Source organism: Paenibacillus sp. SSG-1 (assembly GCF_002224835.1).
Taxonomy (GTDB): Bacteria; Bacillota; Bacilli; order Paenibacillales; family Paenibacillaceae; genus Paenibacillus_AQ; species Paenibacillus_AQ favisporus.
Genome location: NZ_MBRK01000001.1, coordinates 6,330,482 through 6,388,152, shown reverse-complemented (window position 1 = coordinate 6,388,152; position 57,671 = coordinate 6,330,482). Strand labels below are relative to the sequence as shown.

Annotated in this window: 59 protein-coding genes and 1 riboswitch (2 of these 60 running past the window's edge); of the genes, 56 read left to right on the top strand and 3 right to left on the bottom strand. The window is 53.1% G+C overall.

The features are described 5' to 3' along the window. The 6 genes from BCV73_RS29165 to rsmI all read left to right on the top strand — a co-directional run. A protein-coding gene (locus BCV73_RS29165) for a YaaR family protein (protein ID WP_076176644.1) crosses the window boundary here: on the top strand, positions 1-394 show its 3' portion. Its footprint begins 50 nt before the window's first position; the window shows 394 of its 444 coding nt (coding positions 51-444); its start codon lies off the left edge, out of view; its stop codon occupies positions 392-394. Between the two features lie 139 nt (positions 395-533). Continuing rightward, positions 534-1,508, top strand: coding sequence for a DNA polymerase III subunit delta' (gene holB, locus BCV73_RS29160; protein WP_089549471.1), 975 nt, complete (start codon positions 534-536; stop codon positions 1,506-1,508). 45 nt (positions 1,509-1,553) lie between these two features. Continuing rightward, positions 1,554-2,354 (top strand): PSP1 domain-containing protein, encoded by an 801-nt coding sequence (locus BCV73_RS29155; RefSeq protein WP_076176646.1) that lies wholly within the window; start codon positions 1,554-1,556, stop codon positions 2,352-2,354. Between the two features lie 29 nt (positions 2,355-2,383). Further along, positions 2,384-2,749: a DNA replication initiation control protein YabA gene (gene yabA / locus BCV73_RS29150; RefSeq protein ID WP_076176647.1), complete on the top strand. Its 366-nt coding sequence runs from the start codon at positions 2,384-2,386 to the stop codon at positions 2,747-2,749. 111 nt (positions 2,750-2,860) lie between these two features. Continuing rightward, positions 2,861-3,628: a tRNA1(Val) (adenine(37)-N6)-methyltransferase gene (locus BCV73_RS29145; RefSeq protein ID WP_089549470.1), complete on the top strand. Its 768-nt coding sequence runs from the start codon at positions 2,861-2,863 to the stop codon at positions 3,626-3,628. After that, complete coding sequence (rsmI, locus tag BCV73_RS29140; protein ID WP_089549469.1) at positions 3,625-4,509, top strand: 16S rRNA (cytidine(1402)-2'-O)-methyltransferase; 885 nt, start codon at positions 3,625-3,627, stop codon at positions 4,507-4,509. Before BCV73_RS29145 ends, rsmI begins: the two co-directional genes overlap by 4 nt. 307 nt (positions 4,510-4,816) lie before the next feature. Here rsmI and BCV73_RS29135 read toward each other — a convergent pair whose 3' ends face one another. Then, positions 4,817-5,071: an AbrB/MazE/SpoVT family DNA-binding domain-containing protein gene (locus tag BCV73_RS29135; protein ID WP_036712714.1), complete on the bottom strand. Its 255-nt coding sequence runs from the start codon at positions 5,069-5,071 to the stop codon at positions 4,817-4,819. A gap of 323 nt (positions 5,072-5,394) precedes the next feature. Between BCV73_RS29135 and BCV73_RS29130 the strand changes: the two genes are divergently transcribed. From BCV73_RS29130 to BCV73_RS29070, 13 genes are all read left to right on the top strand, one after another. Continuing rightward, a complete protein-coding gene (locus tag BCV73_RS29130; RefSeq protein ID WP_089549468.1) occupies positions 5,395-6,675 on the top strand; it encodes an HD domain-containing protein in 1,281 nt (426 codons plus the stop codon). A 58-nt stretch (positions 6,676-6,733) separates the two neighbouring features. After that, complete coding sequence (locus tag BCV73_RS29125; protein WP_089549467.1) at positions 6,734-7,504, top strand: TatD family hydrolase; 771 nt, start codon at positions 6,734-6,736, stop codon at positions 7,502-7,504. Between the two features lie 204 nt (positions 7,505-7,708). Next, positions 7,709-7,935, top strand: a riboswitch (cyclic di-AMP (ydaO/yuaA leader). A 270-nt stretch (positions 7,936-8,205) separates the two neighbouring features. Then, positions 8,206-9,375, top strand: a complete 1,170-nt coding sequence (locus tag BCV73_RS29120) for a 3D domain-containing protein (protein ID WP_089549466.1) — start codon at positions 8,206-8,208, stop codon at positions 9,373-9,375. Between the two features lie 226 nt (positions 9,376-9,601). Then, complete coding sequence (rnmV, locus tag BCV73_RS29115; RefSeq protein WP_076176653.1) at positions 9,602-10,156, top strand: ribonuclease M5; 555 nt, start codon at positions 9,602-9,604, stop codon at positions 10,154-10,156. After that, positions 10,153-11,043, top strand: coding sequence for a 16S rRNA (adenine(1518)-N(6)/adenine(1519)-N(6))-dimethyltransferase RsmA (gene rsmA / locus BCV73_RS29110; RefSeq protein WP_076176654.1), 891 nt, complete (start codon positions 10,153-10,155; stop codon positions 11,041-11,043). The genes rnmV and rsmA overlap by 4 nt, the downstream gene beginning before the upstream one ends. 56 nt (positions 11,044-11,099) lie before the next feature. Then, positions 11,100-11,999 carry a sporulation peptidase YabG gene (gene yabG, locus BCV73_RS29105; protein ID WP_076176699.1) on the top strand — a complete coding sequence of 300 codons (900 nt, stop codon included), beginning with the start codon at positions 11,100-11,102 and terminating at the stop codon, positions 11,997-11,999. A gap of 237 nt (positions 12,000-12,236) precedes the next feature. Then, complete coding sequence (gene veg, locus BCV73_RS29100) at positions 12,237-12,512, top strand: biofilm formation stimulator Veg (RefSeq protein ID WP_076176655.1); 276 nt, start codon at positions 12,237-12,239, stop codon at positions 12,510-12,512. Between the two features lie 134 nt (positions 12,513-12,646). Continuing rightward, positions 12,647-12,826, top strand: a complete 180-nt coding sequence (locus BCV73_RS29095; protein ID WP_076176656.1) for a small, acid-soluble spore protein, alpha/beta type — start codon at positions 12,647-12,649, stop codon at positions 12,824-12,826. Positions 12,827-13,140: 314 nt separating this feature from the next. After that, complete coding sequence (ispE, locus tag BCV73_RS29090; protein WP_076176657.1) at positions 13,141-13,995, top strand: 4-(cytidine 5'-diphospho)-2-C-methyl-D-erythritol kinase; 855 nt, start codon at positions 13,141-13,143, stop codon at positions 13,993-13,995. A gap of 120 nt (positions 13,996-14,115) precedes the next feature. Continuing rightward, positions 14,116-14,946, top strand: a complete 831-nt coding sequence (gene purR, locus BCV73_RS29085) for a pur operon repressor (RefSeq protein ID WP_076176658.1) — start codon at positions 14,116-14,118, stop codon at positions 14,944-14,946. A gap of 194 nt (positions 14,947-15,140) precedes the next feature. Beyond that, positions 15,141-15,425, top strand: a complete 285-nt coding sequence (gene spoVG, locus BCV73_RS29080; protein WP_076176659.1) for a septation regulator SpoVG — start codon at positions 15,141-15,143, stop codon at positions 15,423-15,425. A 123-nt stretch (positions 15,426-15,548) separates the two neighbouring features. After that, on the top strand, positions 15,549-16,940 hold the full coding sequence (gene glmU, locus BCV73_RS29075) for a bifunctional UDP-N-acetylglucosamine diphosphorylase/glucosamine-1-phosphate N-acetyltransferase GlmU (RefSeq protein WP_163883102.1): 1,392 nt from the start codon (positions 15,549-15,551) through the stop codon (positions 16,938-16,940). 104 nt (positions 16,941-17,044) lie between these two features. Further along, positions 17,045-17,998 carry a ribose-phosphate diphosphokinase gene (locus tag BCV73_RS29070; protein ID WP_076176661.1) on the top strand — a complete coding sequence of 318 codons (954 nt, stop codon included), beginning with the start codon at positions 17,045-17,047 and terminating at the stop codon, positions 17,996-17,998. A 76-nt stretch (positions 17,999-18,074) separates the two neighbouring features. Here BCV73_RS29070 and BCV73_RS29065 read toward each other — a convergent pair whose 3' ends face one another. Continuing rightward, on the bottom strand, positions 18,075-18,275 hold the full coding sequence (locus BCV73_RS29065; RefSeq protein ID WP_076176662.1) for a hypothetical protein: 201 nt from the start codon (positions 18,273-18,275) through the stop codon (positions 18,075-18,077). A 149-nt stretch (positions 18,276-18,424) separates the two neighbouring features. Here BCV73_RS29065 and pth point away from each other — a divergent pair, with 149 nt between their 5' ends. The 37 genes from pth (at position 18,425) to lysS (ending at position 57,298) form a co-directional block, all read left to right on the top strand. Next, complete coding sequence (pth, locus tag BCV73_RS29060) at positions 18,425-18,985, top strand: aminoacyl-tRNA hydrolase (RefSeq protein WP_076176663.1); 561 nt, start codon at positions 18,425-18,427, stop codon at positions 18,983-18,985. A gap of 80 nt (positions 18,986-19,065) precedes the next feature. Then, a complete protein-coding gene (gene fin, locus BCV73_RS29055; protein WP_076176664.1) occupies positions 19,066-19,296 on the top strand; it encodes an anti-sigma-F factor Fin in 231 nt (76 codons plus the stop codon). A gap of 239 nt (positions 19,297-19,535) precedes the next feature. Then, positions 19,536-23,060: a transcription-repair coupling factor gene (gene mfd / locus BCV73_RS29050; RefSeq protein ID WP_089549465.1), complete on the top strand. Its 3,525-nt coding sequence runs from the start codon at positions 19,536-19,538 to the stop codon at positions 23,058-23,060. Continuing rightward, complete coding sequence (locus BCV73_RS29045; RefSeq protein WP_089549464.1) at positions 23,047-24,222, top strand: peptidylprolyl isomerase; 1,176 nt, start codon at positions 23,047-23,049, stop codon at positions 24,220-24,222. Before mfd ends, BCV73_RS29045 begins: the two co-directional genes overlap by 14 nt. A 245-nt stretch (positions 24,223-24,467) precedes the next feature. Next, positions 24,468-25,010 (top strand): stage V sporulation protein T, encoded by a 543-nt coding sequence (spoVT, locus tag BCV73_RS29040; protein WP_076176700.1) that lies wholly within the window; start codon positions 24,468-24,470, stop codon positions 25,008-25,010. A 189-nt stretch (positions 25,011-25,199) separates the two neighbouring features. Beyond that, positions 25,200-26,879, top strand: a complete 1,680-nt coding sequence (locus BCV73_RS29035) for a putative polysaccharide biosynthesis protein (RefSeq protein ID WP_089549463.1) — start codon at positions 25,200-25,202, stop codon at positions 26,877-26,879. 218 nt (positions 26,880-27,097) lie between these two features. After that, on the top strand, positions 27,098-28,588 hold the full coding sequence (gene yabN / locus BCV73_RS29030) for a bifunctional methyltransferase/pyrophosphohydrolase YabN (RefSeq protein ID WP_089549462.1): 1,491 nt from the start codon (positions 27,098-27,100) through the stop codon (positions 28,586-28,588). Positions 28,589-28,664: 76 nt separating this feature from the next. Beyond that, positions 28,665-28,850: a hypothetical protein gene (locus tag BCV73_RS35505; protein ID WP_218828204.1), complete on the top strand. Its 186-nt coding sequence runs from the start codon at positions 28,665-28,667 to the stop codon at positions 28,848-28,850. A 54-nt stretch (positions 28,851-28,904) separates the two neighbouring features. After that, positions 28,905-29,177 carry an HU family DNA-binding protein gene (locus BCV73_RS29025; protein ID WP_076176669.1) on the top strand — a complete coding sequence of 91 codons (273 nt, stop codon included), beginning with the start codon at positions 28,905-28,907 and terminating at the stop codon, positions 29,175-29,177. A 1-nt stretch (position 29,178) separates the two neighbouring features. Further along, positions 29,179-29,457 carry an RNA-binding S4 domain-containing protein gene (locus tag BCV73_RS29020; protein WP_076176670.1) on the top strand — a complete coding sequence of 93 codons (279 nt, stop codon included), beginning with the start codon at positions 29,179-29,181 and terminating at the stop codon, positions 29,455-29,457. A 187-nt stretch (positions 29,458-29,644) separates the two neighbouring features. After that, entirely contained in the window at positions 29,645-29,926 is a 282-nt protein-coding gene (gene yabP, locus BCV73_RS29015) for a sporulation protein YabP (protein ID WP_089549461.1), read from the top strand. Continuing rightward, on the top strand, positions 29,923-30,501 hold the full coding sequence (gene yabQ, locus BCV73_RS29010; protein WP_089549460.1) for a spore cortex biosynthesis protein YabQ: 579 nt from the start codon (positions 29,923-29,925) through the stop codon (positions 30,499-30,501). The genes yabP and yabQ overlap by 4 nt, the downstream gene beginning before the upstream one ends. Positions 30,502-30,561: 60 nt before the next feature. Then, positions 30,562-30,927, top strand: coding sequence for an FtsB family cell division protein (locus BCV73_RS29005; RefSeq protein WP_089549459.1), 366 nt, complete (start codon positions 30,562-30,564; stop codon positions 30,925-30,927). A 125-nt stretch (positions 30,928-31,052) separates the two neighbouring features. Continuing rightward, positions 31,053-31,544 carry a S1 domain-containing RNA-binding protein gene (locus tag BCV73_RS29000; RefSeq protein WP_076176674.1) on the top strand — a complete coding sequence of 164 codons (492 nt, stop codon included), beginning with the start codon at positions 31,053-31,055 and terminating at the stop codon, positions 31,542-31,544. A 536-nt stretch (positions 31,545-32,080) separates the two neighbouring features. Beyond that, positions 32,081-34,492, top strand: coding sequence for a stage II sporulation protein E (spoIIE, locus tag BCV73_RS28995; RefSeq protein WP_373319067.1), 2,412 nt, complete (start codon positions 32,081-32,083; stop codon positions 34,490-34,492). Between the two features lie 166 nt (positions 34,493-34,658). Beyond that, entirely contained in the window at positions 34,659-35,396 is a 738-nt protein-coding gene (locus BCV73_RS28990) for a vWA domain-containing protein (RefSeq protein WP_076176676.1), read from the top strand. Next, positions 35,380-36,327 carry a serine/threonine protein kinase gene (locus tag BCV73_RS28985; protein ID WP_089549457.1) on the top strand — a complete coding sequence of 316 codons (948 nt, stop codon included), beginning with the start codon at positions 35,380-35,382 and terminating at the stop codon, positions 36,325-36,327. Before BCV73_RS28990 ends, BCV73_RS28985 begins: the two co-directional genes overlap by 17 nt. Before the next feature lie 75 nt (positions 36,328-36,402). After that, on the top strand, positions 36,403-37,848 hold the full coding sequence (tilS, locus tag BCV73_RS28980) for a tRNA lysidine(34) synthetase TilS (protein WP_089549456.1): 1,446 nt from the start codon (positions 36,403-36,405) through the stop codon (positions 37,846-37,848). A gap of 52 nt (positions 37,849-37,900) precedes the next feature. Further along, complete coding sequence (gene hpt, locus BCV73_RS28975) at positions 37,901-38,440, top strand: hypoxanthine phosphoribosyltransferase (RefSeq protein WP_076176679.1); 540 nt, start codon at positions 37,901-37,903, stop codon at positions 38,438-38,440. Positions 38,441-38,553: 113 nt separating this feature from the next. Continuing rightward, positions 38,554-40,674: an ATP-dependent zinc metalloprotease FtsH gene (ftsH, locus tag BCV73_RS28970; protein WP_076176680.1), complete on the top strand. Its 2,121-nt coding sequence runs from the start codon at positions 38,554-38,556 to the stop codon at positions 40,672-40,674. A gap of 441 nt (positions 40,675-41,115) precedes the next feature. After that, positions 41,116-42,054, top strand: coding sequence for a quinolinate synthase NadA (gene nadA, locus BCV73_RS28965; RefSeq protein WP_076176681.1), 939 nt, complete (start codon positions 41,116-41,118; stop codon positions 42,052-42,054). A 39-nt stretch (positions 42,055-42,093) separates the two neighbouring features. Then, the gene (gene nadB, locus BCV73_RS28960) at positions 42,094-43,710 is read left to right on the top strand and encodes an L-aspartate oxidase (RefSeq protein WP_089549455.1); all 1,617 of its coding nucleotides are present in this window, start codon (positions 42,094-42,096) and stop codon (positions 43,708-43,710) included. Then, a complete protein-coding gene (gene nadC / locus BCV73_RS28955; protein ID WP_089549454.1) occupies positions 43,700-44,566 on the top strand; it encodes a carboxylating nicotinate-nucleotide diphosphorylase in 867 nt (288 codons plus the stop codon). Before nadB ends, nadC begins: the two co-directional genes overlap by 11 nt. Before the next feature lie 5 nt (positions 44,567-44,571). Continuing rightward, on the top strand, positions 44,572-45,339 hold the full coding sequence (locus BCV73_RS28950; RefSeq protein ID WP_089549453.1) for a type III pantothenate kinase: 768 nt from the start codon (positions 44,572-44,574) through the stop codon (positions 45,337-45,339). 108 nt (positions 45,340-45,447) lie between these two features. After that, positions 45,448-46,332 carry an Hsp33 family molecular chaperone HslO gene (gene hslO / locus BCV73_RS28945; RefSeq protein ID WP_076176685.1) on the top strand — a complete coding sequence of 295 codons (885 nt, stop codon included), beginning with the start codon at positions 45,448-45,450 and terminating at the stop codon, positions 46,330-46,332. 17 nt (positions 46,333-46,349) lie between these two features. Continuing rightward, complete coding sequence (locus tag BCV73_RS28940) at positions 46,350-47,306, top strand: peptidylprolyl isomerase (RefSeq protein WP_089549452.1); 957 nt, start codon at positions 46,350-46,352, stop codon at positions 47,304-47,306. Positions 47,307-47,555: 249 nt separating this feature from the next. Further along, positions 47,556-48,494 carry a cysteine synthase A gene (cysK, locus tag BCV73_RS28935; RefSeq protein WP_076176686.1) on the top strand — a complete coding sequence of 313 codons (939 nt, stop codon included), beginning with the start codon at positions 47,556-47,558 and terminating at the stop codon, positions 48,492-48,494. Between the two features lie 192 nt (positions 48,495-48,686). Beyond that, positions 48,687-50,285 (top strand): anthranilate synthase component I family protein, encoded by a 1,599-nt coding sequence (locus BCV73_RS28930; RefSeq protein WP_089549451.1) that lies wholly within the window; start codon positions 48,687-48,689, stop codon positions 50,283-50,285. A gap of 4 nt (positions 50,286-50,289) precedes the next feature. Then, positions 50,290-50,871: an aminodeoxychorismate/anthranilate synthase component II gene (gene pabA, locus BCV73_RS28925; protein WP_076176688.1), complete on the top strand. Its 582-nt coding sequence runs from the start codon at positions 50,290-50,292 to the stop codon at positions 50,869-50,871. Then, positions 50,868-51,755: an aminotransferase class IV gene (locus BCV73_RS28920; protein WP_089549450.1), complete on the top strand. Its 888-nt coding sequence runs from the start codon at positions 50,868-50,870 to the stop codon at positions 51,753-51,755. The genes pabA and BCV73_RS28920 overlap by 4 nt, the downstream gene beginning before the upstream one ends. A gap of 35 nt (positions 51,756-51,790) precedes the next feature. Then, complete coding sequence (gene folP, locus BCV73_RS28915) at positions 51,791-52,615, top strand: dihydropteroate synthase (RefSeq protein ID WP_089550450.1); 825 nt, start codon at positions 51,791-51,793, stop codon at positions 52,613-52,615. A gap of 58 nt (positions 52,616-52,673) precedes the next feature. After that, positions 52,674-53,036, top strand: a complete 363-nt coding sequence (gene folB / locus BCV73_RS28910; protein ID WP_076176691.1) for a dihydroneopterin aldolase — start codon at positions 52,674-52,676, stop codon at positions 53,034-53,036. A gap of 9 nt (positions 53,037-53,045) precedes the next feature. After that, the gene (gene folK / locus BCV73_RS28905; RefSeq protein ID WP_076176692.1) at positions 53,046-53,594 is read left to right on the top strand and encodes a 2-amino-4-hydroxy-6-hydroxymethyldihydropteridine diphosphokinase; all 549 of its coding nucleotides are present in this window, start codon (positions 53,046-53,048) and stop codon (positions 53,592-53,594) included. After that, positions 53,546-53,749 carry a helix-turn-helix domain-containing protein gene (locus BCV73_RS28900; protein ID WP_076176693.1) on the top strand — a complete coding sequence of 68 codons (204 nt, stop codon included), beginning with the start codon at positions 53,546-53,548 and terminating at the stop codon, positions 53,747-53,749. Before folK ends, BCV73_RS28900 begins: the two co-directional genes overlap by 49 nt. Before the next feature lie 64 nt (positions 53,750-53,813). Beyond that, complete coding sequence (gene dusB / locus BCV73_RS28895) at positions 53,814-54,836, top strand: tRNA dihydrouridine synthase DusB (RefSeq protein ID WP_089549449.1); 1,023 nt, start codon at positions 53,814-53,816, stop codon at positions 54,834-54,836. Between the two features lie 269 nt (positions 54,837-55,105). Then, positions 55,106-55,582 carry a transcription elongation factor GreA gene (greA, locus tag BCV73_RS28890; protein ID WP_076176695.1) on the top strand — a complete coding sequence of 159 codons (477 nt, stop codon included), beginning with the start codon at positions 55,106-55,108 and terminating at the stop codon, positions 55,580-55,582. 201 nt (positions 55,583-55,783) lie between these two features. Further along, the gene (lysS, locus tag BCV73_RS28885) at positions 55,784-57,298 is read left to right on the top strand and encodes a lysine--tRNA ligase (RefSeq protein WP_089549448.1); all 1,515 of its coding nucleotides are present in this window, start codon (positions 55,784-55,786) and stop codon (positions 57,296-57,298) included. Positions 57,299-57,344: 46 nt separating this feature from the next. Here lysS and BCV73_RS28880 read toward each other — a convergent pair whose 3' ends face one another. Then, positions 57,345-57,671 carry the 3' portion of a TetR/AcrR family transcriptional regulator gene (locus BCV73_RS28880; RefSeq protein ID WP_076176697.1) on the bottom strand. The gene runs 330 nt beyond the window's last position, so the window shows 327 of its 657 coding nt (coding positions 331-657); the start codon falls outside the window, past its right edge; it ends in the stop codon at positions 57,345-57,347.

Genomic DNA, 57,671 nt, shown 5'->3' with positions numbered 1-57,671 from the left:
CGAGGGCAATGCGAAGCAGATTCAGCCCAAATCGTTTTCCGATATCATGCAGCAGCACGGCGAGAAGGTTTCACAGGAGGAGCTTGACCGCCGGTTTAAAGAGATTCAGATGCAGGGAGACCGCCTCGCTAGATCGATGACAATCCGCGAGTTGAAGGCCTACCGTATGCTGGTCAAACGGTTTCTGGAGGATACGGTCCGCCGTGGAGTCCGGATGAAGGAAGCTCGTGGCTGGGACCGCAGAGGCCGGGGCAAGCGCTACAATCTGATTGATGAAATCGACTCGGCCCTTTTGGGACTGGCCGACGATATGCTGGAGAGCGAACAGGGGAAAATCGAGCTGCTGCAGCGTATTGGGGAAATCCGCGGTATGCTGATCAATTTGATGTTCTGACAGATTAGAAGAAATAGGAATAGGTAAAGCCCATTGTACATGATAAACTATAGGTATAGATAGAATGCCGTATTGTAACATCGATGCGCCGGCCAGGCGATCCGTCTTCCGGTCCATCGATATTGGGAAGAGAGGAAATATGTCTTTTGCAGATATTGCGGGTCAGGATGCGGCAAAGCAAATGCTGCAAAACGCCCTTCGCCGAAACTCCGTCAGCCATGCTTATATATTCAGCGGTCCAGCGGGGAGCGGGCAGATGAAGACGGCCCGGACGTTTGCCCAAGCACTCTTCTGTACTACGCTTGAGGACGACGCCTGCGGACAATGCCTCGAATGCCGCAAAGTGGAACACGGCAATCACCCCGATCTTCATCTCCTTGTTCCGGATGGATCGTCTATCAAAATCGACCAGATCCGCGACTTACAGCGGGTCTTTTCCTATCGCTCGGAATCAAAGAATCCGAAGGTATATATTATCGACCAGGCTGATACGATGACCGTGCAGGCGGCCAATAGCCTGCTGAAGTTTCTGGAGGAGCCGCCCATTCCGGCCGTGGCGATTTTGATTACGGAGAATGGACAGGCTCTGCTCCCAACGATTCAGTCGCGCGCGCAGCTGGTGCCTTTTACCCCGCTCAGCCCCGGGTTGATGCTGCAGACGCTGGTGGATGAAGGATACCCTTCACCGCTTGCCAGATGCGCCGTTCACCTATCGTCGGGACTGGACGGATGCCGCGAGCTGATGGAGCAGAATTGGTTTGCAGAAATTAGAAACGTAGTGTTACAATTAGGGAAGGAAGCTCTAGGCCGCGGCAGCTCCGCTCTGGTGACCGCAGGGCAGAAGGTGTTCAAAGCCGGGTTATCCGATCACTTGGATACACTGCTTAATTTGTTTCATTTGTGGTTCAAAGATATGCTTCACGTCCAGTACGGTAAGCACGAAAGTATCGTTTTCATAGATCAGTTGGACTTTTTGTCTACACATGCTTTAACCCGCAGCACGGCACAATGGGTCTCCTATATGGATTTAGCCGCAGAATGCAGGAAAAAATTGCGCTACAATGTGAATAGCCAACTCTGTCTTGAACAGTTTTTAATCGGTTTGGAAGGATAGCTTCAAGGCTAGCCAATGGTCTCTGGCATATAAGGGGGTTAGTTTTTGTACAGTGTAGTGGGTGTCCGTTTTAAAAAGGCGGGCAAAATTTATTATTTCGATCCGCTCGATTTCCCGATTGAGAAGGATAACAGCGTTATCGTCGAAACGGCGCGCGGTATCGAATACGGCAAGGTTGTCGTTGGAAAAAAAGAGGTGCAGGAATCCGATGTGGTCCTCCCGCTGAAGAAGGTCATCCGGATCGCCGGTGATTCTGACGCACGGGTTGTGGAAGAGAACAAGCAGGCCGCCAAGGATGCTTTTGCCACCTGTTTAAATAAAATCCGCGATCACGGCCTCAAGATGAAGCTGGTGGATGTGGAATTTACGTTTGACCGAAATAAAATTATATTTTATTTTACGGCTGAGGGAAGAGTGGATTTTCGCGAGCTCGTCAAGGATCTGGCCGGTATTTTCCGGACGCGGATCGAGCTTAGACAAATTGGTGTGCGTGACGAAGCCAAGATGCTGGGCGGTATCGGCCCATGCGGTCGCATCCTTTGCTGTTCGTCCTGGCTCGGCGATTTCGAGCCTGTATCCATCAAGATGGCTAAAGACCAGAGCTTGTCGCTGAATCCGACCAAAATTTCCGGTTTGTGCGGAAGACTCATGTGCTGTCTGAAATATGAGCATGATAATTATGAAAGTGTGAAGGAAGAGCTGCCATCAGTAGGCAAAATCGTCATCACATCGTTGGGAGAAGGCAAAGTGGTCGGTATCAATGCCGGCAGCCGAAGCGTCCATGTCCAGCTGTTTGAAATCAGCAAGGTCAAGGAACTGCCATTGGATGATGTTGTCATCAAGTAAACCGTAGAGGTTACTTTCGGGGTGGAAACTTGGAAAAGAAAAATATTTTTGCACACATTCAAGAGATGGAAACACAAATGGAGCAGGTTCACAGTGATCTGGGTGAAATGAAGCTTCTCATCAAAGAGCTGCTGGAGGAAAACAACCGCCTGAGCCTGGAGAATGAGCAGCTGCGCAAAATATTAAAAGGAGCCATACCGGAGGAAGGATCCCCGCTGCCACAACCGGCCCATGCCACAGCAGAGCAGGAGCATGAGATCGAGGACGTGGTGGGGGAAGGATACGACAACCTCGCGAGGCTGTATCACGAAGGTTTCCATATATGCAACGTCTATTATGGACATTTGCGCACAGAAGGCGATTGCCTTTTCTGCCTGTCTTTTCTGAATAAATGAAGCCGTAGGATAACTCCCTACGGTTTTTTTTCAATGTTTTTATGGTTTACAATAGTTTTATGTAAAGTACCAAGGAAGGTTACCCTATGCTGCAGAGAAGGAAAATGAAGAATGAAAATTGATAAATCACAGGTAAGCCTGCGGCCGACGGAACGTCTCGACGATCTGCTGACGCATGATTTGCATATTATCCAAAGCGACGAAGTGTTCAGCTTTTCCATGGATGCGGTACTTCTGGCACGCTTCGCGGGAATTCCGGCCAAGGGGAGAGTGCTCGACCTGTGTACGGGCAACGGTGTCATTCCGATGCTGCTCACCACCCGTACTGCGGCGGCCATCGAAGGTATTGAAATTCAGCCCCGTCTGGCGGACATGGCCCGGCGGAGCGTGGAGCTGAACGGCTTGAATGACCGGGTTCTCATCCGCGAAGGCGATTTGCGGGAGTTGCACAAGGAGACCGGGCACGGCGTATATGACGCCATTACAGTCAATCCGCCCTATATGGCGCTGAACGGCAGCGATATCAAGCTGAATCCTCACCAGGCGATCGCCCGCCATGAAATCAGCTGCACCCTGGAAGAGGTTATTCAGACCTGCTTCAGATTGGTCAAGCCCGGAGGGAAAGTCAGCATGGTTCATAAGCCGCAGCGGCTTGCAGACATTATATCACTGATGCGGCAGCATCGGCTGGAGCCGAAACGGATTCGCTTTGTTCATCCGAGGGCCCACTTGGAGGCGAATATGGTGCTGGTCGAGGCAATGAGGGAAGGCAAGCCGGAGGTGCGGTTGCTGCCGCCACTCATTGTATATAATGAGAATAACAGCTACTGCCCCGAAATTCTGGATATTTATTATGGAGCTAAAGAGGGAAAAGAATGAGTCTGAGCATACAAAGCAGTTTTCAGGAAAAAGAAGAGGGCGCGCCGGGTTCGTTATACCTGGTGGCCACGCCCATCGGCAATTTGGAGGACATGACGTTTCGGGCGGTAAACACGCTAAAGGCCTGTGACATCATCGCCGCAGAGGATACAAGGCAGACGCGCAAGCTGCTCACCCATTTCGACATTTCCCCGTCTATGTTGTTCAGCTATCATGAGCATAATAAGGCGGCAAGCGGACCCGAATTAATACGCTATATAATAGAAGGAAAAAATTTGGCTCTTGTCAGCGATGCCGGTCTGCCGGCGATTTCCGACCCCGGGGCCGACCTCGTCCAGCTGGCGTTGGAACAAGGAATTCCCGTTATTCCGGTCCCGGGTGCCAATGCTGCGTTATCCTCCCTGATCGTGTCGGGACTTCCGACCGAGCGCTTTACGTTTATCGGTTTTCTTCCCCGGGAACGCAAAGAGATTCAAGCGGTGCTGGAGCCGCTGCAGGCGGCATCCGGAACGCTGCTGTTTTACGAATCGCCTCATCGGGTAATGAAGACACTCAAGGCCATCCTTGAAATTCTCGGCAATCGGAGAATTGTGCTCGCCCGTGAACTGACCAAGCGATATGAGGAGTTTGTCAGGGGAACCATTGAAGAATGCCTCGAGTATCTGGAGGAGCATGCTCCGCTTGGCGAATACTGCCTCGTACTGGAAGGCGCGGATCCGAAGGAGGAGCAGAAGCAGCGGAATGCTTGGTGGCAGGAGCTGACGGTGGAAGAGCATGTGGAGCATTACGAAGGGGAAGGGTTGCCAAGGAAAGACGCCATGAAGAAGGCGGCCGCCGACCGTGGTGTTTCCAAAAGAGATGTGTATAACGCGCTATTGTAATAAATGCAGTGGTGAAGGAGCAATAGGTAGAAGAGAGTAATTTGGTGGGTAAACCACATTTTTGAAAAGACAGTCGCCTTTTATAGGGATGAAAGTTTTTCCGAGGTTAGGGAATTTGTGGCAAAATGGAAGCAGCCGGAGTTAGGATGCATCGTGCGGCTGCTTCTCTTCTCCTTGTAGCGGTCATCCCGCCGACAATCAAAAAAAATGCCTCCCACGGCCGGGTTCTAAGCCGAGGAGACACCAAGGAGATATGAAAAAGGTTAGAATTAACAATTTGAATTACTCTTATTATATACTAAAAATCTTAATTTGTCACAGGTGTTGGGATTTCTGATATGCAATCGTGACAAACAATTTTTCCTTTGAAGTAAGTAACATTCTCAGCATTGCCGCAGAAGATGCAGGCCGGTTCGTATTTCTTGAGCATAATACGTTCTCCGTCCACGTAAATCTCAAGTGCGTCTTTCTCTCCAATGCCCAAGGTACGGCGCAGTTCAATGGGGATAACTACCCGACCCAGTTCGTCTACCTTTCTTACAATACCAGTTGATTTCATCATAACTGATCATTGCTCCTCTCGCCATAGTTTTAAAATGTCATAATTCGACAACGTTCTCTCTTTAATGATATCAATAATACCAACGATTCCCAAAACAGTCAACCAGTAAATTTGGTTCAATAACCTTACAAATAGCATAACAGCTAGGAAATCACTCATATCAGGATTCTTTTCCAATTATATCGCCTTGGTAGTATAATGTCGATTTGGAAAACCTTAATTCTGCTTATTTCGACATGTATCGACATCAATTGTCAAAAATATTTCAAAATTAAAACACTTAACAACCCGAATTTCACAAAATGAATGGAGTTGACCTGAACATGAACCCACTAAGTGAGGAAAAAGTCTTTAAAGATCCGGTTCACAATTATATTCACGTCCAGGACTCCACGATTTGGAGGCTTATTAATACGACCGAATTTCAGCGCTTGCGGCGGATCCGGCAGCTTGGAACCTCGTATTTGACGTTTCATGGAGCGGAGCACAGCCGTTTCTCCCATTCTTTAGGGGTATATGAGATTACACGGCGGATTATTTCGCAATTTGAGCGCAGTGGATATCCGGATTGGCCAAAAGAAGAGAGGCTGCTGACGCTGTGTGCGGCGCTGCTGCACGACCTGGGACACGGCCCCTTTTCCCATTCGATTGAAGAAGCCTTTCATATGAATCATGAAGACTGGACTCGCCGGATTGTCACCGGAGATACGGAAGTGAATGATATTCTGAGCGAGATTGCCCCGGACTTCCCGGACAAGGTATCCGCCGTCATCGCGAAGACCTATGATAAACCGATTGTAGTGAACCTCGTTTCGAGCCCCTTGGATGCCGACCGGATGGATTACCTGCTTCGGGATGCTTATTACACCGGGGTGAACTACGGCACGATTGATATTGACCGTATTTTACGGATGCTCCGTCCTTACCAGGGCAGAGTGGTGGTCAAAGAGTCCGGGATGCATGCCGTGGAGGATTATTTAATGTCCAGGTACCAGATGTACTGGCAGGTCTACTTCCATCCGGTAACCCGCAGTTCAGAAATTATTTTGCGCCAAATTTTCCGGCGGGCCAAGGAGCTGTACCAGGATGGTTATCCTTTTGGCTTTATGGTCGAGCCGCTGCCGCAGCTCTTTGAAGACAAACTGGACGTGCAAGCTTATCTGAAGCTGGACGAGGCGCTGATTCAAACGGCCTTCCTTCAGTGGTCCTATGAGGACGACCGCATACTCAGCGAGCTGTGCACCCGATTTATGCACCGCAAACTGTATAAATATGTAGAAATGGACTCCGTCGATTTGGAAATGATCGATGAAATCCGCCGGGAGTTTGGACAAGCCGGAATGAACCCGGAATATGATCTGGAGATTGATTTTCCGACCGATCTTCCTTACGATGTATTTCGTCCGGGTGACGAGTCGAGCCAGAAACAGATCCTGCTGCTCGACCGCCAGGAGCAGCTGCGGGAAATATCCGAGGTGTCGGATATTGTCCGGTCCATCAGCGGCATTCACCGCGGGAAATATCACTTGTATTATCCGGAAGATAAACTGGAAAAGGCGATAACCGATCTTTCTCCTTCGATTTCCCGCATTTTCAAGCTTTAATGACAAAATACCGTACGAAAGTGAACCTGTGGTACCGACAAGAAAGGAGTTCAAATTCATGGAACTGTTCGACACGCATACCCATCTGGATGCGCAACAATTCGACGAGGACCGGGGGCGGGTCATTGACAATGCCGTACAAGCCGGTGTAACCCGGATGATCAACGTTGGTTTTAACCGGGAGACGATTCCATCGACGATGAAGCTGGTGGAAACGTATGATTTTATATATGCGGCCATAGGCTGGCATCCGCAGGACGCCGTTTTTATGCAGGAAGGCGATCTGGAGTGGATTGCATCCTTATGCAGTCACCCCAAGGTGGTGGCCATCGGTGAAATTGGTCTGGATTACTACTGGGACACCTCGCCGAAGGACGTGCAGCACCGGGTCCTCCGCCAGCAGATCGGACTGGCCCGAGAGCTCAACATGCCGATTGTTATACATAACCGGGACGCCCATGAGGATATTGTGAAAATATTACGGGAAGAGAAGGCCGGCGAGGTCGGCGGTGTCATGCATTCGTTCTCGGGGAGCTGGGAAACCGCGAAGCTGTGCCTGAATATGGGCTTCCATCTTTCGTTTGGCGGACCTATTACGTTCAAGAATGCCAGAGTCCCCAAAGAGGTCCTGGCTCAGGTTCCGATGGACAGGCTGCTCATCGAAACGGACTCTCCTTATCTCACGCCACACCCTTTCCGAGGGAAGAGAAACGAGTCGGCAAACGTCCGTCTGGTCGCTGAAGCGGCAGCCCAGATTAAGGGGGTTGACCTGGAGGAAATTGCCCAGATTACCACCCAAAATGGGCTGGAACGATTTGGAATTGTGTGAAATCGGGAGAAAAACAGCCGAAAAAATGAGCATGAGCGAATGATTAAAGAATTTTAACAAACAAAACGCCGAATATTACATTTTTTTAACCACTTTTTCAAATAAACGTGGTTGATTACCGCTTTACAACATGCATCAAAACAGGATATCATCTTTTCAGTGAATCATTGAGCTGTCGTTAAGGTCTTACCTTCGCAGCTTCATGAACCAGTCTCGCTGAGTCTCCCGCATGGGAGAACGGGGGAACCAATACTGGAGCGGGGCATGACAGACCGGAAGCGGTCCGGTGCTCGCAAACGTATTTGATTTCTTTTTTGGGTCTCTGGGGTGAATTGAACGGCTTTACGCCATGAGCGTAAGGACGCGAATAGGGCGGCTCTCTTTCGCCCGAACCCGACAGCTAACCCCGTAAGCGGATAAAGAGAGGTACCCTCGTGCATGACAATTCCGATATTCAGACATCCGGAAGCCACGAAAGAGTCCTCGTAAGCTCTTTTCTATCGGCTTCTTTTGTTTTGAATAAAGGAGAGGCAGTCATCATACTGTTGTATAACAGGAGGTGACAAATCATGATGGAGAGATTGGTTCATGGTGCAAGAACGCATGCTTTCTGTGGGTTCTTGTAAAAAATTGAGTATAGTCGCGTCAAATACAATCATGCATAACTCTAGACGGCGAGGCTATGAAGGAGGATCGAGAAAGTGGGCGTTTTCCAACCAGAGAAGACCCATGATTCAAAAATCTCCAGCATGTCTTACGCATTGCGATGGAAGCATGAGAATTTGCGCCAGATCTCCACTGCAGCTATCGTTTCAATCGCGGTTACCCTGATGATCTTGCTGCTCGTGTACAGTCAATCGCGAAAACAAGTTTATTTGGTAGTAGACGGTCAAATGAAATCTGTACAGACCAATACATCTTTACTTCAAGAAATGCTGGATGAGCAGGAAATCAGTCTGAAACCCGAGGACCAAATATCGATGCCGCTGAGCGGGGCTATATCCGACGGCGACAAGGTCGTGATCGACCGCGCGAGTCCTGTGAAGGTGACGGCTGATGGTGCAACGAAGCATTTGTATACAACGGCCAAAACGGTCGGCGACGTGCTGAAAGAAACCGGCGTCAAAGTCAAGGAAACAGACATTGTCACTCCGGCTGTCGAAACGGCGGTCTCCACCAACACGGACATCCGGATCGTCCGGATGAACAAACAAGTGATACAGCGTCATGAATCCCTCCCCTTCCGGGTGGTCAAAACCTCCGACCCCAGCATTTATAAAGGCGAGTCGCGGGTGATTCAGCAGGGATCTCCTGGCGTCATGGTGCAGTACATTGAGAAGAAGTACAAAGACGGCAAGCTGGTGTCCATGAAAATGGTGGGCAAAAAAGTGCAGACGGTGACCAAGGATAAGGTCATAGCCGTCGGCACGAAGAAAAAGCCTGTTCCCGTAGTGACCGAAGTCAAAACAGCCGTTGCCAAAGCTTCTTCTACCCCTGCCAAGGTGAAGAAGGTCAGCAGCAGCAGTAACAACCGGGTCAGCAAGGCCGGCGTTGACTTTTCCTACAAGAAGCTGATCAAAGTCTCCATGACCGCTTATTCGTCTGGCGAGTCCGGAGTCGGCACACGCACCGCCACAGGAACACGTGTCACGGAAGGCCGCACGATTGCGGTTGATCCAAGCGTCATTCCTTTGGGATGGTGGGTTTACATTGAAGGTGTTGGCTTCCGTCGTGCGGAAGACACAGGCGGAGCCATTAAGGGAAATAAAATCGATATATACTACGATTCCGTCCAGCAGGCACGCAACTTTGGCCGTAAATCCGGCCTTAAGGTATACGTGATCGGTCCGGTCAAACCGGAGCTGAACTAATTTCGTTTTACTTTGCCATTCTAATGTTATAGTATTATGATCATGAAAATGTCATGCTAAAGAAGAGGAGCTTTCCTCTTCTTTTTGTTGTTAATTTACAGCAGTTTGTCTATACCGGGACCCCGCAAAGTACCTGAACAGGCATCACGGTTTATGCCACTTGCAGGGACTTGGCTGTCCGGCGGCATTGACGGGTATAATGTACTCGAAAGGAAGACAGGAAATCATGATTAAAGAAGTCATTGTGGTGGAAGGCCGGGATGATACCGTGGCCGTGAAGCGGGCGGTGGATGCCGATACGATCGAGACGGGCGGCTCCGCCATCAATGCGCGTATACTCCAGCGGATCGCGCTGGCTCAGGAGCGGCGGGGGGTCATTGTGCTGACGGACCCGGATCACGCCGGCGAAAGAATCCGCAAAATCATTTCGGCCAAGGTGCCTGGCTGCAAGCATGCGTTTATCCCGGAGGCCGATGCAACCCGCAAGGGGGATATCGGTGTGGAGAACGCCTCGCCTGCGGCGATCCGCAGAGCCTTGGAGCGGGTTCACACCTCTTATGAGGGGGCGGAAAGCCAGATCGACATGGAGGACCTGATGGAGGCGGGGCTGCTGGTGCACCCGGATGCCGCCGCCCGGCGGATGGCGATGGGCAACCTCCTCGGTATCGGCTACTGCAACGGCAAGCAATTTTATAAGCGACTCGCCATATTTCAAATATCCCGCGAAGAATTTGCGGATGCGCTTGCCCGTATCGAAGATGAAGGAGGCCGGACAACGTGAACGGCATGGACGACATCGCCACACCAAGGCGAACCAAAGAAATCATCCAGCGCCACGGCTTTTCATTCAAGAAGAGCCTGGGGCAAAATTTTTTGATCGACCAAAATATTTTAAATAAAATCGTGGACGCGGCCGGACTTGATTCCACCAAGGGTGCCCTAGAGATCGGTCCTGGTATCGGCGCCCTGACCGAAAAGCTGGCCCAGCAGGCAGGGGCCGTCACGGCGGTTGAGATCGACCAGAGGCTGATTCCGATCCTCGAGGAGGTTCTCGCCCCATACCCCGGCGTAAAGGTACATCATGGGGATGTACTGAAGACGGACCTCGCTGCGTTGTTTAAGAGCAATTTTGCCGGCGTATCCAAAGTCAGCGTCGTGGCCAACCTTCCGTACTATGTGACGACGCCGATCTTGATGAAGCTGCTGGAGGAGCGGCTCCCGCTGGAGAACATCGTCGTGATGATTCAGAAGGAGGTGGCAGACCGGATGGCCGCCCGGCCGGGCACGAAGGATTACGGCAGCCTGAGCATTGCCGTGCAGTATTACAGCGTGCCGGAGCTGGTGTGTATCGTGCCGAAGACGGTATTCATTCCACAGCCGAACGTTGAATCGGCCGTGATCCGTCTGGCCGTGCGGGAACAGCCGCCGGTTGTGGTTGACGATGAGCGGCATTTCTTCGAGGTGGTACAAGCATCGTTCGCTCAGCGGCGGAAGACGATATCAAACAATCTGAAGAGCCGCTTCTTCCCCAATGAGGGACGGGAGCGTCTGGATCAGCTGCTGCAGGCAGCTGGAATCGACCCGTCCCGCCGCGGCGAGACGCTCAGCATTGAGGAATATGCCGTGCTAAGCAACCTGCTGCGGAAGGAAGGCATCGGCTTAAATTAAACAAAAGATGAACCAATAGGGGGATTCGCCCATACCATGGGGTAGGGGTGATGTTCATGAATATTGGAGACCTGGTCGTGCGCAGATCCTACGGCGGCGATATCGCGTTCCGCGTCGAGGATTTGCGCAGGGACGAAGCGGTGATTAAGGGAACAGAGTTCAGACTTCTGGCGGATTCTCCGCTCGATGATCTGGTAAGGGTTCCTTATGCGCCGGTAAGCGAAAAAACCGAGAAAGCAAATATTAGAGCAAACGAGTCGCTCAGTTTATTGAAACGTCACCGTCAGGAGCAGACCCAGCGGAATCAGGCCACCTTGAGCGGAAGCGGGGAATGGGGAACAGCTGAGCCGGCTTATTTCGAAGTCCCCGGGAAGGTGCTTCATCTGGATGGAGATCCGAATTATTTGAAAAAGAGCCTGAGCCTGTATGAGCAGCTTCGGGTTCCGGCCGAGGGCCATTATGTGAATGAGGCCGGGATGGCGGACGCCCTGTACCGGCTGCTGCCTCGGGTCCGGCCGGATATCGTGGTGATCACGGGACATGACGGCGTACTGAAGCATCGCCAGAATCATGATTTGTACAGCTTGAACAGCTATAAAAACTCGCAAAACTTCGTCAGGGCGATTCAGGTCGCGCGCCAGTTTGAGCGCCATTACGATCAGATGACGATTATCGCCGGCGCATGCCAGTCGCACTTTGAGGCACTGCTGCAGGCTGGAGCCAACTTTGCCAGCTCCCCGGGGCGCATCTTGATTCATGCCCTGGATCCGGTATATGTTGCCGCCAAGGCGTCGTTTACATCGGTTAGAGATACGATCAATATGACGGATGTGCTTCACAATACGATCAGCGGCACGCAGGGCGTCGGGGGCATTGAAACCCGCGGGAGCTACCGGATCGGCCTGCCCCGGCTGAACGACTTAACCAAGCTTAAAGTGACGCCGTCGGCCATTTAACATGTCCGGAAATGCCATGCAAAGCTCTTGACCTGACAGTATAACGAAATGCAGGAACCGTAATCTGCCGGCGGATTGCGGTTTTTTGTTGTTATCCGGGTGTAAGCAGAAATGAGCTGGGGTTCCGAAAAAAAATTCGTTGACAACATAAAATTGATGCTGATATAATTATTGTTTTGATTTGACAAAACTCTCTTTTCGAGTTATAATGGACAAGGAAAGAGGTGGTCGTCGACAATGGCTAAAAATACGCTGTTGGAAATCAAACGCAATCTCGAAGCTCACGTGGGTCAGAAGATTTCGCTTCGGGCTAACGGTGGTCGTCGCAAGACCGTCGAGCGTACTGGTGTTTTGGAAGAAACGTACCCATCTGTTTTTATTGTGAAATTGGATCAAGAGCATCAAACCTTTAAACGTGTTTCATACAGCTATGCCGATATTCTTACGGAATCCGTGGAGGTTATTATTTGCGATGATAATACCGGCACCCGGATCGAGTTGGAGAAAGCGTAACTTTAATGACAAAACAGCCTTCCTGATGGAGGGCTGTTTTTAGTTGGCAGGGGGATATGGAATGAGGAGCGGCCGGGAGCGGGATAATACTTATGGCAGCAGCCTAATTCCGATGGAACCAAAGGAGGATGTTCATGAGCCGCAGACGCCGCAGTGTCATGTCGGATGAGCTGAAGAATGAGTTGGCTAAGGATTTGGGATTTTACGAAACTGTCCAACAGGAAGGCTGGGGAGGTATTAAGGCCAAGGATGCGGGCAACATGGTAAAAAGAGCGATCCAGCTTGCCGAACAGGCCGCCGCACGTAAATCCTGATTCACACCAGCAATGCCGGCGGAGGCCTCCCAAGCGGGAGGTTCTCCGTTTTTTGAATTAAAGGCTGTGTCCGCTCCGCCCTTTGTCTGTAAACGGAAAATGACTTGACTGGTTCAGTTTGATATAATGATTTGAAGTTGCAGATTTCTGGATTGAACCCAAGAGAAAAAAAGCTTGAGGTGCATTCCAGGTTTCTGGATTGAGCCCAAGAGAAAAAATGCTTGAGGTGCAATCCAGGTTTCGGATTGAGCCCAAGGATTCGAAGCGGCTTGTGTCAATCCAGATAGAGGGAATCTTGAGGGTGGGTGAACGCCTTGAAAATTTACGAAAAAGCACCGGCCAAAATCAATTTGATGCTGGATGTATTACATAAACGGCCAGACGGGTACCATGAGGTGGAAATGGTTATGACGATGGTCGACCTGGCGGACCGGCTGGAGATGTCGGCTTTGCCCCGGGATACGATTATTATTTCAAGCCAGGCGGGATACATACCGTTGGATGAGAAGAATTTGGCGTTTCAGGCCGCAAGGCTGATTAAGGACCGGTACGACGTCAAGAGCGGTGTGCATATCCATCTGGATAAGAAGATCCCCGTAGCAGCAGGTCTGGCCGGAGGAAGCAGCGACGCCGCCGCCACTCTGCGTGGTCTGAACCGGCTGTGGGATTTGAACATTCCGATAGAGGAGCTGCAGAAGCTGGGTGCGGAGCTCGGATCGGATGTTCCGTTCTGCGTGACTGGAGGTACCGCTCTGGCGACAGGGCGGGGTGAAAAGCTGACGCCTGTGGCGAATCCGCTGCAGTGCTGGGTGATTTTGGCCAAACCGCCGATTAACGTATCGACCGCGGAGGTCTACGGCAAGTTCAGAGCGGCGCAGGTCAAGGAACATCCATCGGCCCAAGGCATGATCCGTGCGATCGAAGCGGGAGACTTTCATGGCGTATGCACCCGCCTGGGGAACGTGCTGGAGGATGTGACGCTGAGGCTGCATCCCGAAGTGCAGCAGCTGAAGGAAGGGATGCTGCGTCTTGGCGCAGACGGGGCTTTGATGTCGGGCAGCGGGCCGACCGTATTCGGCCTGGTGTACAAGGAATCGAAGGTGGCACGAATCTATAACGGGCTGCGGGGCTTTTGCAAAGAAGTGTATGCGGTGCGCCTATTGACCTAACTTCGCCAACCATGTTGTACAAATCCGTACAAAAATGATATATTCTTACTATAATATTCGGATTTTCTGGGTGATTTTGCTTTAGATTCCGATGAATACAGCGATAGCGAGGAGTATTTCGTGAAAAAATTAAAGCGAAGCGCGCGTTTGGTGGAGATGACGCAGTATCTTTTGTCCAGACCGCATACATTGATCCCGCTCACCACATTTGCCGATAGATACGGAGCCGCCAAGTCTTCGATCAGCGAAGATTTGGTTATTATCAAGGAAGTGTTTGAGGAGGAAGGCATCGGGGACCTGCTGACGCTGGCCGGGGCCGCCGGAGGCGTGAAATATATTCCGAAAATGCCGAAGGAGCAGGCGCTGGTGTTTGCGAACGATCTTTGTTCCCAGCTTCAGCAGAAGGACCGGATTCTGCCCGGCGGGTATTTGTACATGTCCGATTTACTGGGACAGCCTTCTCTTATGAACGAGGCGGGAAAGATTTTTGCCACTGCATTCTCCGGCAAGGACATCGACGTGGTCATGACCGTGGAGACCAAAGGGATTCCGCTGGCTTATGCCACCGGGGCCCAGCTGAACCTGCCGGTTGTTCTCGTGCGCCGGGACCACCAGGTTACGGAAGGATCTGCCGTGAGCATCAATTACGTGTCGGGATCGCATAAGAGCATCCACACGATGTCCCTTTCGCGGCGGGCGCTGAAGGAAAAGTCGCGCGTCCTGATCGTGGACGATTTTATGAAGGCAGGCGGCACCATCCAGGGCATGGTAGATCTGCTGGCCGAATTTGATGCCGAAGTCGCAGGCGTAGGCGTATTGGTCGAGTCGGGAGCGGTGGAATCAGAGGAGCGGCTACTGCACGATTATGTGTCCCTGGCGACACTGACGGCGGTCGATCCAAAGACGAAAGAAATATTTGTGAGCCCCGGGAATTATTTTGACCCATCTTAACGTTGAAGAGGCCTGCGGATTTTGTCGATAAAAATATTTTATCGGCGAATAGTTCCGAAGTCTGTCGACACTCACATTCTTATAAAAAAATTCCTGATTTTAGGACATTTTGTTAACTTAAAAAAGAGGATTTCGCGCATGCTGTGTGGAATTATACACCAAGTCTCTGATGGAAAAAGGTGGTGAACACACACATGCAAATTACGGATGTCAGACTCCGCCGCGTTAACTCCGAGGGGAGAATGAAAGCAATCGCATCCATTACCATTGATAACGAATTTGTTGTTCATGACATTCGGGTCATCGATGGAAACAATGGAATGTTCGTTGCTATGCCGAGCAAACGCACTCCGGATGGAGAATTCCGCGACATTGCCCACCCAATCTCTTCCGGCACCCGGGAGAAGATTCAAACGGCCGTCCTGGCGGAATATGAACGCGCTGCCAGCGAAGAAGAAGTGATCGAGGAAGGCGCTTAAGTTTACAATTGGGGTTCAAGGAAAGGAGAGCCAGGACTATGGCTCTCTTTTCTTTTTGCTTATAATACGATATATTCAGTATTGAGCGAGTTCTAGAGTAGGAGGTCAAGATCCTTGAAAAGAATGGCGATTGTTCTTGCCGCAGGGCAGGGAAAACGAATGAAATCCAAATTATACAAAGTGCTTCATCCCGTCTGTGGCAAACCGATGGTTGGGCACGTCGTGGATACCGTCAAACAGGTGAACTGCGAACGGAGCATTGTCATCGTTGGCCACGGGGCAGAGGCTGTCCAATCTTATCTGGGTGAGGCCGCTGAATACGTGCTGCAGGAGCAGCAGCTTGGTACAGGCCATGCGGTGAAGCAGGCCAAAGCTTTACTGGGCTCGGAAGAAGGCTCAACCATTGTCATCTGCGGCGATACTCCGCTGGTCACGGCCGAGACACTGCAGGGACTGACGCAGCTGCATGAAAGCAACAACGCTGCCGCCACCGTACTGGTTGCTTATACGGACCAGCCGCAGGGTTACGGGCGCGTGATCCGCAGCGAGGACGGAAGCGTACTACGTATCGTTGAACAGAAGGACTGCACGCCGGAAGAGGATGCGGTTCGTGAAATCAATACAGGCACTTATGTTTTTGATAATGCGAAATTGTTTGCCGCTTTGGAGAAGGTAACGAACAACAACGTCCAGCAGGAATATTATTTAACGGACGTGATCGGGATTCTTGTAGGCGAGGGAGAAACCGTTCTCGGCTATGTGACCGACGACTACGCTGAGTCGATCGGCGTTAATGACCGCCGTGCACTTTCAGAGGCTGAAGGATTAATGCGGGAACGCATTAATATTCGTCATATGCTGAACGGCGTCACGATCATTGATCCCGCTTCAACGTATATCGGTGCCGACGTGACCATTGGAGCCGACTCCGTGATCTATCCCGGCACGGTACTGAAGGGAAAAACGGTTATCGGTGAAGATTGCGTGATCGGCCCGCAGAGCGATATCAGCGATTCCGTCATCGGCGACGGCGTGACGATCAAGCATTCGGTGCTGGATCAGGCAGAAGTGGGTTCTAGAACATCGGTAGGCCCGTATGCATATCTGCGTCCGAAATCCAAACTTGGAGAAGACGTCAAGATCGGCGATTTTGTGGAAGTGAAAAATGCAACGATCGATAACGGCTCCAAGGTTTCGCATCTAAGCTATGTCGGCGACGCGACGGTAGGCAAGAACGTCAATGTCGGCTGCGGTGCGATAACGGTCAACTACGATGGGTATAATAAGTTTATGACTGAAATTGAAGATGATGCTTTTATCGGCAGCAATGTGAATCTGGTGGCTCCGGTGAAAGTGGGCAAAGGAGCCTACGTAGTAGCGGGCTCGACGATTACCCAATCGGTTCCTGAAAATGACCTGGCCATCGCCAGAAAACGCCAGGAGAATAAACCGGGGTATGCCGAGAAAATTCGCTCCAAGGCCAAAGCCAAGAAGGAAAGCAAGCAGCAGGTTTAAACGTAAAGCGTCCCCGTCTTACCGGGGAGTGTGAGATACATGGTTTCAAGCGGCATGGAGGCAGGCCAGAATTTCAATGAACCAGCACGGAGGGTTTTAATTCTATGACTTATTGTGATTCGAAGTTAAAAATATTTACATGCAATTCCAATCCGAAGCTCGCACAGCAAATTGCGGATTATATCGGCATCCCCATGGGGGATTCGCATACGACCAGCTTCAGTGATGGTGAGATTCAGGTAAAATTATCGGAGAGCGTTCGCGGCTGCCACGTTTATGTCGTGCAGTCGACATGCGGTCCGGTAAATGACAATCTCATGGAACTGCTGATCATGGTCGATGCGCTGAAGCGTGCTTCTGCGAAGAGCATTAACGTCGTAATCCCTTATTATGGGTATGCGCGTCAAGACCGTAAGGCCCGTTCCCGTGACCCGATTACCGCTAAGCTGGTTGCGAATCTGATTGAGAAGGCGGGTGCCCACCGTGTCATCACGATGGACCTGCATGCGATGCAGATTCAAGGCTTCTTCGACATTCCGGTTGATCATCTGCTTGGGGTGCCGATTCTGGCCCAGTATTTCCGTTCCAAGCAAATCGAGAATCCGGTTGTTGTGTCTCCTGACCACGGTGGTGTGGTTCGTGCCAGAAAACTGGCTGATTTCCTGAATGCCCCGCTGGCCATCATTGATAAACGCCGTCCGGAACCGAACGTAAGTGAAGTCATGAACATCATTGGTCATATCGAAGGCAAAACGGCCATTTTGATCGATGACATTATCGACACGGCCGGCACGATCGTGCTTGGGGCCAATGCCCTGATGGAAGGCGGCGTCAAGGAAGTGTATGCTTGCTGTACGCATCCCGTCTTCTCCGGCCCGGCGATGGAACGCCTGGAGAATTCTCCGCTCAGTGAAGTCATCGTGACGGATACGATTCCGATTATGCATCCGGAGCCGAGCAAGAAGATCAAAGTTCTGTCGGTAGCTCCGTTGATGGGTGAAGCCATCATCCGTGTGCATGAGGAATTGTCCATCAGCAAGCTGTTTGAAATCGAATAAGGCAAGGGAAGGTATATGCAAAGAGAGGGTTATGTTTCCTGGCTCCAGGAAATATAACCCTTCTCGCGCATGCTCTTTAATATCCGGGTGTCGACACAAACGTATACAAATTCCGGTTGTAGAGCGTACCTTGAATTTCAACGAAGTGCTTGGTGAATGAGGTAATCGTTCCAATGTCCACGTGTACGCCCTGCCGGAGAACCTGAACGGGAATGCCGTGGATCTGGTGCTGCTGAAAGTGCCGGTGCAGCGTAAGCAATTGGCCGAATTCAGTCATGAACCGTACCACCTTCTTATGGTGATCATGGATGCCATGGCAAGAAGCGATGCAGCATCCTATACTCTATTGTAACAAAATTTGGTGCTAATGCTAACTTGCACAGCAGGCGTAGCGGCAGCGGCCGGTTTGGAGGATCGAATAACGCAATGAAATGGATTGTAGGACTCGGGAATCCGGGATCCAATTATGAAAAAACGCGCCACAACGTCGGTTTTATGATGCTGGATGCGCTGGCGGAGCGGCATGGTATTAAGTTTGGGCCAAGCAAATGCAAGGCGCTGATCGGCGAGGGCTTTATCGGAACCGACAAGGTCGTTCTTATCAAGCCTATGACGTACATGAACCTGTCCGGAGAAGCGGTGCGGGCCTATATGGATTATTACAAGGCAAAGCTCGAGGACATGATCGTCGTTTATGACGACATGGATACGGCAACCGGCAAAATCCGCCTGCGGTATCAGGGCAGCGCCGGAGGCCACAACGGCATCAAATCGATCATCCAGCATACGGGGACGCAAGTGTTCGACCGGATCCGGATGGGGATTTCCCGGCCCGAGCCGGGATACGCGATTGTCGACTATGTGCTCTCGAATTTTCCGAAAAAGGAGAACGAGCTGCTGAAGACGATGATTGAGCAAGCCTGCGACGCCGCGGAGTTCAGTCTGAACCATACCTTTGAACAAACGATGGCCAAGTTTAACGGTTGATCTCGGGGGCAGGAACCGGGGGCTAAACGAACGTTTTTTCGGGCATACTGAAGTATAAACGACTTTCAGGAGGCATATAGATGGCAATAAATTATATTTGCCGGCACTGCCGCACGCCGCTCGGAAAAATAGATTCGTCCCTGGTTACCGACGCCCAGCTGGGGTTCCATTCCTTGACCCCGGCAGAACGTAGAGATATAATAGCGTATGATTTAAGCGGCGACGTAACGGTCAAAGTGATCTGCGATTACTGCAGAGAAGCGCTGGAGAACAATCCGGAGCTGAGCCTGTTGGCAAACCCGCTTCAATAATGTTGTGCGCGAACCGCGAAGAATGCGGACAGATACCGTGAATGGAAGGGCCTTGGCAGTGCTGCTGAGGCTTCTTTTGGGTATTCCTTTTGTCCAGTCTCCTAAGACCAGGGGATGTCCGCTGCCGGTAGATATATTTTAATGAAGCACAGCGAAAAATCACCGCAGTCAGGTATTTTATGGTAAAATTCAATCTACCATCCAAAAGATAACAAGTAAGCATAAGAGAGGTGCCCCCTTTGTTACATGCACTTATAGAAGCTTTCTCTAAAGATCCGGATTTGAAGTCGATTACCGCCGGGTTATCGGCCGGTATGAAGGAACAGCTCGTTTCCGGGTTATCGGGGTCCGCGCGTCAGGTTATGCTGTCGGCACTGTTTGAAGAAATCAAACGCCCGATGCTCGTCGTCACTCACAACATGTTTTCCGCCCAGAAAATCGCGGAAGATTTACAGGAAGCGCTTTCACCAGACCGTGTACTGTTGTATCCGGCCAATGAGCTGGTGGCAGCCGAATCCGCGGTATCCAGTCCAGAGACCCTTGCGCAGCGTATTGATGTGCTGATGAAGTGCGCGCAGGGGTTTTCGGGCATTGTGGTGGCACCGTTTTCGGGTGTGCGCCGGTTTCTGCCTGCCCCGGAAGTGATGGCCAAAGCCCAAATTGTAATTCAAGATGGAGGCACACTGGACGCCCAAGCTTTCCTGGCCCAAATGATCGAAATGGGATACGAACGGGTAGAACGGGTCGAAGGCAAGGGCGAAATGAGCGTACGCGGAGGAATTATCGACTTTTACCCGATGACCTCCCTATTGGCCTACCGCGTCGAGCTGTTTGACGACGAAATCGATTCGATTCGCACGTTTGATCCGTCCGATCAGCGGTCAATCGATAAAGTTAAGGAAGTCACTATTACGCCATGCAAGGAGATCATCGCCGATCACCAGAGGCTGGAGCAGGCAGCTGCAGCCACCGCTCAACTGCTGGAAGAGCAGCTTGGCAAGATGACCGACCGGCAGGCGAAGCTGCGTCTAACGGAAGAAATGAAACGGGAGATGGAGCTGCTGCGCGAGCATGTCTATTTTCCGGAAATCTATAAATATATCTCTCTGCTCTATCCGGAGAGCAAGACGCTGTACGACTATTTACACAAGGACACCGTCCTCATTCTCGACGAGCCGGCGCGCCTTCTTGAAACAGCCAAACAGCTGGAGCGTGACGAATCCGAGTGGAACTTGCATCTGCTGCAGAACGGAAAGACGCTGCCGCAGCTGCATTTGTCCGTTGACGGCGACGAGATCCTGTACCAGCGTCCGTTCCAGACGATATTCATGTCGATTTTCCTGCGTCAGGTTCCGCATACCCAGCCTCAGAACATCCTGAACTTTATCAGCCGGGGGATGCAGGATTTCCATGGGCAGATGAACGTGCTGAAAGCGGAAATGGACCGTTGGCATAAATCCGGGGTTCAGGTGATGATGCTTGCCAGCAGCGACGAACGGCTCGACCGGATGCGGCGGGTGCTGCAGGATTATAACATCGAGGAGCCGATCATGCTGCAGGGTAATTTGCAGACGGGCTTTGAGATGCCGTCCATTCATCTGGCGGTAATTACCGAGGGCGAAATGTTCTCCCAGAAGCAGCGGAAGATCCGCAAGCTGGGCAAAAACATTGATAACGCCGAGCGCATCAAGAGCTATACTGAGCTGAAGGTCGGCGATTATGTCGTCCACCAAAACCACGGCATCGGTAAATATATGGGTATCGGCACGCTGGAAATCAACGGCATCCACAAGGACTATATGCATATCCTGTATGCCGGCGGCGACAAGCTGTCCGTGCCGATCGAACAGATCGATCTCATTCAGAAATACGTCGGTTCGGAGGAAAAGGAGCCGAAGATCTATAAGCTGGGCGGCAACGAGTGGACACGCGTTAAAAATAAAGTCCGCTCTTCGGTACAGGACATCGCCGACGATTTGATCAAGCTGTACGCCGAGCGGCAGTCGACGCCGGGATACGGCTTTGAGAAGGACACGACCGAGCAGCAGGAATTCGAAGAAATGTTCCCTTACGATGAGACACGCGATCAGCTGCGGGCGATCGAAGAGATCAAGAAGGATATGGAGCGGAACCGTCCGATGGACCGGCTGCTGTGCGGAGACGTAGGCTACGGCAAGACCGAAGTGGCGATCCGCGCCGCGTTCAAGGCTGCCATGGAGGGCAAGCAGGTGGCCGTTCTTGTGCCGACGACGATTCTGGCGCAGCAGCATTATGAGACTTTCCGGGAGCGGTTCTCGGGATATCCGATGAACATCCAGGTGCTGAGCCGGTTCCGTTCCCGGAAAGAGCAGAACGAAACGATCAAGGGGATCCGCCAGGGGACGGTCGACGTCGTGATCGGGACGCACCGCTTGTTGTCCCAGGATCTGGTGTTCAAGGATCTGGGCCTCCTGATTGTGGACGAGGAGCAGCGGTTCGGTGTGACGCATAAGGAGAAGCTGAAGCGTCTGAAGACGAATGTCGACGTGCTGACCCTGACGGCGACGCCGATTCCGCGGACGCTGCATATGTCCATGCTGGGAGTCCGGGATCTGTCTGTCATCGAGACGCCACCGGAAAACCGCTTCCCTGTGCAGACGTATGTCGTGGAATACAGCCAGACGCTGGTGCGGGAGGCCATCGAACGGGAGCTGGCCCGCGGCGGTCAGGTGTATTATCTGTACAACCGCGTTCAAGGCATTCATGAAATGGCCGCCCAAATTTCGGCGCTGGTGCCGGAGGCCAAGGTTGGAGTGGGCCACGGGCAAATGTCGGAGACGGAGCTGGAGAAGACGATTCTCGACTTTCTGGACGGGGAATACGACGTCCTTGTCAGCACGAGCATTATCGAGACAGGTGTCGATATTCCGAACGTGAATACGCTTATTGTGCATGATGCTGACAAAATGGGCCTGTCCCAGCTCTATCAGCTGCGCGGCCGTGTCGGACGCTCCAACCGGATTGCGTACGCGTATTTTACGTACCAGCGGGATAAGGTGCTGACCGAGGTGGCGGAGAAACGCCTGCAGTCGATCAAGGAGTTTACGGAGCTCGGCTCCGGCTTCAAAATCGCGATGCGCGACCTGGCGATCCGCGGAGCGGGGAACCTGCTTGGTGCGGAGCAGCACGGGTTTATTGCCTCCGTCGGCTTCGACCTGTATTCGCAAATGCTTGCCGAGGAAATCCAGAAGCGGAAGGTGTCCGTTCTCGGAGAAAAGGTCGAACCGGAGAAGACGTGGAACACCGCGCTCGATATCGGCATCGATGCGTATTTGCCGTCCGAGTACATTTATGACAGCATTCAAAAGATTGAAATTTATAAGAAAGTGGCGGCAGTTTCTTCGTTCGACGACGGGAAAGAGCTGGAGGATGAGCTGCTGGACCGCTTTGGGGAACTGCCTGAGGCGGTAACGAACCTGCTGACCGTCGCCCGGCTGAAGGTATACGGCAAGATGTACGGCATCGACTCCATCAACCGCCATGGGGATGATCTGATCCTCAAATTTTACGAGGGGCAGGAAAAGGCCGTCAGCACCGCGAAGCTTGCACAGGTTGGCAATCGCTTCGAGAGACGTGTACAATTTGAGCAGGATGCTCAAATGACAATCCGAATCAAAGGCAAGGGGCTTGATGACAAGCAGCTGCTCGATCTGCTGGAACAATTCTTGGAAGCGATCCGTGAGCTGTTCAAATCGAAGGAGGAACTTCAGGATGTTGTTCAATAAGAAAAAAGCATGGAGAGGAATTCTGCTGACTTTGGTGTGCGTACTGACCCTTTCCGTGCTGGCAGCCTGCGAGAAAGGCGGCTCCGATAAAGAGAAGGATGCCAGTAAACCGGTGGCAACCTATGAAGGCGGAGAGATTACGGAGAATGAATTTGAGACGCAGAAAAAAATCATGACGTTTATGTCTCCGGAATATGCCCAATTTATGGACATGGCCGATTTCCAGGATTATTTGGTGAAGCAAAAAATTGCTTTTAAATATTTGAGCGGCAAGGCTACGGACGATGCCAAGAAGGAAGGCGAGAAAAAGGCCGGCCAGCAAATTGACCAAATGAAGAAACAGGTGGGCGATGACCAGTTCAAGCAGCTTCTGGGCGACCAGAAGCTCAAAGAGGACGAGCTCAAGCAATATTTGGTGCAGGTTATGACGGTTATGGAGGACATGAACGCCAAAGTGACCGAAGACGACATCAAAAAGCAGTATGAGGCCAACAAGCAGGATTTCATGGTGGCCACGGTGCATCATATTTTGATCGGGCTGACCGATTCGAATAACAAGGAGCGCACCAAGGAAGATGCGCTGAAGATTGCCAAAGACGTCAAATCGCAGCTGGACAAAGGGGGAGATTTTGCCGAGCTGGCCAAAAAGTACTCGGATGATTCCTCCTCCAAGGACAATGGCGGCGTCTACAAAGACTTTACCGTTGGACAGTGGAGCGTGCAGGAGTTCAAAGAGCAGGTGCTGACCCTTCCGCTGAACAAAATCAGTGCTCCCGTCGAGTCCAATCTCGGATACAGCATTATCAAGGTCGATTCCCGCAAGGACACGCCTTATGACAAGCTGACGAACGATCAGAAAGAAATGATCCGGAGCAATCTGGGCGCTTCGAAGATCGATCAGTTTATGCAGAATGATCTGACGAAGATCATCAAGAAGATTGATCTGCCGAAAACGGCGGATACGTCCAAGAGCGGCACGGGAACAACCGGAACGGGAACGTCCGGAAGCGGCACGGAAGGCACTACTTCCGGTACATCCGGAAGCGGAGACGGCACCGGTACAGGCACGACAGGCAGCAGCGGAGATGCCAAAACCACCGATAAAGGTACGACTACTTTTGAAGAAAAGGTAACCGAGCCCGGCGAGGGATCGGGCAAATAATCCATATTCCGCATTGAATCGTGTGCAGGAAGGAAGGCGCGGGCCAGACCCGCGTCTTTTTTTGCGGCAATGAGCTGGATAAAATGTGCAGAACAACCGCAACTAATAGTTCCAACATCATGTATAAGGAATTGGGAATGGATGAATACTATGGGCAGATATCACAACTTATATTCCTGGGACTCACCTCTTCCCATAAGAACAGTAGTTGAAAAATCTTCTCTAGAAAGCGGGGCAACATGTTAATGAAAGCTACTGGAATAGTCCGCCGTATCGATGACCTGGGCAGAGTGGTCATCCCTAAAGAAATCAGACGTACACTGCGTATCCGTGAAGGAGATCCGCTTGAAATTTTTGTAGACCGTGATGGTGAAGTTATTCTGAAGAAATACTCCCCGATCGGCGAGCTGGGCGATTTCGCCAAGGAATATGCGGAGTCGCTGTATGAAGGCACTGGACATACGACCATCATTTCCGACCGCGATACTTTTATCGCCGTTGCAGGCGGCTCCAAGAAGGAATACTTGGAGAAACCGATCGGATCCCTGATCGAGAACTGCATGGACAGCCGCAAGACGCTGCTGGAAACAAACCAAGGCAGCTACGAAATCAGCAAGGACCATCAGGAGAATCTGTCCTCCTTTGTGGCCGCGCCGATCATTTCCGGCGGAGATCCAATTGGTTCAGTGATCCTGCTGAGCAAGGACGAAGCGACCAAGATGTCGCAGCTGGAAGTCAAAATGTCCGAGACAGCCGCTGCTTTTCTTGGCAAGCAAATGGAGCAGTAATCCGGCAGCCCGGTACGGCTCTTCCTCGAGCACCCGAAGCTCCCCCTTCATATTCACGGATGATCCGGGAATGAAGGCGGGAGTTTTTTGTGTCCGCGCTCCTCAGGTATAATAGGTGTATTCGTATCAAAAAAACGGAAGCAACGCCAATTGACCGAGGTTGAATCCGGGCAAAAAGTAGGGAAGAGGATGAAACAGACAGGTGCGGCATCGAAGATGCTGCAGGGGGCTTTGATTTTAAGCATGGCTATGGTGCTGTCGAAACTGATCGGCACGCTGCAGAAAATTCCGCTGCAAAACATGGGTGGGGATGCGGTGTTCGGCATCTATAACACGGTATATCCGCTCTATTCATTAATGATGACGATCGCACTCGCGGGCCTGCCCGCCGCGATCTCGAAATTCGTCGCAGAGGACGAAGCCGTCGGGGGGACGGGGGAAGGACTCCGGGTGATGAGGCTGTCCTCGGTGCTGCTGGCGCTGCTGGGCATCGTCCTGGGGGCCGCCGTGTACACCTGCGCTCCGCTTATCGGGACCTGGATCGACAATTCCAGCGTCGTGCCGGCGGTGCGGACGGCGTCCTTAGCGCTGCTGTTTGTGCCGGTGATGACCGGGATGCGCGGCTTTTTTCAGGGATATCAAAACATGATGCCCACCGCTGTTTCGCAGATCACGGAGCAGTGTGCGCGGGTCGCCGTCATGATCGGGCTGCTGATTTACCTGACGGGGATCGGGGCGAAGCCGGAGACCATCGCAGCAGGGGCGCTGCTGGGGTCGGCCGCTGGCGGAGCTGCCGGCTTCATCGTCATGCTCGGCTATTGGCGCAGGTTCCGGCGGAATCGGCGTGGCTCTGCCGGCGCAGAAGGCGCTGCCGTGTCGGCGCACAAGGAGTCTGCCGTTCGGACGGGCCAGCCGCATCAAGCCGGGCGGGAGAGCAGCTGGAGCCTGCTGAAGCGGATCCTGCTGTACGCGATTCCCGTCTGCCTGGGTTCACTGGCCGTGCCTTTAATCGGCATGGTGGACAGCTTTACCGTACCGCGGCTGCTCAAAGCCGGAGGCGCCGGCGAGGCGGGGGCGATGATCCAGTTCGGCATCTATAACCGCGGCATCCCTATCGTCCAGCTGGTGACGATGCTGGCTACATCGTTGTCAGTGCTGTTCATCCCCGCTTTGGCGGAGGCCAAGGCGAGAGGCGACCGCGAGCTGGTGAGCGAGCGTACCCGGCTGTCCCTGCGCTGGTTCTGGCTGCTGGGACTCGCCGCATCGGTGGGGATTGCCATTCTGGCCGATCCCCTGAATATCGCGCTGTACCAGGACACGGCGGGCAGCGGCGTCATGCGCTGGATCGCCTTTACCGCCGTCGGCAGCGCGCTCAGCATCATTTCAGCCGCGCTCCTGCAGGGCGTCGGCATCGTGCGTGCGCCGGCCGTGCACCTGCTGGCCGCGGCAGCGGCGAAGACGCTGCTGAACCTGCTGCTGGTTCCGCAGCTGGGCATTACCGGCGCGGCCATCGCCGGCGTGGCCGCGCACTTCCTGGCGGCAGCGCTCAACATCGCGCTGCTGGCCCGCAGCACCGGCCTGCGCATTCGCGCCGGTGCCGCCTTGGCCAAGCCGGCGCTGATGCTGGCCGGCATGGCCGTGGTGGCGGGCGCTGCGGCGCTCGCGGCGGACGCGGTGCTGTCCGCGCTCGGGCTGCCCGCCCGCCTCGTGGCCGCCGCGGCAAGTGTTGCCGGTGCCGCGGCCGGGGGCGCCGTGTTCCTCGCCGGCGCCGTGCTGGCCAAGCTCCTTACCGAAGAGGAGCTTGCGATGCTGCCGATGATCGGCCGTCCGCTGACCGCCTTACTGAAGCGGGTTCGGCTGCTGCGGTAATAACCGCAGGGACTGGGGAATCTTCTATTTTTGGCCGTCATAGAGGGAGAATGATAGAAGGCGGAGGATTAAAGGATCCGCTGAACTAGCTTCAGTAAAGGGCCGGGCCATGCGGGGACTCTCTTGCGCTTCTGGTTTTCTTTTAAAAAAGAAACCGTGATATAGTATATTTATGCCCCATTCCCGGAAGAATGGGAAATAGAGCGGAGGAATGACATATGAGCGCAGTACTGAAGGTTGTCGGTCTCGGTTCGGGCAACCCGGATCGGCTGACGATGGGTATTGTGAAGACATTGCAGCAGGCATCACAAATCTACGTCAGAACGAAAGAGCATCCGGTCATGTCGATGCTGGAGGAGCTGAAGCTCGAAGTCAGTTCGTTTGACCACATCTACGAAGCGCATGATTCGTTTCCGGAGGTGTACGCCTCCATCGCAGACCGGCTGCTGGAGCTGGCTTCGGCCGCCGATGAACAGAGCGTGATCGTCTATGCGGTGCCCGGGCATCCGATGGTGGCGGAGTCCACCGTTCAGCTGCTGAGGGAGCACTGCCCGCAGAAGGGGATCTCCCTTGAAATCTTGGGCGGGGAATCCTTTCTCGACGAAGCCTTTATCCGACTCGGTTTTGATCCGATCGAAGGCTTTCAGCTTCTCGATTCCACCGGCATTCGCAGCAGCATGCTGCAGCCCCAGCTGCACACCGTAATCGGGCAGGTATACGATGAGTTTACCGCTTCCGAGGTGAAGCTGTGCCTCATGGAGCTCTATCCTGACGATTACCAGGTCGTTGTCGGACATGCGCTTGGTGTCGAAGGGGAGGAGCAGGTGCTTCAGGTTCCGCTGTATGAGCTTGACCGTGCCCTTGGTTACGGTAACCTCTCGCTCGTATACGTTCCTAGAAGTGACGACGAGAGTCTGCGCCAGCGGACCTTCGCCCGGCTTCATGAAATCGTCGGCATCCTCCGCAGTCCGGAGGGCTGCCCGTGGGACCGGGAACAGACGCATGCGTCGATCCGGAAAAATCTCATCGAGGAAACCTACGAGGTGCTGGAGACCATCGATGACGATGACCCTGAGCATATGCAGGAGGAGCTTGGCGATTTGCTGCTGCAGATCATGCTGCATTCGCAAATGGAGGAAGAGGAAGGCACTTTCAGCGTGTTCGACGTCATTCAAGGGTTGAATGACAAGCTGATTTTCCGCCATCCGCATGTGTTCGGCGAGAACAAGGCCAAGGATGCGGAAGCCGCCTTGCAGAACTGGGATGCCATGAAGGCCGAGGAGAAACGCCGTAAAGGCATCGAGCCCGAGAAGGCGTCCGCCCTGGACGGGATTCCAAGAGACCTGCCGGCGCTCATGAAGGCTTATAAACTTCAGAAGAAGGCATCCAAGGTCGGGTTCGACTGGGATTCCATCGAGGGCGTATTCGACAAGATCGAGGAGGAGCTCGGAGAGCTGCGGCAGGCCGTGGCGGAGGGACAGAGCGTCGACGAGCAGGTAGGCGAGCTGGGTGACCTTCTGTTTGCGGCGGCGAACGCGGCCCGGTTCCTGGATGCCGATCCGGAAGAAGCGCTGTCGAGAACGAACCGCAAGTTCGTCAGCCGGTTCCGTTATATCGAGGATGTGCTGCACGCAGAAGGCAAAACGCTGCAGGAAGCCAGCCTGGATGAGATGGAGGAAATTTGGCAACGGGCCAAAAATGAGGTATGATATGAAATCTCCGGTCCCCGGAGGGACGGAGGGCGCCTTCAATGCCTGCGAAGTGAAGCCCTTATAGCGAACAGGAATGAATGACTTTCGTATTTCATGGTTCCGATTTCGCGCAAAATTTCCGTTAGATGACACCCAGCAGCTTCTTTTTGCAGGGATTTCCTCGGAAATTATAAAAAATTGGCGGATTGAGGCAGGAATTCGGGCGGCACAGCAAGAATACCATACAGAACGCGCCAAAAGCGGTATGATTTGGGGCTAAGCTCCTCTACCGCGCCAATACTTATTTCTTTGTATATTGGGAGGATTATAATTTATGAACAAGACAGATCTGATCAACAACATTTCCACGAAAAGCGGTTTGACTAAAAAAGACGTGGAGTCCGTTCTGAACGGTTTCCTGGGTGAAATTGAGGAAGCTCTGGCAAGCGGTGAAAAAGTTCAGCTGATCGGCTTCGGCACTTTTGAAACCCGCAAGCGTTCCGGTCGTACAGGCCGCAACCCGCAAACCGGCAAAACCATCGAAATTCCGGAATCCAACGTTCCTGCTTTCAAAGCGGGCAACAAGCTTAAAGAAGCCGTAAAATAAGATGCGCGTCGACAAATTCCTTAAGGTATCAAGGTTAATTAAGCGGCGTACCGTTGCGAAGGACGTCTCCGATCAAGGAAGGGTCCTCATTAACGGCAGGGAAGCCAAGCCCAGCAGCACGGTCAAGGTGGGCGATGAGATCACCGTCCAGTTCGGCCAGAAGCTGGTCACCGTGAAGGTGGAGCGGCTTGCCGAAACGACCCGCAAGGACGAGGCGAACAGCCTGTACACCTTGGTCAAGGAAGAACCGATCGCCAAAGATAACGGTTTGAACTGGTAAGCGGGCATTCCAGAAGGCATATACAGCAGCACATTAGAGGCATCTTCCGATCACGATCGGGGGATGCCTTTTTAGCTTGGCACGATGTTCAGCTTATGCTTAAAGTTCCTCCGTTTCACCCGGCAGGGCTGGTTCTAAACCCCGAAACCGCTCCATAAGCTATTGTTAAGAAGGAGGGGTACATGCCATGATCGAGCAAGCGAAAAACAAGCAGCATGAATTGCATATGCTGAATCGCAAGCAGCTGCACCTGACGGGGGTAAACAATGTGGAGAGTTTTGACAGCGAGGAGTTTCTGCTCCAAACCGAGCTAGGGCACCTGACCATCAAAGGCCAGAATTTACATATTAAAAATTTAAACCTGGAAGAAGGCCTGCTCTCGATCGAGGGCCACGTGAATTCCTTGGTTTATTTGGATCCCGGTTCGCACAGCAAAAACAAAGGAATGCTCGGCAAGCTGTTTAAATGAGTCCACAGATTCAATGGATTACCCTGCTGTGGATGCTGTTCTCGGGAGCGGCGTTGGGGGTGGCCTATGACAGTTACCGGGTGCTGTCGGGCCAGCTCCACTTTCCGAAATGGACCCTTCATGTATTGGACGTGCTGTACTGGAGCGCTGCGGCCCTGTTTGTGTTTCGGATGCTGTATATCAGCAATTACGGCCAGCTTCGGTTTTATGTATTTGTGGGACTCTTTATTGGGGTATGGGTATATTTTTTAATCTTGAGTGTTACAACCCAGCGTTTTGTGGTAATGTTAATAAGGACAGTACGTTACGTGATTGATGTGGTCAAGCGTTTGTTTCGGGCGCTCGTCTGGGCTCCGATCCGTGCGATCTTGAAACTGTTGAAGTGGATTGCCGTCATGCTCGGCAGCCTCCTGATGTTTCTCCTCCACGTGATCCTGCGCTGTCTCACGCCTTTCTGGAAGCTGCTTCAATGGATGCTCCGCCCCATCACCTCCCGTCTGAAGATGCCCGAGTGGTTCAGGAAGATTCTCACCGCAGCTGCAGAGCTGTGGAAGCGATGGTTCTCCAAGGAGTAGACAAGGCTTAGGAACGGCCCGTTACGCAACGATTTCCGTATTTGTAAAGAGGAGGCATTCATGGGAAAATACGCTGCATCACCAGCCCAAACCCGTCCGCAGACTACACAAAAGAATGACAAGCAGCCTGCCGGTCATCATGCTGGCGCACGGAGGCGGATTTTTTTATGGCTGACTTTCATGATTCTGTTTATGGGGTGGGCAGGTTATACCTTTATTGACCAGAATTCGCAAATTGCGGACAAGAGTTCCGAGCTGTCGAAGAAGCTGAAGCTGGAGGCACAGACCACACAGACGAAGGCACAGCTCGAGCGGGACGTGAAACGGCTGAACGATCCGGAGTATATCGGACAGTTGGCAAGGAAGAAATATGGTCTGTATTTGCCGGGGGAAACTCCGATTCATGCGGAATCCACCAGCCCTTAATATAGGCGCTGAAGTGGGTTATTACTCAGTTGACCTGGGTTTACGCTTTATGTATAATCAAATCACCACAGCCAAGGTTTTATTAAATCTTGTTGTATATTTTTAAGGGAGGATCATTTTATTCTATGGCAATCGAAGTGGGCACCAAGTTAGAAGGCAAGGTGACAGGCATAACGCATTTTGGAGCATTTGTGGATCTGTCAGGAGGTGTCACGGGTCTCGTTCACATCTCGGAAATCGCCGATAATTACGTCAAGGATGTCAACGATCACCTGAAGATCAATGATGTTGTGACAGTGAAGGTGATCAATGTCGATAAGGACGGCAAGATCGGGCTTTCCATCAAACAAGCTGTTGATAAGCCGGCATCCGAAGCTCGGCCTCCAAGAGGACCAAGACCGGAACGTACCGGTGGAGGCGGCGGAGACCGTTTTGGCGGTGGCGGTGGTGGAGGTTACAATCGTGAACGTGGCGGGCGTCCGTTTAAGCCTGCGGCCAACAAGACTTCATTCGAGGATAAAATGTCTCGTTTCCTAAAAGACAGCGAGGAGCGCATATCGTCGATCAAGAAGAACACGGAATCCAAGCGCGGAGGCCGTGGCGCGAAACGCATGTAATTTTTACTAACAGATTAGAGCATACGATAACCGTATGAAGCAGATAACCGTAGAGGGCGCCAAGCCTTCTGCGGTTTTTTTGTTTTTGCCGCGGGCCAGGTACTGTTCTGCAGTCTTCTTCCCATCAAGGACGGCATTCGGTAATTTTGTCGTTCTGCAAGAAATTACCGACAGCATCCAACGCCATTCCAGCTATCTCTGTCGCAATCGCTAGCCGAAGCGGTGATTTTATTCGGGAGATTCCCCCGGATCGAACCCGCTGGAAACGGGCTGGAAGTGTTGGGGGACAACCAGTCGACCCGGATTTCCGATCATTCGGGAACGCAGGCTTTTTTGTCGGAAATTTCTTGGGCGCTTGTCCGCTGTTCTGACAAACTTTCATGTTTCACCGGTTCTATAATGGGTACCAACAAATCCTACGAAATGGTGGTGCCAAGCTCATGGAAAAATGGAATGTGATGGACGTGCCTGTCATGAAATCGGCAAAGGGGGAAACGGTCGTGGACGGAATGAGCTGGTCGGAACGGATCCGGAACATGTCGGCCGTGCAGCGGCCGATGCAGTTCCTCGCAGCAAAGAAGTGGATGCTGCTGCTGACTTTTATGGGCTTCTTACTCGGAAAAGCCATGATACTGGACGAGCTGTCGCCGTTCGCGGTCGCCTTTTTTGCAGTCATCGCCTTCATGCGGCGGGATTACATCCTGCCGGTGGGGATGGCCGTAATCCTGGGCTCCCTGTTTGCTCCGTTCCCGGCACCGCTGATCATCGCGGCCGAGCTCATCATCTTCCACCTGATGTATAAAGGGCTGAACGCCTTTGACCATGCCGAGTTATCTTACGCGCCGCTGATGGTGTTCGTCTCCGCCTTCTGCGTCAAAATATTCACGGTGCTGATCGGTCCGCCATTTACGTGGTATTCCCTGATGATGACCGCGGTCGACGCCGTACTCAGCTTTGTGCTGACGCTCGTGTTCATCCAGGCGATTCCGGTGTTTACGTATAGGAAAAAGAACTATCAGCTGAAAAATGAAGAAATTCTATGCCTGATTATCCTGCTTGCTTCCGTCATGACGGGTGCGGTGGGTTGGAGTATATATAATTTGTCCGTGGAGCATGTCCTCTCCAGGTACCTGATCCTGGTGTTTGCGCTGGTCGGCGGGGCGCCGCTCGGGGCTTCGGTCGGCGTCGTAACCGGGTTGATTCTGAGCTTGGCGGATATATCGGCCATTTATCAGATGAGCCTGCTCGCTTTTTCCGGGATGCTCGCCGGCATGCTGCGGGAAGGGCGGAAGGGGGCCGTATCCATCGGCATGCTGCTGGGCTCTTCCATCCTGTCTATCTATTTCAGCGGTCCGGGCGACGTCATGCAGTCCACCTGGGAAACCTGTATCGCCATCGGACTGTTTCTGCTGACCCCGAAGGCAATGATTGCGGTGATCTCCAAGTATGTGCCGGGGACGACGGATCACAGCAAATCGCAGCATGAGTACGCCAAGCGGGTAAGGGATCTGACAGCCGAGCGGGTGACCCAGTTCTCGCAGGTGTTCCGTCAGCTGTCCCAGAGCTTCGGCCAGGTGTCCGGCACGGAGGAGGTGAGCAAGCGGAACGAAGAAATGGACCATTTTATGAATGCCGTGACGGAAGGGGCGTGCGCGAACTGCTTCAAGAAAAACCATTGCTGGGACGCGAAGTTCTATCAAACCTATAAATATATGACCGACGTGATGACTTCGGTGGAGGAGAATCCGGAGATGTCGGCTGAGGACGTTCCGGAGGAATGGAAGAGAATGTGCGCCAAAACCGGCGACGTTGTGGATGTCATGAAGCAGCAGTATCATCTCTACCAACATGATATGCAGTGGAAACGGCAAATATACGACAGCCGTCAATTGGTCGCCGAGCAATTATCGGGCGTATCCCAGGTGATGGAGGACCTGGCTAAGGAAATTCAGCGGGAAGGACAAGCGATGTACCGGCAGGAGGAGCAAATTCGGGACGCTTTGGAGAAGCTGGGACTGTCGATCCAGGGGATCGAAATCATCAGTCTGGATCCCGGACATGTAGAAATCGAAATTGTGCATGCGTATACAAGGGGGTACGATGAATGCCGTAAAATTATTGCGCCGCTGCTGTCCGATATATTGGACGAACATGTGGCCGTGCTGAATGAAACGTTCAGCAGTACCAAAGACGGGCTTGCGACCGTCATGTTCGGGTCGGCCAAAACGTTTGAAATTACGACGGGGGTGGCCGGGGCCGCCAAAGGAGGAGATCTGCTGTCAGGCGACAGCTTCAGTACGGTCGAGCTGGGCAACGGCACTTTCGCCGTGGCGCTGAGCGACGGAATGGGCAACGGAGAGCGGGCAAGGCTGGAGAGCAGCACCGCGCTGAACATTTTGGAGCAGCTGCTGCAGTCGGGCATGGATGAGAAACTGGCGATCAAATCGGTGAATTCCATTCTGATGCTTAGATCCCCGGAGGAGATTTATGCGACAGTGGATATGGCGTTGATTGATCAATATACAGCGGAAACGACGTTTATGAAAATCGGCTCCGCCCCAAGCTTTATCAAACGGGGCAATGAAGTGATTCCCGTCTCGGCCAGCAACCTGCCGATCGGCATTATTCAGGATATTGAGGTGGACCTGGTCACCTTGAAGCTGCAAGCAGGGGACATCGTGATCATGATGACGGACGGCATCTATGATGCGCCGGGTTACGCCGTGAACAAGGAATTGTGGATGAAGCGGATGCTGCAGGAGATCGAAAGTAACGACCCGCAGCATATTGCCGACTGTCTGCTTGAGAAAGTGATTCGTTACCAGCAAAATCAAATTCATGACGACATGACCGTCGTTGTCGGAAAGGTGGAGCATTACCAGCCGGAGTGGGCTACCCTGCATGTGCCGGGCGTCGACCGCATGGAGCGGCCGCGCACGGTCAGCTGACCGCATTGCGGGATCATGATCGGAGGTGAATATGTAAAACTAGTTGTTATCCGTCCCATTGCCCGGGAAATGGGATGGAGAGGCCGGGCAGCCGTTTGAATCTCTCAAAAGTGGAAATACTAGAACCTAAAGGGTGATAGACACTTTTGGGAGGAATGATGCCATCATGAAACAAATTTTATTAATTACGGACGGATGTTCCAATGTCGGGGCAAGCCCGGTCATGGCCGCGGCTCATGCGCTGCAGGAGGGAATTACGGTAAATGTCGCGGGTGTGATCGATTACGGAACGATTGGGGAGCTTGGCAGCTTGGAAATTGCTGAAATTGCCAAGGCCGGCGGGGGGGTGAGCCGCATCGTGGGGACTAGGCAGCTGGCTCAAACGATGCAGATGATGACGCGCAAAACGGTGGTTCAGACGATACAGCAGGCGGTTAATAAGGAGTTAAAGACGATTTTGGGGGACGGATCCCTGGAGGAGCTTCCGCCCCAGCAGCGGTCTCAGGTAGTTCAAGTCGTGGATGAGCTGACCGAAACGACACCGCTTCAAGTCGCCCTGTTGATTGATGCCAGTGCCAGTATGAAGCCGAAGCTGGCTGCGGTCGAGGACGCCATTCGGGATTTGATGCTCAGCCTGCAGGCCAGGGAAGGCCTAAGTGAACTGGCTGTATTCCATTTTCCCGGACGGAACAGCGGAGAGGACGCCGTCATGGACTCCGACTGGATCCAGGATCTTGGCGGAGTGCGCAACTTGTTCCAACGAATCCAAATGAAAGGGGCCACGCCAACCGGACCGGCGATTCTGAAGGTGATTGATTTCTTCCGTTATGGTACACTAGACGGACAAACCTGGCGGGGAAATGACGGAGAAGGAGAAGGGATGCTCGGTGACTACGTCGTCTAGACCGGCATATCCGGTCGGAACGGTAATTACGGGAAAATGGCATAATAACCGCTTTGTGATCCGGCGAGTGCTTGGACAGGGCGGCAATGGCATCGTGTACCTCGTTCACAAGGCCGGATACCGGAATTTGTACGCGCTGAAAATGGGGTATGACACGCTGGATCTGCAGTCGGAGATCAATGTGCTGACCTCATTGCAGTCACAGAGCAGGCGCCAGGACGGGCTGAAGGGGAGCTTCAAAACTCCGTTTCTGCTGGAAGTGGATGATTTTACGGGGATGGGTAAAGAAGTGCCATTCTACGTGATGCGTTATATTGAGGGGAATCCGATCCATCATTTTATCCGCCGGCGGGGCGAGGAATGGGTTGGAATTACAGGGCTGCGGCTGCTCGAAAAGCTGACCGGCCTGCATCGGCTCGGGTTCATATTCGGAGACCTTAAGCCCGACAATGTCATGGTATCGGATTATGGGCAGGTGGAATTGATCGATTACGGCGGCGTCAGTAAAATCGGACGCAGCGTCAAGCAGTTCACGGAATGGTATGACCGGGGTTACTGGAATGCCGGCAGCCGCAGCAGCGATGAAGCTTACGACTTGTTCGCTTTTGCCGTGCTGATGATCCAGCTTCTGAATGAAGAGGGACTGAAGGCGGCCTGCGCCCAGCTGCTTCCGCAGACGCGGAACCGCTCGGAGCTGCTCACCCTGATCGGCCGAAGCCCGAGGCTGAAGCCGTATGCCCAATGGCTGCGCAAAGCAATCCAAGGAGAATTTTCGGGGTCCAGGGAGGCACTTTCCGCGTGGAAACAGCAAATTTATGCACCGGCCATTTCCGGCAGAGCCCCGGGCAAGACGCCGAGGTGGCTGATCAATACGTTTGCCTTCTCAGTCATTATGCTGGGAGCTGCAGTGTACTTTGTATTTTTTAAATGAGCAACACCAGATCGGTGAGCTGTATAATAGAAGATATTGATACATAGGCATGAATGCGAAAAAAGGAGAACATGGATGGAGAGCAGGCAGAAGTTCAGCACAATTAAAGAGCAAGTGCTCCGCACAGCGGAAGAGCACCGCTTATGGTCTCCCCATGACACCCTCGTAGTCGCAGTATCCGGAGGTCCGGACTCTGTGGCTCTTTTGCATGTTCTGAAGGACATTTCCGAAACGGCGGTCCCCCTTAACCTCATTTGTGCCCACGCTCACCATGGGCTGCGGCCGGAAGCGGATGAGGAAGCCGAACTGGTCCGGCGGCTGGCCGCGGAATTAGGCATCCGGTTTGAGATGGCCAGAGTCGACGTACCTTCTTATATGAAGGAGAGCGGCAAGGGGGTGGAGGAGGCGGCCCGGGTCAAGCGCTATGAATTTTTGTTTGAAACGGCGCAGGCCTGCGGTGCCAACTCTATCGCTCTGGCCCATCACGCCGACGATCAGGCGGAGACGGTGCTGATGCATTTGCTGCGCGGAAGCGGGCCGGGGGGGCTCCGGGGAATCCGGTTCAAAAGACGGGAAAAAAATGTGGAACTTATCCGCCCTTTCTTACGTATATACAAAACAGACCTCGTGGATATGTGTGAGCAGAATGGTTATCCTTACGCTGTCGACCAGACCAACTTCCAGACCGAGTACAGACGGAATGCAATCCGTCTGGATGTCTTGCCTTATTTAGGGCAATATAATAGTCGGATTGTTCAATCGATCAATCAGATGGCTGACATTATCGGCCCGGAAGACGACTTCGTGGAACAGGCAGCGGTGAACGCATACCGCGAACTGGTACAGTGTAATCATGGAAGGCACGCTTTTCGGGCGCCTTCCTTTTTGGCCTTACATGTCGCTTTACAACGGAGGTTGATTAAACTAATATTAAATTATCTGTCGCCGGGTTCCGAAAACACCGATTATCACAAGATCGAAACCATTCGGCACGGGATTCATCAGAAAGACAGCACAACATGGCACCTGGATCTGGGCTGCGGCCTGGTCTGCGTACGCGAATACGATTGGATTACGTTTATGCACGGGGTGCCTGAGAAGATGATTGGCTATACATATCGGTTGGATGCAATCGTCCCGGAGTTGTGGTTGCAAGAAATAAGGAAAGTCCTGAGAATGGCGGAGCATACGCCTGAAGTAAATCAATTGTCCAAGATGGCGTTAGACGGTCATCAAGCGGTTTTTGACGCCGATGAGCTGCAGTTTCCGCTCACCATCCGTTCAAGACAGCCTGGGGACACAATGAGAATCATGGGATTAAACGGAAGCAAAAAGGTAAAAGATATTTTCATTGACGCGAAGATACCTCCATCCATGCGCTCCCGCATACCGGTTCTTGTTGACGGTTCAGGCAGCATCGTATGGATCCCGGGTGTAAGGCGTTCGATTCATGCCGCTGTAGGTGCGCATACATCGACGGTGCTTCACTTTTCCCTGGAGGATGCGGGGAATGCGGAGTAACTGTAATGGTCATTGTTAGGCTTTCATAGTATAACGTAGGAGGTTCGCTCAGTTGCAAAACGATATTCAAGAAGTTCTGATCAGCGAAGAAGAAATCCAGAAGAAAATTAAGGAACTCGGTGCCGAGCTGAGCTCGGTATATGAGGGTCGCAACCCTCTTGTGATTTGTGTACTCAAAGGCGCGTTTATTTTTATGGCGGATTTGGTTAAAAATATGACAGTACCTATGGAACTCGATTTCATGGCCGTATCCAGTTACGGGGCGCAGACCAAGTCTTCGGGCGTTGTCAAAATCATCAAGGATTTGGATGTCCCGGTTGAAGGACGTGACGTGCTGATTGTCGAAGATATTATCGACAGCGGTCTCACGCTGAGCCATCTGATTGAGCTGCTCAAGAGCCGCAACGCCAAATCGACGTGCGTGGTTACGCTCTTTGACAAACCTGCCCGCCGAACTGTGAAGCTCGAGGCGGATTATACCGGATTCGTACTCCCTGACGCGTTTGTTGTCGGATACGGTCTGGATTACGCTGAGCATTACCGGAACCTGCCCTACATCGGGATCTTGAAACCGGAAATCTATACCCACTAATTGCGATACTCAAGCCCATGAGCTTAAGCACGCTCATGCCTTTACCACCTCTATTTGAGATGGTCAGACAGGCTATGGTAAAATAATTAAAGTGTTTTGAGAGGAGGTAGGGGATGAATCGGTTCATCCGGAATTCTGGTTTTTATTTGATTCTTTTTTTAGTTGTGGTGGGCATAGTCCAGTTTGTCAGCAACAGCGGTGAATCTGCTGACAGCCCTAGATACGATCAATTGCGCCAGCAAATCGCTGCTGGTAACGTATCGGAAATTACGGTTCAATTCGACGGTTACGCCTATCTGGTAACCGGTAAATATAAGAATAAACCGGCCGACGTTAAATCAGAGAATTTCTCGACCTACACTCCGGCTACAGATGCTGCAATCGAAGAGCTGGTAGCTGCCAGTGACAAAACCGGCATGAAATTCACCCAGAAGAAGATGGAAGGCGAAAGCGTCTGGCTGACGCTGCTCTCTTCCCTGATTCCTTTGGTTATTATGTTTATTCTCTTCTTCTTCCTGTTCAATCAAGCGCAGGGAGGCGGGGGCAAGGTTATGAACTTCGGCAAGAGCCGCGCCCGCCTATATAATGAAGAGAAGAAAAGGGTTACCTTTGAGGATGTTGCGGGAGCTGACGAAGAGAAGCAGGAGCTTGTCGAAGTCGTTGAGTTCCTGAAGGATCCGCGGAAATTTGCCGCAGTAGGTGCCCGTATTCCTAAAGGGGTTCTCCTCGTAGGCCCTCCAGGTACAGGTAAAACCCTCCTCGCCCGCGCTGTAGCGGGTGAAGCCGGAGTTCCGTTCTTCAGTATTTCCGGTTCGGACTTTGTGGAAATGTTCGTCGGGGTCGGTGCATCCCGTGTGCGTGACTTGTTCGAGAACGCCAAGAAAAACGCACCATGTATTATCTTCATTGACGAGATTGACGCCGTAGGTCGTCAGCGCGGTGCCGGACTTGGCGGCGGGCATGACGAACGCGAACAGACGCTGAACCAGCTCCTCGTTGAGATGGACGGTTTCGGCGGTAACGAAGGCATCATCATCGTGGCTGCAACGAACCGTGCCGACATCCTCGACCCTGCGCTTCTGCGTCCAGGCCGTTTTGACCGTCAAATTACGGTCGATCGTCCAGACGTGAAAGGCCGCGAGGCAGTACTGAAGGTTCATGCACGCAACAAGCCTCTGACCAAAGACGTCAAGCTGGATGTTGTGGCTAAACGTACGACAGGTTTTACCGGCGCCGAGCTGGAGAACCTGATGAACGAAGCGGCGCTGCTTGCTGCACGCCGTAACCGTAAAGACATCTCCATGCGAGAAGTTGATGAAGCGATTGACCGTGTCATCGTCGGTACCGAGAAGCGCAGCCGCGTGATCAGCGACCGGGAGAAGCGGATTGTCGCTTACCACGAAGCCGGCCACACGATTGTGGGCTACTTCTTGGAGCATGCCGATATGGTACACAAGGTAACGATCATTCCGCGCGGACGCGCCGGCGGATATGTCATCATGATGCCGAAGGAAGACCGGATGCTTGTGACCAAGCAGGAGCTGCTTGATAAGGTGACGGGTCTCTTGGGCGGCCGGGTCTCCGAGGAACTGTTTATCGGTGAAATCGGTACAGGCGCATACAGCGACTTCCAGCAGGCTACGGGCATCGTCCGCAGCATGATTATGGAATACGGTATGAGTGAGAAGCTTGGACCGCTTCAGTTCGGGTCCTCGCAAGGTCAGGTATTCCTGGGCCGTGACCTCGGTCACGAGCAGAACTACAGTGATTCGATCGCTTATGAGATCGACCAGGAAATGCAGCGCATGACAAACGAGTGCTACGAGCGGGCGAGAGACCTGCTGACCAAGTACTCGAAAGAGGTTCACCTCATCGCGAACACGCTGCTTGAGAAGGAGACGCTCGAGCTTGAACAGATTAAGGAACTGATCGAGCAAGGTTATCTTTCTGAAGACGGCCCGAAAGAGGGCGGAAGCGGAAATGATGAAGGTTCTTCCGAGCATGGCGCCCCTGTCATCGACAACGTCGGTGACGTGCGTGTACGCATTCAGGGCAAGGATAATACCAGCCTGCCAACGGAAGAAATTCCGAACGATGTTCCATCCAACTTGCCGAATGACCCGCCAAGCGATATCAACACGGATACGCCGGGCGACATTCCAAATAACAATGATGGAACGAATGAGAATCCAGGTTCGGGCAACGGCGGAACACCGCCGGAATCCAGATCCTAATCCCATTACAACAACAGCCCGGAGACGGTTAGCCGTCTCCGGGTTTTTTGTGTCGTTTGCCAGGAAATATGAGCGGGGGCCATTTGGGGTGTCCAAGCATTGAAGCCGACAACGTTCCGCCTTAACTCTGTTGTACCAGTTATTTTTTTTTGAGGCATAGTAGCGATTGGGGCGGCTGCAAGCTCCAAACAGAAGCGAGGCGGCCTAATCGGACGGAATCGAGCGGGAAGCTTTGTTTTCTTCCGGCTAGATAGCATATAAAGATCATTTTAGTCAATTGACAGTATCGTGAACCTTGTGTAAATTAGTTGATAAACAAGATGGTCTCGAGGTTGCAACGGGCAACTTTGGGAGAATTTTCACAAACTATTCATGATGTTATGAGGTTATGAAGCCATCAACCGGGTAAAATCATGGGATTTCAGAGGGAGTGGGTTACTGGTGGAAGCTCTGGCACTGGAGCATAAGCAGGAACAAAAGCGGGAACTGACGGAGAAGCTGCTTAAGCTAAAGAAGGAAAGAAACGCCATTATTTTGGCGCATTATTATCAAAGGGATGAAATTCAGGAAGTAGCGGATTTCCGTGGCGATTCCTTCCTGCTTGCCCAGAAAGCGGCTCAAACCGATGCGGAAGTCATCGTCTTCTGCGGCGTTCATTTTATGGGTGAAAGCGCTAAGATTCTGGCTCCGAACAAAACGGTGCTGATTCCGGATGAGCGTGCAGGCTGTCCAATGGCCGATATGGTCAACGTGGACGGACTCCGCAAACTGAAAGCGCAGCATCCTAACGCCAAAGTCGTTACGTATATCAACTCTTCGGCAGAGATCAAGGCGGAAACGGATATTTGCTGTACCTCTTCCAATGCGGTAAAGGTGATTCAATCGGTCGATTCCGATGAGATCATCTGGGTACCGGACAAAAATTTGGGTCACTATGTGCAGCAGCATACCGACAAGAAGCTCATCATTTGGGAAGGGTACTGCAATACGCATGATATGCTGACGGTAAAAGACGTTGTGGAGATGAAAGCCAAATATCCCGACGCCGAGTTTGTCGTACACCCGGAATGCCGTCCGGAGGTCGTAGCCATGGGCGATTTCGTCGGCAGCACCACGGCGATTTTGGAATACTGCAAAAAATCAAGCAGCAAACAGTTTATCGTCGGAACCGAAGACGGTACCGGATACCAGCTTCGTCTCGACAGCCCGGATAAGGAGTTTCATTTCGCCACCAAGTTTTTGGTATGCCCGAACATGAAGGTGAACAATCTGAAAAAACTGGTGAAGTGTCTGGAAACCATGAAGCCGCAAATCTACGTGCCGCCGGTTGTTGCAGATAAAGCCAGAACTTCTTTAGAGCGCATGTTACAAGTACAGTAGCATGCGCTACTCTTTCTCTTAAGACAGGTGAACAGGCACATGATTCCACAATATCTGGTTGACTTTGATCTGCAGACTTTGCCCCGGACCAAGACGGATGTCATCGTCATCGGCTCGGGCATAGCCGGGTTGTATACGGCGATTCAGGCAAGCCAGGACCGGCACGTCATCATGATCACGAAAAAGGCACTGCTCGAAAGCAACACCCGGTATGCACAAGGGGGGATTGCCGCGGTCATTTCGGAGGATGATTCCCCTCAGTATCACCGGCAGGATACGCTGATGGCGGGTGCAGGGCTGTGTTCGTCCTCCTCGGTGGACCTCTTGGTCAATGAAGGCCCGGAGGGCGTCAAGGAGCTGATCCGGCTCGGCACAACGTTTGACCTGGAGAACGGGGAGCTTGCCCTGACACAGGAAGGCGCGCACAGCCACCGGCGAATTTTGCATGCCAACGGGGACGCGACCGGCTACGAAATTGTCAGAGCGCTGGCGGAGAAGGTTGCGGAGCATGATCATATTGAGGTATGGGAGCATCACTTTGTAATAGACGTTATTACAGAAGACGGCGAGTGCAAGGGAGCACTGGTTCAGCGCCCGGATGGACAGCGGATCTTTGTGCAGGCTAACGCGACCGTGCTTTGTTCCGGCGGCGCGGGACAGCTCTACCGGTACACGACTAATCCGGAAGTGGCCACGGCCGATGGTGTGGCGATTGCCTATCGGGCAGGGGCTGAGGTCCGCGATATGGAGTTTATTCAGTTTCACCCGACCGCTCTTTGTTATCCGGGTGCTCCGAGGTTTTTAATCTCCGAGGCGGTTCGGGGCGAAGGCGCCGTTCTGCGGAATATTAAAGGCGAACGTTTTATGGAAAAATACCATGAGCTGCTCGAATTGGCGCCGCGCGACATTGTCGCCCGGGCGATCCTCAGCGAAATGGAAGAAACGAAATCCACCTTCGTCTATTTGGATATTACCCATGAGCCGGAGGATATGCTTAAGCATCGGTTTCCGACCATTTACGAAACGTGCATGACTTACGGATTGGATATGTCGACGGACTGGATTCCAGTGGCTCCGGCTGCGCATTATATGATGGGCGGCGTCAAAACGGACCTGAACGGCGAGAGCAGCATCAAGCGGCTGTTTGCCTGCGGCGAAGTGTCCTCGACCGGTGTTCACGGCGCCAACCGGCTGGCCAGCAACTCGCTCTCTGAAGCGATCGTGTTTGGACGGCGTATTGTGAACCGCCTGCGGGAACTGTCCTCACTGGACTGGGAGCCTAAAGATATCCGGGTCGATGAGGGGCGCCTCGAATCGCCAAGGCAGGCCATTGTAGAGCGTCGGCTCAAACTTCAGAAGGTGATGGTGCGGTACGTTGGTCTGCGCCGGAACAAGACGCTGCTGCTGAAGGGGCTGGATGAACTGAAGCGCCAGCTGCCGATTTTTCAGTCCGGACTGAGCAAGCGTGAGGAATTTGAATTTGCCAACATGCTGACTAGCAGTCTGCTGGTGACCAGCGCGGCATTGTCACGGGAAGAGAGCCGTGGGGCGCATTACCGCGAAGACTTCCCCCTGCGGGATGACGAAGGCTGGCGCAAGCATCTGCTGCAGCGGCGGGATCAAGAAATAGTGGAGGAAATCAGCGATGACGTTTAACGGATATGATGAAAGTCTTGTGGAATCCATCCGGCAGTGGCTGAGAGAGGACGTCGGATCGGGAGATGTGACGACGCTGTCGACCATCCCGAACGGTCATGAATCCAAGGGAATCATTCATGCCAAGGAAGATGGCGTGGTAGCCGGACTGCCCGTATCGGAGCTTGTGTTTCAAGTCGTGGATCCGGCGCTCACGTTCACGCCTCAAGTATCGGAAGGCGATTTCGTAAAGAAGGGAACGGTACTCGCTGTCGTGGAAGGCAGCACGCACCGGATTTTGACGGGGGAGCGGCTAGCCTTGAATTTGCTGCAGCGCCTGTCAGGCATTGCGACCCGGACACGTTCGTTTGTGGATGCGCTGGAAGGCCTGCCTACCCGCTTGGTCGATACCCGGAAGACGACGCCGGGACATCGGATGCTGGAGAAATACGCAGTGCGCGTCGGCGGGGGAGCCAACCACCGCTTCGGGCTGTATGATGCTGTGATGATCAAGGACAACCATATTAAAGGCGCCGGCGGAATCCGCAAGGCCGTGGAGCGTGCCCGGGCGTTTATCCCTCATACGATGACCATCGAAGTGGAGACGGAATCGCTTGAGCAGGTCGAGGAAGCGCTGGAAGCCGGTGCGGACATCATCATGCTGGATAACATGAGCCAGGATCTGATGAAAGAGGCTGTCCGGCGTATTAAGGCCAAGTCCCCGCATGTGACCGTGGAGGCTTCCGGCAACGTGTCTTTGAAGACGGTGAAGGGGATCGCGGCCTGCGGCGTCGACGTCATTTCGGTCGGCAGACTGACGTATTCCTTCGACAGCCTGGACATCAGCCTTGATCTCAATGCGGTGAAGGAGGGATAGCCCCCGTGATTCTGGTGATCGACATCGGGAATACGAACATCGTCTTGGGGATATACAGAAGCCGGGAGCTATTGCATCATTTCCGTCTCAGCACGGTCAATCATTCCACGCCGGACGAGTACGGCATTATGTTCCGGAACATGTTTCAGATGTCCGGGATCCCGGTTAGCGATATTGAGGGCGTGATTATTTCTTCGGTGGTACCGCCTATGGTCCATGTCATTGAGGAGATGTGCCAAAAATATATCCACCATTCGCCGCTCATCGTGGGACCGGGGATTAAAACCGGGCTCAATCTGCGTTACGAAAATCCGCGCGAGGTCGGGGCTGACCGGATCGCCAACGCCGTTGCCGCCGTGGAGAAGTACCAGGGCCCGCTCGTCGTGATCGACTTTGGCACGGCTACCACATTTGACTGCATCGATCCCAAAGGCGCCTATCTCGGCGGCCTGATCGTGCCGGGCATCGGCATTGCGACCGAAGCGCTGTATCAGCGTGCATCGAAGCTGCCTCGGATTGAGCTGGAGAAGCCCAAAAAGGTCATCGGGCGAAATACAGTCCATGCGATGCAGGCAGGCATTATTTTCGGATACGCCGGGCAGGTTGACGGCATTGTAGAGCGGATTCGCGGCGAGATGCAGGTGCCCTCCCTGAAAGTGGTCGCAACGGGCGGACTGGCGGATCTGATCGCCAGCGAAACGAAGGTCATCCAGGAAGTGAATCCGCTGCTGACGCTCGACGGTCTCCGGATTATTTATGATCGCAACCGCTGAATTGCCAGAAAGATCAACCGGATCACCAAAAAGGCCTGTTTTGCGGTAAAATAGATAGATAATGGCAGAGCCTTCCCGGCTCATCCAATAAAGGAGGCAGTACACATAATGGAAAACAAACAGGACCGCCTCATCCGGGGCACGGCCATGAACGGACGTGTCCGGGCTTTCGCGGTGAGAACGACGGCTCTCGTGGAGGAGCTTCGCAGAAGGCATGATACGTGGCCTACCGCCACAGCGGCGCTGGGACGCACGCTGACAGCCGCTGGTATGATGGGCGCCATGCTGAAGGGCAAGGAAAAGCTCAGCATTCAAGTCAAGGGCGACGGACCGATTGGACAGATCGTCGTAGAAGCCAACTCCTTTGGCGAAGTGACGGGATACGTAACTAATCCGCATGTCCATTTGCCCAGCAACAGCCAGGGAAAACTCGACGTAGCCGGCGCGGTTGGCCGTGAGGGATACCTGCACGTAACGAAAGACCTGGGCCTCAAAGAGCCTTATCGCGGAAGCGTACCGATTATTTCGGGAGAGCTCGGAGAGGACTTTACGTATTATTTTGCCGTATCGGAGCAAACCCCTACTGCGGTTGGCCTGGGCGTACTCGTCGCTCCCGACAATTCCGTCCTCGTGGCCGGCGGCTTTATCATTCAGTTGCTTCCGGGCCTTTCCGATGAGGAAATCACGGCGATCGAGCAGGCGGTAAGCGCGATTCCGCCGGTAACCACCCTGCTGGACCAAGGGTTGGAGCTGGAAGATATGCTGAAGCAGCTGCTTCCCGATGTAGAGGTTCTCGAAGAGATGGATATCAAGTTTCGCTGTCAGTGCTCCCGTGAGCGGGTAGAGCAAACGCTGGTCAGCCTGGGCCAAGCGGAACTGGAGCGTTTGATTGAGGAAGATGGACAGGCGGAAGTGGTGTGCCATTTCTGCAATGAAGCGTATGATTTTGACAGGGAACAACTGCAGCAAATTCTTGAACAAGCCATGAAGTAAGGGGCGGGTTCGATGATATGATAACCAGACAGGAGAAGGGGCTGTGGGCCGCGGTCATTATTTTGGCAGCGGGCGTGTTGTTTATGGGGAGTCTGATTGTCATCCGTGGACTTAAACCGGCAGATGAGCCGTCATCGGCTGAAGACAAGCAAATAGGGGCGGATGCGGTGGCGTCTTTTAACGGCAGCACCATTACGGAAAGCGATTGGGTCGAGGAGCTGAAACGGACGCACGGGGAGGAAGCATTGACGCAGATGCTGAATCACAAGGCGGTATATGCGGAAGCCCGGTCCCTGAAAATTAAGGTGACCCCGGAAGAAGTGACGGAGGAGATTAACCGGGAAATGCAGGGTTACGCTTCCCCGGACGACTATTATCGGGAGATGGCCGACCAGCTGAACCTGACTCCCGAGGAGATCCGGGCGGAAACCGAGTACCGTCTCACACTGCAAAAGATCGCAACCGCAGGAATTCGCATCACGGATACGGAGGTACAGCGTTATATCGATCAGCATCAAGAGGAGTTTGCAGCCAAGAAGGCTTATCATCTTGCCTGGATTCAGACGGATACCGAAGATGAGGCGAATCGGCTGCTTGACCGCCTGCAGCAGGGAGAGGATTTCGGCACGCTGGCGGCAGCGTACTCCCTGGATGAATTTACACGCGATCAAGGCGGCGATCTGGGGACGGTGGAGGAGGATGATCCTTTTATTGCTCCGGAAGTACTGCGGACAGCCTCAACCCTGAAGCCAGGGGACGCAGCGGGTCCGGTAAGGCTAAATGACGGATATGCGGTTGTCCAGCTGATCAGCGTGGAGAACGGCAGTACCAAGAGCAGCGAGGAGATCATTCGGGAGGCCCGCAAACAGCTGGCCTTAAGCGAGGCGGTTCCCCTTTCGCAGCTGGAAGAACAGTTGAGAAACAAATATGACGCCAAAATTTTGATCAAAATATCGCCATCCAAAGCATCCTGAAACGACAGAAGCGGCAGGCAAGATGATGAGCCCGGGCTTACCTACGTTTTCAGGATGTTTTCTTTGTTACAACCAGGCCTTACGTCCGGGTTCGTATTGACATTGAGGTGGAAGGTTGATAAGATGAAGGTATAAATACCTACTTATTTACTCGGATATAGTTTGATCCAAGCCAGCCAGATTCTCTTTCTAGAATTTTGTATACAGCAGTTATTCATCAAATTCATTATAAACAGGGAGGATTTACCTATGGCTAAGGTCGTCAACAACGTAACGGAATTAATCGGAGGAACACCCCTTGTCCGGCTGAACCGGCTTGCACCGGAAGACAGCGCGGAAATTTACTTGAAGCTGGAATATCAAAATCCGGGCTCCAGCGTTAAGGACCGGATTGCGATCAGCATCGTCGAACAAGCGGAGAAGGACGGCCTTCTGAAGCCTGGCGGTACGATTGTGGAAGCGACAAGCGGCAACACCGGTATCGGTCTGGCTATGGTAGCTGCAGCCAAAGGCTACAAAGCCGTGATCGTCATGCCTGAAACGATGAGCCTTGAGCGCCGCAACTTGCTTCGCGCTTACGGTGCAGAATTGGTTCTGACACCGGGAGCTGAAGGCATGAACGGTGCCGTTAAGAAAGCCGAAGAAATCGTGAAGGAAAATCCGGATTACTTCATGGCTGAGCAGTTCAAAAACCCGGCCAACGTGAAGATTCACCGTGAAACGACGGGTCCGGAAATTGTGGAAGCGATTGAATCCATTGGCGGCTCCCTCGACGCCTTCGTGGCAGGAATCGGAACGGGCGGAACGATTTCCGGTGCCGGCGAAGTGCTGAAGAACCGCTTCCCTGACATCAAGATCGTGGCTGTTGAGCCTGCGGCTTCTCCAATTCTGGCAGGAGGCAAACCAGGACCGCACAAAATTCAAGGTCTGGGCGCCAACTTTATTCCGGATATCCTTAACCGTGACATCTACGATGAAATCATTCACGTGGAGAACGACGAAGCCTTTGAAACGGCACGCCGTGTCGCCAAAGAAGAAGGCGTCCTGTCCGGTATTTCTTCCGGCGCTGCCGTGTTCGCCGCACTCAAAGTGGCCAAAGAGCTCGGTAAAGGCAAACGTGTCGTGGTAGTTATCCCAAGTAACGGCGAACGCTATTTGAGCACACCGCTGTATAACTTTGAGGCGTAATTAACGTCTTATACATTGTAAAAACTCTCGCCCCTGCTGCCGGTCTATCCGGCTGCAGGTTTTTTTTGTTCATATTGCTGCTCATTGGCAGCCAAATCAGGTATCTTTTTGGAAAAAGTCTTTTCAAACCTGCCGACTCCAAGTATACTGACAACCAATAGACGGGTCTTGTTACTAAAAGGGGATCAGAAAATGAAGAGAAATGAGCGCGGTTTGATCACCTTGGATCAATGGATGACTTGGGCCGCAGAGGGCATCACGATGTTTCCATATGTGCTGTCGTCCGGAGGATGGGACCGGCAGGAAGAAGGGGAGCTCCCGGCGGCTTGGACGTCGGCCTGGGAACAGGCTTCGCCCTATTCCTTCGTACTCGAGAGCGGTAAGGAGGGGCGGTACACCTACCTAGGGCTGCGGCCGGTGTCGGTTCTTCACGGAAAAGATCACGGTGGCGTCGTGACGCACCTGCTGAGCGGGGCGACGGAGAAGGTTGGCGGAAGTCCGCTGCAGGTGCTGCAGCGGTGGATGGCGCCGTACCGGGCTCCCCAGCTGCCGAATCCAGAATTGCCGCCCCTTCTTGGAGGATGCGTTGGCTTTCTAGGGTATGACATCGTTCGTTCCCTTGAAAATCTGCCGTCCACGGCAGCCGATCTTCCGGCATTCCCGGATTATTTGTGGATGCGGATGGAAGAGTTGTGGGTACATGATGCAGACAGCCGGAAGGTGTACTGCACGGTCCATGTGCATTTTGATGCAGAAGGGCTGGACAGGGATGTGATCGGGCAAAGGCTGGGTGTGCTTTACGAGGAGGCTGCCGAGCGTGCCCGGTCCATGCAGTCGCTGTGGCTGTCCATGGTGAACCTGGACGAAGGGAGCCAGGCCAAAGCGGACCGGCGGCGAAAGCAGGCAGAGGAGCTGTCCCCCCGGATGGAGTGGCCGCAGCTGCGTACCGGATTCCCGCAGGAATCCTTTGAGCGGGCTGTGCGAGCCATCCAGCAGTACATTCGCGAAGGGGACGTCTTCCAGGTGAATCTGTCGCTCCGTCAGGAGCTGGACCTGCATTCGCCGCCGGAGCAGGCCTATGAATGGCTCCGCCTGCTGAACCCTTCCCCTTACATGGGGCTTCTGCGTTCCCCGGGTTTCACGCTGGTCAGCGGCTCCCCGGAACTGTTGGTGAAGCTTCAGGGGGAGCGGATCAGCACCCGCCCGATCGCCGGCACGAGGCGCCGGGGGCTGACCCCGCAGGAGGATGCGGCCATGGCGGCCGAGCTGCTGGGCAGCGAGAAGGAGAGAGCCGAGCATATCATGCTGGTGGATCTCGAACGCAACGATTTGGGGAAGGTGGCTGCGTACGGGTCAGTGCACGTCCCGGAGCTGATGACGGTCGAGCATTACTCCCATGTGATGCACCTCGTTTCTCAGGTGGAAGGCCGGCTCGCTCCGGGCAAAGGCGTATACGACGTGATCGCCGCCTTCTTCCCGGGAGGAACCATCACGGGCGCCCCTAAGGTGAGGACGATGGAGATCATCGAGGAGCTGGAACCCGTAAGGCGCGGGCCATACACCGGCTCAATCGGCTGGATTGACTACAACGGCAATATGGAATTAAATATTATCATAAGAACGATGGCCGTCCTGGAAGGTACGGGATATATCCAGGCCGGGGCGGGAATCGTCATCGATTCCGACCCTTACCGGGAATACCGGGAATGCCAAAACAAAGCTAAAGGCATGATCCTGGCGGTTCTCGCAAGCGAAGAGGAATCCGCCGTCAAATCTGGGATAAGGGGATGAGCATATGATTTTGGTTATCGACAATTATGACTCTTTTACGTACAATCTGGTGCAGTATTTGGGGGAACTCGGACAGGAAGTGAAGGTATACCGCAACGATGAAATTACCGTGTCCGGCATTGAGGAGCTTGCACCCGACCATATTTTGATTTCCCCGGGCCCCTGCACGCCGAACGAGGCGGGGATCAGCCTGGAGACGATTGCGAATTTTAAAGGCAAAATCCCGATTTTCGGAGTATGCTTGGGTCACCAGGCCATTGGGCAGGCATTCGGCGGCAATGTCATCCGTGCTGAACGGCTGATGCACGGAAAAACATCGCCGATCCATCATCACGGCAACTCCGTGTTCGAAGGCCTTCCTTCGCCATTTACAGCAACAAGATACCACTCGCTGCTTGTGGAGCGGGACAGTCTGCCGGACTGCCTGGAGATCACCGCAGAAACCGAGGAAGGCGAGATTATGGGACTGCGTCATAAGGAGTATCCGATTGAAGGCGTCCAGTTCCATCCGGAGTCGATCATCACCGATTACGGACATCAAATACTGCGTAATTTCCTGAAGCAGACCGCAGGCGCTAAAGCATGAAGAAGATAGGATTGAACGGCGGGATCGTGGATGCCGCCGACGCCGTGGTACCTGTAATGGATCACGGCTTTTTATACGGAATGGGGTTGTTTGAGACGCTGCGGACATACCGCGGCCGACCTTTCTTGCTGGAGAGGCATTTGAAGCGGATGGCGGAGGGCTGCCGGATGCTGGGCATTCCCTTTTCGCCGGAGGATGCGCTTGCGTCCATGCCCGGCTGGATTGAAGCCTTGATGAAGGAGAACAGCCTTGAGGAGGCTTACATCCGTTATACCGTCAGCGCTGGCGTTGATGTTCTCGGGCTTCCCGGGGAGGAGTACAGCCGTCCCAATCATGTTCTGCTTGTGAAGGCGCTGCCGGAGGTGCCTGAGAATTTCTACACGCAAGGGAAAGCCCTGCAGCTGCTGGAAACGCGGCGCAACTCTCCCGAAGCTCCAATCCGCTTGAAGTCGCTCCATTACATGAACAACATTTTGGCGAAAAGAGAACTGGCGGCTGTGAGTGATCCGCGTTCCCGCCAGGCGGAAGGCCTGATGCTCGATGAGCGCGGACATGTCAGCGAAGGCGTCGTCAGCAATGTGTTTTTTGTGAAAGAAGGGGAACTCTATACACCTGATGCATCCACCGGGCTGCTGCCCGGCATTACGCGCCAGGTTGTGCTTGAGCTCGCCGGCGCGGCAGGCATCCGCTGCACGGAAGGCCTGTATACGTGGGAAGATCTGCTGGCCGCAGATGAGGTGTTCGTGACCAGCTCTATCCAGGAGCTTGTGCCCGTTACGCTCCTGCTGGACAGGCAGGGAACGGGCAGAACGGTGGGTCGAGGCGCGGCCGGCCCGATCACCCGCAGGCTGCTCGATTTGTACCGACAGAAAGCAGGGATTTGACAGTGAAAACGACAATCTACGAACGTAACTTTACAATGGGTCAAGCCGTGCTGAGGCTCGGACAGTCTACCCAGGTGATGGGCATTTTAAATGTAACGCCCGATTCCTTCTCCGACGGCGGCCGGTATGTGGATCCGGACACGGCCGTACGCCATGCGCTCAAAATGATGCTGGACGGCGCCGACCTGATCGATATCGGAGGAGAATCAACCCGGCCAGGATATACGCCGGTATCCGCGGAAGAGGAACTGGCCCGCGTGATTCCCGTGATTGAGGCGATCCATAAAGCGGCCCCGCACATTCCGATCTCGATCGATACCTACAAGGCGGAAGTGGCTCGCCAGGCCATTCTGGCCGGTGCCCATATCATCAACGATATTTGGGGAGGCAAAGGCGATCCGGACATGCTGAAGGTGGCAGCCGAGCTGGGCTGTCCGATCATTCTGATGCATAACCGGCAGGACATGGACTACACCGATTTTGTGGAGGACGTTGTCGCCGACCTGGAAGAGAGCGTGCGCCTCGCCTTGGCGGCCGGAGTTCGTGCGGAACATATTATTTTGGACCCGGGGATCGGATTTGCCAAAAACGGAGAGCACAACTTGAAGCTGATGACTCAGCTGGACCGTTTGAATCAGATTGGATATCCTGTGCTGCTGGCTACGTCCCGCAAAAAGTTCATCCGCAGCGTGCTGGATCTGCCGGTGGATGATTTGGTCGAGGGCACCGCGGCCACAGTGGCGTTCGGAATCGCCCAGGGCTGCCAGCTGGTGAGGGTCCACGATGTGAAATCGATCAAACGAACCGTCAAAATGTGCGATGCGATGATATACACTTCAGCGGTTGTGAGTCGGGAATAACGTTTTATATACAGGATCATTTGATACGATGTTGATTATTGGGGGGCGGGAGTAGAAAATGGATAGAATGGTCATTCACCGCATGGAGTATTACGGGTATCACGGCGTGTTCGAGGAAGAGCGCAAGCTCGGCCAGCGCTTCTACGTCGATCTGGACATGGAGCTGGATTTGCGCGCAGCCGGAGAGAACGACGATCTCACCCAAACGGTAAATTATGCCGAAGTCCACGAAACGGTCAAAAACGTGGTAGAAACCGAGTCTTTTCGCCTGATTGAAGCTTTAGCCGAACGTATTGCATCTGTTGTACTGGACACTTATACTAGTATCAATGCACTGACGGTCAAAGTGACCAAACCGCATCCTCCATTTGACATCCACTTTCAGGGTGTTACTGTGGAGCTGCATAGAACAAGAAAGTGAGACTCCACCATGAATGCACATTTCACCTCTGAGCTATCAGAGGCTTATATTGCTTTAGGGGCAAATTTGGGTGACCGCGAGCATACGCTGATGGAAGCTATTCGGCGCCTGGATGAGGATCCCCGCATTACGGTAGCCCGCTGTTCCCACCTTTATGAGACGGAGCCTGTGGGTTATGTGGACCAGCCCCTCTTTTTAAATATGGCCGTGTGCGTCCGCACAAGTTTGGATTCCCATGAACTGCTGCACGTGATGCAGGGGATTGAGAACGGGCTTGGGCGCATTCGGGAGATCCATTGGGGGCCCCGGACCGTCGATTTGGATTTAATCTGGATGGAGGGCCGCAGGGAGAACACGGAAGAACTGGTGCTGCCGCATCCCCGGATGGAGGAGCGAGCCTTCGTGCTGGTTCCCTTATCCGATATCGTTCCTCCCGACGAGCCTTCCGGCTTATATACAATCGTAGAGACAGCTCTGGATAAGCTGGATGGAAAGGAAGGTCTGCAGCTTTGGAAAACATGCAGCTGGCGAAGCGCGTCCGCGCCTTCCGGAAGCTAAAAGGCTACACGCAGCAGGAGCTCGCAGCCAAGTGCGGCATATCGCTTGCAGTGCTGGGGGCCATCGAACGGGGAAACCGTCGTGCAGAAGAACAGGTTTTGATCAAAGTAGCGGAAGCACTGGGTGTATCTGTTCAGGAACTGAGGAACGGTTAGACTTTTGAGAAGCAGGAATACTGCTTATGTATATACAATGAATAATAAGGGGGGAAATGATGCGATGCTGAAGATTGGCGATATTGAAATGAAGAACCAAGTCGTGCTGGCACCGATGGCGGGCGTGTGTAATCCTGCGTTCCGTCTTATCGCCAAGGAATTCGGAACGGGTCTGGTTTGCGCAGAAATGGTCAGCGGCAAGGCGATCGTTCACGGCAATCAGCGCACGCGGGAAATGCTATATGTAGATGAGCGCGAGAAGCCGCTCAGCCTGCAGATTTTCGGAGGAGACCGTGATTCCTTGGTGGAGGCAGCCAAAGTTGTGGACCAACAGACCAACGCCGATATCATAGATATCAATATGGGCTGTCCGGCTCCGAAAGTGACCAAAATCGACGCCGGTGCACGCTGGCTGCTTGATCCCCAGAAAATTTATGAAATGGTCTCCGCGGTCGTGGATGCAGTCGATAAACCAGTGACCGTGAAAATGCGAACCGGATGGGACAGCGACCACATTTACGCGGTGGAGAACGCCCAAGCGGTAGAACGCGCCGGAGGCCAGGCAGTCAGCCTGCACGGCAGAACCCGGGAACAGCTGTATACGGGACATGCCGATTGGAGCATTATAAAGCAGGTTAAAGAGTCGGTATCGATCCCGGTCATCGGTAACGGTGACGTGGTTACGCCGGAAGACGCGCGGCGCATGCTCGACGAAACCGGATGTGACGGGGTTATGATCGGACGCGGCGCTTTGGGAAATCCGTGGATGCTGTACCGTACGATTGAGTACCTCAAGAGCGGTGAGCTGCTTCCGGAGCCTGCGGCTGAAGAGAAGATCCGCATCGCGATTCTTCATATGGACCGTCTGATCGCGCTGAGAGGCGAGTTCGTGGCGGTACGCGAAATGCGCAAGCATCTGGCATGGTACCTGAAAGGACTCAAAGGGTCCGCTCGGATCAAGGATGAGATTATGGAAGGAACGAAGCGCGACGAAATGGTCGGAATATTGGAGGATTTTGTGGCGAACCTGAACCAGCGTGCCGAAATGGAAGCCGAGGAAATAGGTGTGGAAGCGGTGGCCCAATAAGATGGGCGGCCGCGGCTGCACCCCTGTCATTGACATTTTGAAACGGTTACCATATAATTTTGCAGTATAAATTCGACTCTTCGTTTAACAAGCAGCAGGAGGATGTTCTGATCCTTCAAATTTTGCATATAGTTTTGCATATATATAGATTGAACTAAAGTAAGCATCGCCATCTCCTGACCACGGAGCAAGAACGTAAGTTTCTTTAGTTCATTCTATGGAAGCAGGATGTTTTTTAATTTATTTACATGACAGGAGAATCGGTTAAGATGAGCGATAAAGAAGTCATTCTTACACAGGACGGACTTAAGAAGCTGGAAGACGAACTCGAGAACCTGAAATCGGTGAAGCGCCGCGAAGTCGCGGAGCGAATCAAGGTTGCCATCGGCTACGGTGATATCAGTGAGAACTCTGAATACGAAGACGCCAAGAACGAGCAGGCTTTTATTGAAGGCCGAATCATTACTTTGGAAAAAATGCTGCGCAATGCCCGGATCATCAATAATGATGAGATCAATACGGACATTGTAGGCGTAGGTGCTACGGTAACGGTGCAGGACCTGGAATTCGGCGATACGATGGAATATACAATCGTCGGTAGTGCCGAATCCGATCCGCTGAACAATAAAATTTCCAATGAAAGCCCGGTCGGCAAAGCAATCATCGGCAAGCAAAAAGGAACCGTCGTGGATGTGAACGTTCCTGCGGGCGTCATTCAATATAAAATCATCGATATCAAAAAGTAATATCCATGCTTTAGGATTGAAAAAAAAGCTTCCTTGAGGAAGCTTTTTTTCAAGATTGTGGAATGTAACACTTGAGCTAACGTCGAGGCAAAGGAAAGGCCCCACTTGGTGGGGTTATTTTCGGATATAGACGGCAGACGGCATGCCGCTTGGACAAGCGGGAGAGGTTTAGCAGTGAAATGAAGGAGATGAAGACTGACCATGTCAGAAGAAGTGAACAACCAGGAACAGGAAATTGAATTAAGCGAGATGCTGAAAATCCGCCGGAGCAAGCTGGACGAGCTGCGTGCACTGGGGATCGATCCTTTTGGCAAAAAATACGAGAGAACCAGCATGGCAGGTGATCTGCTGAGTAAATATGACGGTATGACGAAAGAAGAGCTGGACGAGCAGCACGCCGAAGTTCGCGTTGCCGGACGGATTATGGCAAAGCGCGGCATGGGTAAGGCCATTTTTGCCCATATCCAGGATCTGAGCGGCAAAATCCAGATCTATGTGCGTCAGGATTCCGTGCCTGAGCATGCGTTTGAGGCGTTCCGCCTGTTGGATCTAGGCGATATCGTCGGCATCGCCGGAACGATGTTCAAGACGAAGACCGGGGAAACGACGATCAAGGCCAGCGAGGTGGAGGTTCTGTCGAAATCCCTCTATCCGTTGCCAGATAAATACCATGGCCTCAAGGACGTAGAGCTTCGTTACCGTCAGCGTTATGTGGATTTGATCATCAATCCGGAAGTACAGCAGACGTTTATTGCCCGCTCGCGGATTATTCAATCGATGCGCCGTTACCTGGATTCACAGGGCTACCTGGAAGTCGAAACTCCGACATTGCATGCGATTGCCGGCGGAGCCGCGGCCAAGCCGTTTATTACGCATCATAACGCGCTGGACATGCAGCTGTATATGCGGATTGCCATCGAGCTTCACTTGAAACGCTTGATTGTCGGCGGTCTGGAGAAGGTATACGAAATCGGACGCGTATATCGTAACGAGGGTATTCCCACCCGCCACAATCCGGAATTTACGATGATCGAGCTGTATGAGGCTTATGCCGATTACAAAGACATCATGAACCTGACCGAGAACATGATCGCGCATATTGCGCAGGAAGTGCTCGGCACCAAAGTCATCAACTATCAAGGGCATCAAGTTGACCTGACTCCTCCTTGGCGCCGGGTATCCATGGTGGATGCGGTCAAGGAAGTCAAAGGCGTGGACTTCGGCGTGCATATGACGGACGAGGAAGCTCACCGTCTGGCCAAAGAGCATAACGTCAAAGTTGAACCGCACATGACATTCGGTCATATTCTGAACGCGTTCTTCGAGGAATTTGTTGAGGAAACGCTGATTCAGCCGACGTTCGTGACCGGGCATCCGGTGGAAATTTCGCCGCTTGCGAAGAAAAACGAGCAGGATCCGCGGTTTACTGACCGTTTTGAGCTCTTTATCGTGGCCCGTGAGCATGCCAATGCATTCAGCGAGCTGAACGACCCGATCGATCAGCGCCAGCGTTTTGAAGCACAGCTGAAGGAACGCGAGCAGGGCAATGACGAAGCGCATGAAATGGATGAGGATTTCCTCACCGCGCTGGAGTACGGCATGCCGCCGACCGGTGGTCTGGGTATCGGCATCGACCGTCTGGTGATGCTGCTGACGGATTCTCCGTCGATCCGTGACGTGCTGCTCTTCCCGCATATGCGGAATCGTCAGGAGTAGTTTTCAGGCTTTTAGGGAAAATAAATAAAAGGAACAGCTGTCGTGATCATGTATCACGCGGCTGTTCCTTTTTTGCGTTTGAGTCTGGCTTCTGTGCCATGGAATGGACATCCGGCTGGCATAAGGATAACAAATGCCGTTTGATGACCGCGACCATGACCTCAGGGGTCACACGCTCCGGACGCATTACGGCATGGATGGCCAGGCCGTCGAGGACGGCGTAGAAGCGTTCCACTTCGATGGCAAAATCCAGACCGGGAAGCAGGAGCTGGCCCTCTGATAAGCCGTTGAATACGGTAACGAAAATCGACCGCAGCTCGTCGTCCACCTGATGGCGCAGCGTACGTAAGGAATCATCCGACAGCGACTTGAC

Bases quoted from the DNA above. Each gene is read 5' to 3' on its own strand.
- holB (WP_089549471.1), top strand. From the start codon at position 534: ATGTCTTTTGCAGATATTGCGGGTCAGGATGCGGCAAAGCAAATGCTG.
- BCV73_RS29145 (WP_089549470.1), top strand. From the start codon at position 2,861: ATGAAAATTGATAAATCACAGGTAAGCCTGCGGCCGACGGAACGTCTC.
- rsmI (WP_089549469.1), top strand. From the start codon at position 3,625: ATGAGTCTGAGCATACAAAGCAGTTTTCAGGAAAAAGAAGAGGGCGCG.
- BCV73_RS29135 (WP_036712714.1), bottom strand. From the start codon at position 5,071: ATGATGAAATCAACTGGTATTGTAAGAAAGGTAGACGAACTGGGTCGG.
- BCV73_RS29130 (WP_089549468.1), top strand. From the start codon at position 5,395: ATGAACCCACTAAGTGAGGAAAAAGTCTTTAAAGATCCGGTTCACAAT.
- BCV73_RS29125 (WP_089549467.1), top strand. From the start codon at position 6,734: ATGGAACTGTTCGACACGCATACCCATCTGGATGCGCAACAATTCGAC.
- rnmV (WP_076176653.1), top strand. From the start codon at position 9,602: ATGATTAAAGAAGTCATTGTGGTGGAAGGCCGGGATGATACCGTGGCC.
- yabG (WP_076176699.1), top strand. From the start codon at position 11,100: ATGAATATTGGAGACCTGGTCGTGCGCAGATCCTACGGCGGCGATATC.
- veg (WP_076176655.1), top strand. From the start codon at position 12,237: ATGGCTAAAAATACGCTGTTGGAAATCAAACGCAATCTCGAAGCTCAC.
- BCV73_RS29095 (WP_076176656.1), top strand. From the start codon at position 12,647: ATGAGCCGCAGACGCCGCAGTGTCATGTCGGATGAGCTGAAGAATGAG.
- spoVG (WP_076176659.1), top strand. From the start codon at position 15,141: ATGCAAATTACGGATGTCAGACTCCGCCGCGTTAACTCCGAGGGGAGA.
- glmU (WP_163883102.1), top strand. From the start codon at position 15,549: ATGGCGATTGTTCTTGCCGCAGGGCAGGGAAAACGAATGAAATCCAAA.
- BCV73_RS29070 (WP_076176661.1), top strand. From the start codon at position 17,045: ATGACTTATTGTGATTCGAAGTTAAAAATATTTACATGCAATTCCAAT.
- BCV73_RS29065 (WP_076176662.1), bottom strand. From the start codon at position 18,275: ATGACTGAATTCGGCCAATTGCTTACGCTGCACCGGCACTTTCAGCAG.
- pth (WP_076176663.1), top strand. From the start codon at position 18,425: ATGAAATGGATTGTAGGACTCGGGAATCCGGGATCCAATTATGAAAAA.
- fin (WP_076176664.1), top strand. From the start codon at position 19,066: ATGGCAATAAATTATATTTGCCGGCACTGCCGCACGCCGCTCGGAAAA.
- BCV73_RS29045 (WP_089549464.1), top strand. From the start codon at position 23,047: ATGTTGTTCAATAAGAAAAAAGCATGGAGAGGAATTCTGCTGACTTTG.
- spoVT (WP_076176700.1), top strand. From the start codon at position 24,468: ATGAAAGCTACTGGAATAGTCCGCCGTATCGATGACCTGGGCAGAGTG.
- BCV73_RS29035 (WP_089549463.1), top strand. From the start codon at position 25,200: ATGAAACAGACAGGTGCGGCATCGAAGATGCTGCAGGGGGCTTTGATT.
- yabN (WP_089549462.1), top strand. From the start codon at position 27,098: ATGAGCGCAGTACTGAAGGTTGTCGGTCTCGGTTCGGGCAACCCGGAT.
- BCV73_RS35505 (WP_218828204.1), top strand. From the start codon at position 28,665: ATGAATGACTTTCGTATTTCATGGTTCCGATTTCGCGCAAAATTTCCG.
- BCV73_RS29025 (WP_076176669.1), top strand. From the start codon at position 28,905: ATGAACAAGACAGATCTGATCAACAACATTTCCACGAAAAGCGGTTTG.
- BCV73_RS29020 (WP_076176670.1), top strand. From the start codon at position 29,179: ATGCGCGTCGACAAATTCCTTAAGGTATCAAGGTTAATTAAGCGGCGT.
- yabP (WP_089549461.1), top strand. From the start codon at position 29,645: ATGATCGAGCAAGCGAAAAACAAGCAGCATGAATTGCATATGCTGAAT.
- yabQ (WP_089549460.1), top strand. From the start codon at position 29,923: ATGAGTCCACAGATTCAATGGATTACCCTGCTGTGGATGCTGTTCTCG.
- BCV73_RS29005 (WP_089549459.1), top strand. From the start codon at position 30,562: ATGGGAAAATACGCTGCATCACCAGCCCAAACCCGTCCGCAGACTACA.
- BCV73_RS29000 (WP_076176674.1), top strand. From the start codon at position 31,053: ATGGCAATCGAAGTGGGCACCAAGTTAGAAGGCAAGGTGACAGGCATA.
- spoIIE (WP_373319067.1), top strand. From the start codon at position 32,081: ATGTCGGCCGTGCAGCGGCCGATGCAGTTCCTCGCAGCAAAGAAGTGG.
- BCV73_RS28990 (WP_076176676.1), top strand. From the start codon at position 34,659: ATGAAACAAATTTTATTAATTACGGACGGATGTTCCAATGTCGGGGCA.
- tilS (WP_089549456.1), top strand. From the start codon at position 36,403: ATGGAGAGCAGGCAGAAGTTCAGCACAATTAAAGAGCAAGTGCTCCGC.
- ftsH (WP_076176680.1), top strand. From the start codon at position 38,554: ATGAATCGGTTCATCCGGAATTCTGGTTTTTATTTGATTCTTTTTTTA.
- nadB (WP_089549455.1), top strand. From the start codon at position 42,094: ATGATTCCACAATATCTGGTTGACTTTGATCTGCAGACTTTGCCCCGG.
- nadC (WP_089549454.1), top strand. From the start codon at position 43,700: ATGACGTTTAACGGATATGATGAAAGTCTTGTGGAATCCATCCGGCAG.
- hslO (WP_076176685.1), top strand. From the start codon at position 45,448: ATGGAAAACAAACAGGACCGCCTCATCCGGGGCACGGCCATGAACGGA.
- BCV73_RS28940 (WP_089549452.1), top strand. From the start codon at position 46,350: ATGATAACCAGACAGGAGAAGGGGCTGTGGGCCGCGGTCATTATTTTG.
- cysK (WP_076176686.1), top strand. From the start codon at position 47,556: ATGGCTAAGGTCGTCAACAACGTAACGGAATTAATCGGAGGAACACCC.
- BCV73_RS28930 (WP_089549451.1), top strand. From the start codon at position 48,687: ATGAAGAGAAATGAGCGCGGTTTGATCACCTTGGATCAATGGATGACT.
- pabA (WP_076176688.1), top strand. From the start codon at position 50,290: ATGATTTTGGTTATCGACAATTATGACTCTTTTACGTACAATCTGGTG.
- BCV73_RS28920 (WP_089549450.1), top strand. From the start codon at position 50,868: ATGAAGAAGATAGGATTGAACGGCGGGATCGTGGATGCCGCCGACGCC.
- folP (WP_089550450.1), top strand. From the start codon at position 51,791: ATGGGTCAAGCCGTGCTGAGGCTCGGACAGTCTACCCAGGTGATGGGC.
- folB (WP_076176691.1), top strand. From the start codon at position 52,674: ATGGATAGAATGGTCATTCACCGCATGGAGTATTACGGGTATCACGGC.
- folK (WP_076176692.1), top strand. From the start codon at position 53,046: ATGAATGCACATTTCACCTCTGAGCTATCAGAGGCTTATATTGCTTTA.
- dusB (WP_089549449.1), top strand. From the start codon at position 53,814: ATGCTGAAGATTGGCGATATTGAAATGAAGAACCAAGTCGTGCTGGCA.
- greA (WP_076176695.1), top strand. From the start codon at position 55,106: ATGAGCGATAAAGAAGTCATTCTTACACAGGACGGACTTAAGAAGCTG.
- lysS (WP_089549448.1), top strand. From the start codon at position 55,784: ATGTCAGAAGAAGTGAACAACCAGGAACAGGAAATTGAATTAAGCGAG.